Source organism: Actinoplanes solisilvae (genome assembly GCF_003999975.1).
Lineage (GTDB): Bacteria > Actinomycetota > Actinomycetes > Mycobacteriales > Micromonosporaceae > Actinoplanes > Actinoplanes solisilvae.
Window position 1 is genome coordinate 169,391 of record NZ_RJAC01000015.1, and the last position, 55,142, is coordinate 224,532.

Annotated in this window: 43 protein-coding genes and 1 pseudogene (1 of these 44 cut by a window edge); 27 read left to right on the forward strand and 17 right to left on the reverse strand. The window is 69.6% G+C overall.

Annotated features, from left to right (window positions below):
- The 4 genes in view from EER30_RS30990 to EER30_RS31005 are tightly spaced (at most 49 nt apart) and all read left to right on the forward strand, a layout consistent with a single transcriptional unit that may run on beyond the window.
- A protein-coding gene (locus EER30_RS30990) for a protein kinase domain-containing protein (protein WP_127504180.1) crosses the window boundary here: on the forward strand, positions 1–250 show its 3' portion. The gene continues 1,874 nt to the left of window position 1, outside the view; only the last 250 of its 2,124 coding nucleotides appear in the window; the start codon falls outside the window, past its left edge; the stop codon is at positions 248–250.
- Positions 247–1,008, forward strand: coding sequence for a hypothetical protein (locus EER30_RS30995; RefSeq protein WP_127504181.1), 762 nt, complete (start codon positions 247–249; stop codon positions 1,006–1,008). Before EER30_RS30990 ends, EER30_RS30995 begins: the two co-directional genes overlap by 4 nt.
- Positions 992–4,234 carry a leucine-rich repeat domain-containing protein gene (locus EER30_RS31000; protein ID WP_127504182.1) on the forward strand — a complete coding sequence of 1,081 codons (3,243 nt, stop codon included), beginning with the start codon at positions 992–994 and terminating at the stop codon, positions 4,232–4,234. The genes EER30_RS30995 and EER30_RS31000 overlap by 17 nt, the downstream gene beginning before the upstream one ends.
- Before the next feature lie 49 nt (positions 4,235–4,283).
- Complete coding sequence (locus EER30_RS31005; protein ID WP_164842536.1) at positions 4,284–5,138, forward strand: RDD family protein; 855 nt, start codon at positions 4,284–4,286, stop codon at positions 5,136–5,138.
- A gap of 190 nt (positions 5,139–5,328) precedes the next feature.
- On the opposite strand, the gene EER30_RS31010 is transcribed toward EER30_RS31005, so the two are convergent.
- A complete protein-coding gene (locus EER30_RS31010) occupies positions 5,329–8,538 on the reverse strand; it encodes a S8 family peptidase (protein WP_164842537.1) in 3,210 nt (1,069 codons plus the stop codon).
- 188 nt (positions 8,539–8,726) lie between these two features.
- Here EER30_RS31010 and EER30_RS31015 point away from each other — a divergent pair, with 188 nt between their 5' ends.
- Both EER30_RS31015 and EER30_RS31020 read left to right on the forward strand, forming a co-directional pair.
- On the forward strand, positions 8,727–9,215 hold the full coding sequence (locus EER30_RS31015; RefSeq protein WP_127504185.1) for a sigma-70 family RNA polymerase sigma factor: 489 nt from the start codon (positions 8,727–8,729) through the stop codon (positions 9,213–9,215).
- Positions 9,208–9,942, forward strand: coding sequence for an RICIN domain-containing protein (locus tag EER30_RS31020; protein ID WP_127504186.1), 735 nt, complete (start codon positions 9,208–9,210; stop codon positions 9,940–9,942). The genes EER30_RS31015 and EER30_RS31020 overlap by 8 nt, the downstream gene beginning before the upstream one ends.
- A 142-nt stretch (positions 9,943–10,084) precedes the next feature.
- On the opposite strand, the gene EER30_RS31025 is transcribed toward EER30_RS31020, so the two are convergent.
- From EER30_RS31025 to EER30_RS31045, 5 genes are all read right to left on the reverse strand, one after another.
- Positions 10,085–10,573, reverse strand: a complete 489-nt coding sequence (locus EER30_RS31025) for a hypothetical protein (protein WP_127504187.1) — start codon at positions 10,571–10,573, stop codon at positions 10,085–10,087.
- 163 nt (positions 10,574–10,736) lie between these two features.
- Positions 10,737–13,034 (reverse strand): putative bifunctional diguanylate cyclase/phosphodiesterase, encoded by a 2,298-nt coding sequence (locus tag EER30_RS31030; RefSeq protein ID WP_127504188.1) that lies wholly within the window; start codon positions 13,032–13,034, stop codon positions 10,737–10,739.
- 78 nt (positions 13,035–13,112) lie between these two features.
- Positions 13,113–15,068: an ABC transporter permease gene (locus EER30_RS31035; protein WP_127504189.1), complete on the reverse strand. Its 1,956-nt coding sequence runs from the start codon at positions 15,066–15,068 to the stop codon at positions 13,113–13,115.
- Positions 15,065–16,495, reverse strand: a complete 1,431-nt coding sequence (locus tag EER30_RS31040) for an extracellular solute-binding protein (protein ID WP_127504190.1) — start codon at positions 16,493–16,495, stop codon at positions 15,065–15,067. Before EER30_RS31040 ends, EER30_RS31035 begins: the two co-directional genes overlap by 4 nt.
- A gap of 123 nt (positions 16,496–16,618) precedes the next feature.
- Positions 16,619–17,383, reverse strand: a complete 765-nt coding sequence (locus tag EER30_RS31045) for an IclR family transcriptional regulator (RefSeq protein WP_127504191.1) — start codon at positions 17,381–17,383, stop codon at positions 16,619–16,621.
- Positions 17,384–17,449: 66 nt separating this feature from the next.
- Between EER30_RS31045 and EER30_RS31050 the strand changes: the two genes are divergently transcribed.
- Positions 17,450–18,289: a fumarylacetoacetate hydrolase family protein gene (locus EER30_RS31050; protein WP_127504192.1), complete on the forward strand. Its 840-nt coding sequence runs from the start codon at positions 17,450–17,452 to the stop codon at positions 18,287–18,289.
- Here EER30_RS31050 and EER30_RS31055 read toward each other — a convergent pair.
- Together EER30_RS31055 and EER30_RS31060 are read right to left on the reverse strand one after the other, a co-directional pair.
- A complete protein-coding gene (locus EER30_RS31055; protein WP_127504193.1) occupies positions 18,274–18,930 on the reverse strand; it encodes a response regulator transcription factor in 657 nt (218 codons plus the stop codon). The genes EER30_RS31050 and EER30_RS31055 overlap by 16 nt on opposite strands.
- Complete coding sequence (locus EER30_RS31060; RefSeq protein WP_127504194.1) at positions 18,927–20,057, reverse strand: sensor histidine kinase; 1,131 nt, start codon at positions 20,055–20,057, stop codon at positions 18,927–18,929. Before EER30_RS31060 ends, EER30_RS31055 begins: the two co-directional genes overlap by 4 nt.
- A gap of 86 nt (positions 20,058–20,143) precedes the next feature.
- Here EER30_RS31060 and EER30_RS31065 point away from each other — a divergent pair, with 86 nt between their 5' ends.
- Together EER30_RS31065 and EER30_RS31070 are read left to right on the forward strand one after the other, a co-directional pair.
- Complete coding sequence (locus tag EER30_RS31065) at positions 20,144–21,559, forward strand: DUF1349 domain-containing protein (RefSeq protein WP_127504195.1); 1,416 nt, start codon at positions 20,144–20,146, stop codon at positions 21,557–21,559.
- Between the two features lie 62 nt (positions 21,560–21,621).
- Positions 21,622–21,804, forward strand: coding sequence for a hypothetical protein (locus EER30_RS31070; protein ID WP_127504196.1), 183 nt, complete (start codon positions 21,622–21,624; stop codon positions 21,802–21,804).
- On the opposite strand, the gene EER30_RS31075 is transcribed toward EER30_RS31070, so the two are convergent.
- The 5 genes from EER30_RS31075 to EER30_RS31095 all read right to left on the reverse strand — a co-directional run bounded on the left by EER30_RS31075 (position 21,778) and on the right by EER30_RS31095 (position 28,580).
- Positions 21,778–22,224: an SRPBCC family protein gene (locus tag EER30_RS31075; RefSeq protein WP_127504197.1), complete on the reverse strand. Its 447-nt coding sequence runs from the start codon at positions 22,222–22,224 to the stop codon at positions 21,778–21,780. The two genes, EER30_RS31070 and EER30_RS31075, sit on opposite strands and share 27 nt — an antisense overlap.
- Positions 22,225–22,273: 49 nt before the next feature.
- Positions 22,274–23,275 (reverse strand): NAD(P)H-dependent glycerol-3-phosphate dehydrogenase, encoded by a 1,002-nt coding sequence (locus tag EER30_RS31080; protein WP_127504198.1) that lies wholly within the window; start codon positions 23,273–23,275, stop codon positions 22,274–22,276.
- Positions 23,276–23,992: 717 nt separating this feature from the next.
- Positions 23,993–27,565, reverse strand: coding sequence for an AAA domain-containing protein (locus EER30_RS31085; RefSeq protein ID WP_127504199.1), 3,573 nt, complete (start codon positions 27,563–27,565; stop codon positions 23,993–23,995).
- Positions 27,562–27,939, reverse strand: coding sequence for a hypothetical protein (locus tag EER30_RS31090; RefSeq protein ID WP_127504200.1), 378 nt, complete (start codon positions 27,937–27,939; stop codon positions 27,562–27,564). The genes EER30_RS31085 and EER30_RS31090 overlap by 4 nt, the downstream gene beginning before the upstream one ends.
- Positions 27,940–28,106: 167 nt before the next feature.
- Positions 28,107–28,580 (reverse strand): SRPBCC family protein, encoded by a 474-nt coding sequence (locus EER30_RS31095; RefSeq protein WP_127504201.1) that lies wholly within the window; start codon positions 28,578–28,580, stop codon positions 28,107–28,109.
- A 1,149-nt stretch (positions 28,581–29,729) separates the two neighbouring features.
- Between EER30_RS31095 and EER30_RS47400 the strand changes: the two genes are divergently transcribed.
- The gene (locus EER30_RS47400; RefSeq protein WP_164842538.1) at positions 29,730–30,185 is read left to right on the forward strand and encodes an RDD family protein; all 456 of its coding nucleotides are present in this window, start codon (positions 29,730–29,732) and stop codon (positions 30,183–30,185) included.
- 368 nt (positions 30,186–30,553) lie between these two features.
- Positions 30,554–30,862 carry a hypothetical protein gene (locus EER30_RS31105; RefSeq protein ID WP_127504203.1) on the forward strand — a complete coding sequence of 103 codons (309 nt, stop codon included), beginning with the start codon at positions 30,554–30,556 and terminating at the stop codon, positions 30,860–30,862.
- Positions 30,863–30,933: 71 nt separating this feature from the next.
- Here the strand turns inward: EER30_RS31105 and EER30_RS31110 are convergent, their stop codons facing one another.
- Positions 30,934–31,782: an SDR family NAD(P)-dependent oxidoreductase gene (locus EER30_RS31110; protein ID WP_127504204.1), complete on the reverse strand. Its 849-nt coding sequence runs from the start codon at positions 31,780–31,782 to the stop codon at positions 30,934–30,936.
- Between the two features lie 120 nt (positions 31,783–31,902).
- Here EER30_RS31110 and EER30_RS31115 point away from each other — a divergent pair, with 120 nt between their 5' ends.
- Positions 31,903–32,823 (forward strand): helix-turn-helix transcriptional regulator, encoded by a 921-nt coding sequence (locus EER30_RS31115; RefSeq protein ID WP_127504205.1) that lies wholly within the window; start codon positions 31,903–31,905, stop codon positions 32,821–32,823.
- Between the two features lie 86 nt (positions 32,824–32,909).
- Here the strand turns inward: EER30_RS31115 and EER30_RS31120 are convergent, their stop codons facing one another.
- Complete coding sequence (locus tag EER30_RS31120; protein ID WP_127504206.1) at positions 32,910–33,608, reverse strand: carbonic anhydrase; 699 nt, start codon at positions 33,606–33,608, stop codon at positions 32,910–32,912.
- A 478-nt stretch (positions 33,609–34,086) separates the two neighbouring features.
- Here EER30_RS31120 and EER30_RS31125 point away from each other — a divergent pair, with 478 nt between their 5' ends.
- The 13 genes from EER30_RS31125 to EER30_RS31185 all read left to right on the forward strand — a co-directional run bounded on the left by EER30_RS31125 (position 34,087) and on the right by EER30_RS31185 (position 50,855).
- Entirely contained in the window at positions 34,087–36,498 is a 2,412-nt protein-coding gene (locus EER30_RS31125; protein WP_284699727.1) for a methyl-accepting chemotaxis protein, read from the forward strand.
- The gene (locus EER30_RS31130) at positions 36,495–38,039 is read left to right on the forward strand and encodes a chemotaxis protein CheW (protein ID WP_127504207.1); all 1,545 of its coding nucleotides are present in this window, start codon (positions 36,495–36,497) and stop codon (positions 38,037–38,039) included. The genes EER30_RS31125 and EER30_RS31130 overlap by 4 nt, the downstream gene beginning before the upstream one ends.
- 118 nt (positions 38,040–38,157) lie before the next feature.
- Complete coding sequence (locus EER30_RS31135; protein WP_127504208.1) at positions 38,158–38,400, forward strand: hypothetical protein; 243 nt, start codon at positions 38,158–38,160, stop codon at positions 38,398–38,400.
- A gap of 196 nt (positions 38,401–38,596) precedes the next feature.
- Positions 38,597–40,039 (forward strand): rhamnulokinase, encoded by a 1,443-nt coding sequence (locus EER30_RS31140; RefSeq protein WP_127504209.1) that lies wholly within the window; start codon positions 38,597–38,599, stop codon positions 40,037–40,039.
- Positions 40,040–40,079: 40 nt separating this feature from the next.
- Positions 40,080–40,853, forward strand: coding sequence for a DeoR/GlpR family DNA-binding transcription regulator (locus tag EER30_RS31145; RefSeq protein ID WP_127504210.1), 774 nt, complete (start codon positions 40,080–40,082; stop codon positions 40,851–40,853).
- A gap of 143 nt (positions 40,854–40,996) precedes the next feature.
- A complete protein-coding gene (locus tag EER30_RS31150; RefSeq protein ID WP_127504211.1) occupies positions 40,997–42,076 on the forward strand; it encodes an ABC transporter substrate-binding protein in 1,080 nt (359 codons plus the stop codon).
- A 7-nt stretch (positions 42,077–42,083) separates the two neighbouring features.
- Positions 42,084–43,631 carry a sugar ABC transporter ATP-binding protein gene (locus EER30_RS31155; protein ID WP_205650507.1) on the forward strand — a complete coding sequence of 516 codons (1,548 nt, stop codon included), beginning with the start codon at positions 42,084–42,086 and terminating at the stop codon, positions 43,629–43,631.
- A complete protein-coding gene (locus EER30_RS31160) occupies positions 43,624–44,583 on the forward strand; it encodes an ABC transporter permease (protein ID WP_127504213.1) in 960 nt (319 codons plus the stop codon). The genes EER30_RS31155 and EER30_RS31160 overlap by 8 nt, the downstream gene beginning before the upstream one ends.
- The gene (locus tag EER30_RS31165) at positions 44,580–45,581 is read left to right on the forward strand and encodes an ABC transporter permease (RefSeq protein WP_127504214.1); all 1,002 of its coding nucleotides are present in this window, start codon (positions 44,580–44,582) and stop codon (positions 45,579–45,581) included. The genes EER30_RS31160 and EER30_RS31165 overlap by 4 nt, the downstream gene beginning before the upstream one ends.
- Entirely contained in the window at positions 45,578–46,618 is a 1,041-nt protein-coding gene (locus tag EER30_RS31170) for a Gfo/Idh/MocA family protein (RefSeq protein WP_127504215.1), read from the forward strand. The genes EER30_RS31165 and EER30_RS31170 overlap by 4 nt, the downstream gene beginning before the upstream one ends.
- Before the next feature lie 207 nt (positions 46,619–46,825).
- On the forward strand, positions 46,826–47,416 hold the full coding sequence (locus EER30_RS31175; RefSeq protein ID WP_127504216.1) for a PadR family transcriptional regulator: 591 nt from the start codon (positions 46,826–46,828) through the stop codon (positions 47,414–47,416).
- Complete coding sequence (locus EER30_RS31180) at positions 47,413–48,138, forward strand: ABC transporter ATP-binding protein (protein WP_127504217.1); 726 nt, start codon at positions 47,413–47,415, stop codon at positions 48,136–48,138. Before EER30_RS31175 ends, EER30_RS31180 begins: the two co-directional genes overlap by 4 nt.
- Entirely contained in the window at positions 48,135–50,855 is a 2,721-nt protein-coding gene (locus EER30_RS31185) for an FtsX-like permease family protein (protein ID WP_127504218.1), read from the forward strand. Before EER30_RS31180 ends, EER30_RS31185 begins: the two co-directional genes overlap by 4 nt.
- Before the next feature lie 336 nt (positions 50,856–51,191).
- On the opposite strand, the gene EER30_RS48935 is transcribed toward EER30_RS31185, so the two are convergent.
- Entirely contained in the window at positions 51,192–52,091 is a 900-nt protein-coding gene (locus EER30_RS48935; RefSeq protein ID WP_240670407.1) for a hypothetical protein, read from the reverse strand.
- A gap of 315 nt (positions 52,092–52,406) precedes the next feature.
- On the reverse strand, positions 52,407–53,627 hold the full coding sequence (locus EER30_RS31195) for an FAD-binding oxidoreductase (RefSeq protein WP_205650508.1): 1,221 nt from the start codon (positions 53,625–53,627) through the stop codon (positions 52,407–52,409).
- 87 nt (positions 53,628–53,714) lie between these two features.
- On the opposite strand from EER30_RS31195, the pseudogene EER30_RS48940 reads away from it, so the two are divergent.
- Together EER30_RS48940 and EER30_RS31205 are read left to right on the forward strand one after the other, a co-directional pair.
- Positions 53,715–53,885: pseudogene (locus EER30_RS48940) on the forward strand (MerR family DNA-binding transcriptional regulator); the annotation flags it as partial.
- A gap of 332 nt (positions 53,886–54,217) precedes the next feature.
- Positions 54,218–54,421 carry a cold-shock protein gene (locus tag EER30_RS31205; RefSeq protein ID WP_127504220.1) on the forward strand — a complete coding sequence of 68 codons (204 nt, stop codon included), beginning with the start codon at positions 54,218–54,220 and terminating at the stop codon, positions 54,419–54,421.
- Positions 54,422–55,142 lie beyond the last annotated feature (721 nt).

Sequence of the window (55,142 nt, forward strand, 5' to 3'; positions counted from 1 at the left end):
AGGTGGGCTGGTCGGTGGGGTTCTGCTGCTGGCCGGGGTGGTGTTCGCGGTCGCCCGGGTCGCACCGGCGTCGCGGCTGACCAACGGCGTCGTCGGCGCCGGGCTCGGCTGTCTGGCCGGGCTGGTGCTCGCCGCAGGCACGGCGTACGCGGCGCACCTGTTCTCCGGCCCGGCGATCGCCTGGCCGGCCTTCTGGGCGACGTGGGTGGTGACGACCGTGGTGATGGGAATGGCGGGAGCGGCCGAATGACAGAGCCGGGGTACGACGAATGGGTGGTCTCGGTCGTCACGCGCGGCACCGGGCAGCACCGCAACCGGGACGTGATCGGGCTGCAGGGCTGGGTGCTGCACGGCGACTCGTCCAGCCTCACCCTGCGCTTCCCGGCCCGCCCCGAGACGGCGCTGCGGGTGGCGCTGGTCGCGGGCGGGGAGGACGGCGAGGGACGGTTGTCGGCCGAGCGCCTGGGCCGGCCGGTCACCGGCCCGGCCGTCCAGGGCATGGTCGACGCGTTCCTGGGCGCGGACGACGCGATCCGTCAGCTCCCCGAGGCGGACCGCTCGGCCGGCTGCTCGGCGGCCGCGCTGACGATCGGCGCGACCGGCCCGGCGGTAGCCGCCGGGATCGGCCGGGTGCAGGTCTTCCGTCTCGTGGACGGCTACTTCGGACAGCTCACCCGCTCGGACTCGCCGGGCGGGCTCGGCACGCTGAACCGGTCGGCCGAGTTCCGGCCGGCCGAGTTCTCCACCCTGACCGGCGACCGGCTGATCATCGGCGCCCAGTCGCTGGCCGACGCCGAGATCGCCGGCGTGGCCGGTCGTTCCGGGCCGTGGCTGGCCCAGTTCCTGGTCGACCGGGTGGCCGCCGACGAGGAGCACGAGGCCACGGTGATCGTCGTGGACGTGGTCGGCCAGGCGCAGGGCCGGGCCGGGCCGCCCTCGGGCTCCCGCGAACCGGCGCGTCACCTGCCGGTGCTCTTCCCCGGGAGCCGCGATGTCGTCGCCGGCTGAGACCCGGATCGCCGAGGCGCTGGCGACCGGGGCCGACGAGCTCAACCTGGCCGACACCGGTCTCACCGAGCTGCCGGCGTCGCTGCGGGCGCTGACCGGCCTGACCCGCCTCGACCTCAGCTACAACCGGCTGCGGGAACTGCCGCCCTGGATCGGCGAGCTCGACCGGCTCACCGAGCTCGACCTGAACTACAACGGCCTGGAGCGGGTGCCGGCGCCGGTCGCCTCACTCACCGCGCTGCGCGGCCTCGGCCTGCTCGGCAACCGGCTGACCGACCTGCCCGCCGCCCTGGCCGGGCTGCGTGACCTGCGCTGGATGGTGCTGCGCGGCAACACCCTGACCCGGCTGCCGGGGGTACTGAGCGAGCTGACCGCACTGGAGCTGCTGGACGTCCGGCACAACACCCTGACCGCCGTCCCGGACTGGATCGGCGACCTCACCGCGCTTCGCCACCTCGACCTGGGCGACACCGGCGTGACGACGGCGCCGGCCCGCCTCGCCGCGCTGACCGAGCTGCGTCAGCTCGATCTGCGCGACAACCGGCTGACCGAGCTGCCCGCCGAACTGCACCGGTTGGACCGGCTCGGCTCGCTGTGGCTCAGCGGCAACCGGTTCACCTCGCTGCCGGAACCGGTGCGCGGGCTGACCGGGCTGACCTCCCTGGCCCTGCGCAACAACCGGCTGACCACGCTGCCCGGCTGGATCTGCGACCTGACCGGTCTCACATCACTGGCGCTCGGCGGCAACGAGCTGGCCGGGCTGCCCCCGGACCTCGGCCGGCTGAGCGCGCTGACCGAACTGGACCTCGCCAACAACCGGCTGACCGACCTGCCCGACGATCTCGGCGCGCTCGGGCTGACGCTGCTCGACCTGGCCGGGAACCCGCTGACCGCGGAGCTGCAGGCGGCCTACCGCAACGGACCCGACGAGCTGCTCGGCTATCTGCGGCTGCGGCGCGAGGACTCGAGGTTCGTACGGGAAGCGAAGCTGATTCTGGTCGGGGAGGGTGACGTAGGGAAGTCGTGCCTGCTCGGGGCGTTGCGGGGGGAACCGTGGCAGAGCCGGCCGACGACCCACGGCATCGAGATCAAGACTCTCGAGGTCGCCGGGGACGCTCCTGCGATCCAGCTCAACGGCTGGGATTTCAGCGGCCAGCCGCAGTACCGGGCCACCCACCAGCTGTTCTTCAGCGCGCCCGCGATCTATCTGGTGGTGTGGAAGCCGCGGGTGGGCGCGGAGCGCAGCTACGTGAAGTATTGGATCGACCTGATCGTCCACCGGGTCGGTCCGTCGGCGCGGATCCTCGTCGTCGCCACGCACGGCGGGCCGGGTGAGCCGGGCGCGTTCCTCGACGAGGCCCAGATCCGGGCCCTGTACGGCGAGGTGATCGTCGACTTCCACCACGTCGACAGCAAGACCGGCGATCGCATCGACGAGTTGCGCCGCGCGATCGCGTCCGCCGCGGCGTCGCTGCCGGGAGTCGGCCGATGGCACCCGAAGGAGTGGCTCGAGTTCCGGAACGAGATCAAGCAACTGCGCGAGCCGTACCTGCTCTACTCGGACTACGAGCAACGGGCCAAGCTGGCCGGGCTCGAGGACTCGGCGGCGATGCTGGCCCGGATCGCCGACCGGCTCGGGCACTGGGTGACGTTCGCCGACGACGAGAACGAGGACGGACCGGCGAAACTGGTGATCCTGCAGCCGGACTGGCTCAGCACCGCGGTCAGCCTGATCCTGGACGACCGGGAGACGTACGAGGCTCATGGGCTGTTGCCGCACCGGCGCCTCAACCGCATCTGGGGCGACCGCGGCAGCAAGCACTTCTACGAGCGGCGCTTCTATCCGGCGTTCCTGGCCCTGATGGAACGGTTCGAACTGTCCTACCAGGTCACCGACCGTTCGGCCCGCAACGAGCCGACCAGCCTGATCGGTCTGCGGGTGCCCACCGCGCGGCCCGACCTACGCGAGGTGTGGACCGATTACCGGCCCGACTGGGAGGTGGCCGCCCGGATCTGCGAGGTGACCGAGACCGGCACCCGCCATCCGGGCCTGCCCGAGGGGCTGATGTGCCAGCTCATCGTGCACTTCCATCGCTACTCGCTGGGCCGCGCCGACGTGCGCGGCAGCGTGCACTGGCGCGACGGGATGGTGCTGGAGGACTCGTACACCGGCCGGGCCCTGATCGAGCAGGAGCAGAACCTGTTGCGGGTCACGGTCCGCAGCCCCTCCCCCAGCCTGATGCTGTATCGCCTGACCGAGGACATCCGGGAACTGATCAACGCCACGTGGCAGGGTTTCGACGTGGCGGTGCAGGTCTCGTGCCGGGCCTGCCCGTCGGGCTCGTTCGACCAGGGCATGCTGATGCGGGCCCGGGCCACCACCGACGCCGTGCTGTGCACGACGTGCGGCCGGCCCCACCGGATCGACGACCTGCTGCTCACCGGCCGCGAGTCGCCCCGGACGCCGGGTCCGTGGCTGCCGTCGGAGTTGCGGCACGTGGTGCGGACCGAACTTGAGCCGCTGGCCCGCCAGATCGAGGACTTCGGGCCCAGGACCGAGGCCCAGGTGCTGGCCTCGGCCGAGCATGTCCTGACCCGGTTGCTGGTGGCTCGTGACCAACTGGTCGACGACATCGTCGGTCCGATGGACGACGAGACGCGCAACGGGCCGTGGCTGGCCTCGATCGAGCGGATCGACCGGTCGATGCTCAAGCCCGGGGTCCTGAACGTCAACCTGCGGCTCGTGTTGTGGTGCGAGCATGCCCGCCTGCCGATCTGCGTCGTACGCGACGATCCGGAGGCGGGCGTCTACGAGATCTCGATGCCCCGCCAGTGGCTGGTGCAGGCCGCCCCCTATCTCAAGGTCGGCCTGACGTTCCTGCGCACCTTCGTGCCGCTGGTGCCGGACGGCCTGGGCGACCTGCTGTCCGAGGCGGGCCGGACGGCGCTCAGCGAGCAGCTCAAGGCGGTCGGAGACTCGCTCGAGCCGGTGCTCGACGAGGCCGACTCCTTCCGGGGGCAGGAGCCGGTGCGCGGCGCCGCGGAACGGCCGGACGCCCTCGCCCTGCGGATGATGCAGGGTCTGATCCGGGCGCAGGACCCGGCCTTCGCCGGGCTGGTGCAGGTGCGCGTGCCCGGCCGTGGGACACACCGCTACCGGTGGGTGGACCCCCGGTTCGAGAACGAGTACCGGCAGCGCACACCGACGGTCCCCCCGGAGTCGTAGCGCCGGGGCAGGGTCGCCGCGCGGGCGCGGGCTCGTGTTGACTGTGCGCGTGAATCTGTTGCCCGCCCCGGTCACGCCCGGCGATGCCCCCGTCGCCGACGGGCTCGTCAGCGCCGAGGCCGTGGAGATCGAGCTGCGCCCGGCCCGCCTGCCGTCGCGCGCTCTCGCCCTCTTCCTCGACTGCCTCATCATGATCGCGCCGGCCGTCCTGATGGCCGCCATCGCCCGTGCCGTCTTCGCGCTGTTCGACGAGGCCCTCGGCTCGGCCGCCATGACCGTCGGCGTCGCCCTGGTCTTCGTGGGCTACCCGGTGCTGAGCGAGACGCTGCTGAAAGGTGCCAGCGTCGGCAAATACGCCCTCGGCCTGCGCGTGATCCGCGAGGACGGCGGACCGCTGCGAGCCCGGCACGCCCTCACCCGCGCCCTGGTCGGCTTCGCCGTCGAGTTCCCCGGCCTGCTTCTGCTCTTCCTGTGCTGGCCGGCCGGCATCCTGACGATGCTCGCCTCCCGGCAGGGCCGGCGTCTGGGCGACCTGGCCGCCGGAACCATCGTGGTGCACGAGCGCGAAGCCGTGCCGTGGCGGGCGTCTCCCCTGATGCCGCCCGACCTGGCCGGCTGGGCGTCCACCCTCGACCTGACGGCCGTCGACGACGCGCTGGCCCTCGAGATCCGCCAGTTCGTGACGCGCGTCCGCGAACTGCGCGAGCCCTACCGCGCCGGGCTCCTGCACCAGCTCGCCGACGAGGTGACGCCACGGCTCACGCCGCCCCCGCCGCCCGGCCTCGCCCCGTGGCTCGTGCTGGTCGCCGTGCTGGCCGAACGCCGCCGGCGCCAGGAGGCCCAGCTCGTGACCGCCCGCGCCGTCACCTATCGGGTCCTGCCCACCTTCGGCCTGCGCCTCTGACGAAGGGTTCGCCTCTGACGAAGGGCCCGCCTCTGACAAAGGGTCTGGCTCCCCGCGAAGACCGTCACCGTGAACAACCACCCGTCGGGCGGCGCCGAGCGCCCCGTCCCGAACGGCATCGGAATCTTCTCGCTGCTCGGCTGAGACCGGCCCGGTCCGGGGCTGTCGTGCCCCGGACCGGGTTCGCGGATCAGGCGATCCGGTAGGCGCGGACGACCGTCTGGGTCACCGCGTTGCCCGCGCTGTCGGTGGCGGTCACACGCAGCGACACGAAACCGGCCTTGCGCGGGTGGGCGATGACCGCGACGTTGCCCAGCAGCGGCAGGGCCGTCCAGGTCTTGCCGTCGTCGAAGGAGGCCGCGACGGCCAGCTTCCGGTTGGCGGCGGCCGTCGAGCCGGTCTGGCGGTCGAGCTTCACCGGGATGAGCAGCGGCCGGCCCGCCTTCGCCGTGTTGGTGTCGTCGAGCAACGGCGTGGGCCGGGCCGTCGTCAGGGCGAGCCGGACCGGGGTCGCGGTATTGGCCGAGGTGAACGTCCAGGCCACCGAGACCGACGTGGCCAGGATGTCGGGGGCGCCGCGCTGCACGGTCGCCTCCAGACGGTACGTGGCCTTGCCCGCGGGCACCACGAAGTCGGCCCACGACCCGGTGGCCGTACCGATCTCCTTGCCGTTGCTGGTCAGCCGCAGCTGGGTCTCGAGGTCGTCGCGGCTACCCGGACGGCCCGCCGCGTCGCCGAACAGGGGCGGCGCCGCGATCGAGATCGTGTCCCCGTCACGCCCGATGTAGCCCATCGGCGACCAGGCGGGCGGGTTGTTCAGCGTGGGACCGAACGGCGCCGCGTTCCACACCTGGTTGTACGTCTTGCCGGCCGTGAACGTCGACTCCTGCGTGGTGAGGTTGTCCCCCTCGGCGAGCGTGGACGTCCAGATGATGCCGCCGTCGGTGTTGTAGTACTCGGTGGCGTGGAACGGCAGGTCGATCGGCGAGTTCGACCCGATCGGGCCCGAGCCACCGGGCGCCGCCGCACGGTGGAACCGGACAGCGGCGGCCGAGGCCGACTGGCGGCGATAGGTCGCCTTCACCGTGGCCAGGTTCGCCGGCGACAGCTTCTTCGACAGACCCGTGAACATGTCGCCCTTGAGGACATAGGCGAGATCGTACGTATAGGGGCTGTTCCTGCCGGGCTTGGCGAGCCCGACCCCGAGCGTCGCGGTGAACTCGGGCGCGGCCACCACCGGCCCGATCCGCCCGAAGAACAACGACAACCCGCTGAGCTGCACACCCGGGTAACGGAAGCCGTCGTCCCAGTTGGCCGCCACGTTGATCCCGGTCGGTACGACGCCCTTCTGCGCCCCGGTCAGCGCGACCGGCTTCGCCGTGCGGGCGTCGACCGACTCGGTGATCGGCCCGCGCACGTCCAGCGTCGGCTGCACCAGCAGCGTCGACGCCTCGCCGGAGTTGATCGTGCTGTAGAACGCGTACCGGCCCCTGGGCAGCCGCAGCGTGCCGCCGCCCGCCTCACCGGCCAGGGAGTAGAACTCGCCGGTGCTCAGGCTCGCGGCCGTGGTGCTGTAGTCCGTGGCCGGTTTGCCGTCGCGTCCGACGTGCGGAAGGCGTACGTCATAGCTCTCGATCTCTTTGTTGAGGGCGAAGGGCGTACGCACCCGCAGGTCCCCGGCGCCGGTGGCGGTGACCGCGCCCTGGTAAACGCCGTCGGCCGCGTCGACCCGTGTGTCCACGGTGATCGTCGCCTCGGCCCGGCCACCGGCCGGAACCACGAGGGTGGCCGGGCTGACCTTGAGCAGACCGGACGGGGCCGGCGCGACGGACAGCGACAGCGTTACCGGAGTCGTGCCCGTGTTGCGATAGCCGACGACCTGCGTGATCGGGGCGTCGTCGGCGTGCGGCCAGCGCTGCACCGGGAAGTCGATCGAGGCAACGTCGGCGACGATCGGCTGGGCGACCGCGCGGGCGACGTCCACCCGGCCCGCGCCCACCTCGTAGAGGCTGTTCTCCTCGCCCGGCTTCACCGAATCCATCAGCGCGGCCTTGAGCTGCGGGCCCGACCAGCCGGGGTGCTGACCGGCCAGGATCGCGGCGGCCCCGGCCACGTGCGGGGTGGCCATCGACGTACCCGACATGGGCTGGTAGCCACCGCCCGGAGCGGCCGCCACGATGTCGACACCCGGGGCGCTGATCTCCGGCTTGATGTGGTTGTCGCCGAGACGCGGACCGCGGCTGGAGAAATACGCGCGCACGTCGTCGGCGTCGACCGCCGCGACGGCGAGGGCGTCGTCGGCCGTCGCCGGGGACGAGACGGACTTAGGCTTGCCCTCGTTGCCCGCGGCGACGACGAACAGGGTCCCGTACTGGTGGCTCAGCTCCTGAACCGCGGTCTCGAGCGGGTCGAGGGCCGGCGTGTCGTCGCCGCCGATGCTCATGCTGACCACGCGGGTCTTCGGCGCGGCCCACTGCATCGCGGTGATGATGTCCGAGTCCTGGCACTCCGTCGTCGCGCAAACCTTGCCGACCAGCAGCTTCGCGCCCGGAGCGACACCACGGTATTTGCCGTCGGACGCGGCTCCGCTGCCCACAATGGTCGACGCGACGTGCGTACCGTGCCCGACGTTGTCGACCGGATCGTTGCCGCCGGTGAAGTCGCGCACCTCGGCGAGGCGTCCGGCGAAGTCAGGGTGGGCGGCGTCGATGCCGGTGTCGAGCACGCCGACGGTCACGCCGGTGCCGTCGAAACCCGCCTTCCACGCGGCCGGGGCGCCGATCTGCGCCACACTGCGGTCCAGCGAGACCCGCCGCTTGCCGTCCAGCCAGACGTTGGTCACCCCGGCGGTCAGATCCCGGGCGTACGTCGTCCCGCCCGTGAGCGAGGCCCACAGAGCAGCCCGCTCGTCCCGATTCGCGCGTACGGCCAGAGCGTGCGCGGCGGGCAGGTCGGCGCGCACCCGTGCGGCGCCGGCGGCCGATCGCGCCTTCGCGGCGGTGTCCGGGTAGGCGACCAGCAGCGGCAGCTCGGCCGTACGGTCGTCGTAGCCGAACTCGCCCAGCGCGGTCAGGTCGAACAGCCTGCGGTCGAGCCGGCCGTCACGCACCAGGGGGGCCGCGTCCGCCGGGACGACGTACTGGTGGCCGCCCTCACGGCTGCTCACGAACCGCATGCCTTCTCGGCCGGGGGCCCGCTGGATCAGCGTGACGCCCTTCGCGTCCATGGACACCCGGTCGCCGGTGATCAGGGTGAAAGTTCCCGGCTGTTGCTGCGCGTTCTTGCCACGCTTTTCCTGCGCGGTCTTGTCGCGCTTTTCCTCCGCGGTCTTGCCCTGCGCGGTCTTGCCCTGCGCGTTTGCTGGGGTCGCGGTCAGGCCGGCTGTGACCAGTGCGGTCACGAGCACTCCGGCTGTCAGCGCGCGTCGATGCCTTCGCAGCACATCGTCCTCTCCGCCCACGGGCTCTTCCCGGGACGCACGATGACGCCTGACCGGCCCACCAGGTTGATCAACGTGGCTGTGACGATGATCACTAACGAGCCCGCCCCTGCTCAGGCCACCTTTACCGCGGGGTTGCATGCGGGTCGATGCGTGACGCCGAGGAGTTCGACGCCCTCTACGCGGCCTGTGCGGGCCGGGTCCTGGGTCACGTCTACGTGCTCACCGGCAACCGCGCCGAGGCCGAGGACGCCGTCGCCGAGGCCTTCATGCGCGCCTGGCAGCACTGGCCGACGGTTCGGGCCGCCGACAGTCCCGAGGCCTGGGTACGTCGAGTCGCCTCCCGCGCCGCCGTCAGCAGCTGGCGCAAGACGTTCAACCGGATGCGCGCCCACCGCCGGGCGAACGTCGACGCGACCGTGCCCGGCCTCAACGAGGACCACGTAGCGTTACTGCAGGCGTTGCAGCGGCTGAGCCCGAAGGAACGCCGAGCCGTCGTCCTGCACCACCTGAACGATCTCAGCGTCGCGGAGGTGGCCGCCGAGATGCAGGTCCCCGTCGGCACCGTCAAGACGTACCTCGTCCGCGGCCGGAGGGCGATGGCCGGACTGCTGACCCAGGAGCCCTTCCATGGCTGACCCGCACGACGACCTCACGGCGATCGCCGACGAGGCCCGGCGAGCCACGGTGCTGCCCACGGCCGGCTCGTTACGGCAGCGCAGCGACCGGCGTCGCCGTCTCCGTCGTCGCCTGGCCGCCGCCGGAGCGGGCCTCGCCGTGCTGGCCGCGGCCGGCGGCACGACCCTGGCGACCCGGGACCGGTCAACGATTCCCCCGACTTCTCCGCCCGCCTGGGTAACGCCGCCCGCTGGGGCGCGACTGCCCGGTGGGGTGACGCCATCCGCCGGGGTAACGCCGTCCGCGCCCGCCTCGGCCGGCCCCCAGGACATCCTCGCCGGCCGGCGACAGATCCGGATCGGGGTGCCCGGCCTGAAGGGCACGTCGCTGGCGATCGGCCCCGACGACGACCGGGTGCGCGCGGGCACCGTACCGTCGCTGTGGGTCCTGCGCCCGGCGGGCAAGAACTTCCGCATCATGTCGGGCCAGCTCTGCATGACGGTCGTTCACGACACCGCCCCCGGCAGCGTCCGCGGCCACGCGTGCGACCCGGCCGCCTCGACGCAGCTCTTCCGCGTCGACCGTCAGCCGGACGGCACATACTCGCTGTTCCAGGGCCGCCGCTACGTCCAGGTCGTCGACGGCACGAACGCGCTGGTCCCCGACCTGCCCGAGGCCCTGACCACCACGTACGAGTTCGAAGACCGGGGCCTCGCTCTCACCGAGGGCGGTTCGTCCCCGAGGTGACGGTGCGCAGGACACCGCCCGCCAGCCCGCGTGGACAGCTCCGCGACCACCCGGCTACCGCCACAGGCTGCCCGAAGCGGATGCCGCGGCGAAGCTCGCTGGTTACGCCGGCCCGCAAACAGTCTTGTCCATCCGCGGCGGCTCAGCCGTTCACGACCAGCGCGCTCAGGAACAGGGCGAACGCTGCCCAGGTCGCCACGAGTTGAAGCCAGTTGATCGTGAAGTAGCGCTGCCGCCCCGCTTCCCAGCCCGGCGGCATAGCCTCGGGATCCCAGCCCAGAATCACGTTGTACTGCGGTGTCTTCCACACGTTCGAGACGACGAGAATGCCGACGATCACGACGGCCAGCCCGATCGCCGTGAGCACGAACGACGCCGACCCGGGGTCGTCCCACAGCAGTACGAGCGCCACGATGGCCGCGATCGTCGTCCCGCCGGACCAAGCCAGGTTGTACGCCTGGCCGAGCCCGTTGCCGGCGTACCGGAGGAACGTCTCCATGAAGCCACGGAACTCACGCCCGCTCATCGCCGCCTGCATGGGCCGCAGAATCGTGCACAACCCGCCCAGGAACCCGGCCGCAAGCCCGACAAGAAAGACCGACGCCGCCAGCGCCCAATTCTCGGCCGTCATTGCGAACCCCCAGACTCCGCTCCCGAGTTGATCGCCCAGCGGCATCGCCGGACTCCGGCCGCACGACTCGACCGATCAGTACGAGACCGCGGCTCCTTCGAGATTGCGCAGAACGGCTACCCGGCGGCCATCCGCCGATTGGCTCGGCCTTCGCGCGCGATCATCAGGACAGGCGGCCGGCGATCTCTTCGGGCGCTGCGGGCTGCTGGCCGGCCAGTAAGCGGGCTATGCCGTCGGCGGAGGTCGGCTCGGCGAGGTGGTAGCCCTGGCCCAGGGTGTAGCCGAGTTCGCGCAGGGCGGTCACCTGCTCGGGGCATTCGATGCCCTCGGCCACGGTGGCCAGGCCGAACGCGTTCGCAAGCTGGATCACGGCGCGGGCGACCGCCTGGCGGGCGTCGACAGCGGCGGGGCGGCCGTCGTCGATCTCGATGCCGTCGACGAAGGACTTGTCGAGTTTGACGATCGCGGCGGGGAACGCCCGCAGGAGGCTCAACGATGACTCGCCGGTGCCGAAGTCGTCGAGGGCGAGCCGGATGCCCATGCGGTCGAGTTCGTACAGTGCCCGGGACACCTGCTGGCCGCACAGCACCGCTGACTCGGTCACCTCGAGAACGAGGCGGTCGCACGGCAGTCCGCTGTCGGCCAGAGCACCGGCCACGTCCCGTACGAAATCGGGGTCGTGCAGTTGCCGGGCCGAGACGTTCAGTCCGGCTTCGAGCAGCGCGTCGGGCCCGAACTCGGCCAGCCACGCCGCGGCCTGCCGGCACGTCTCGCGCAGCACGAACCGGCCCAGCGGCACGATCAGGCCGGTACGCTCGGCGGCCGCGATGAACTCGTTCGGGCCGACCACGCCGCGCGCCGGGTGGTGCCACCGGACCAGCGCCTCGACCCCGATCAGACGATGGTCGTCGAGCCGGACGATCGGCTGGTAGACCACTCGGAACTCGTCGTCGTCCAGGGCTCGCCGCAATTCGCCGCCGAGTTGCATGTGGTCCAGGACCGGCTCCCCCATGCCGTCGACGTAGCGTACGAAACCGGCCTTTCCTCGCTGCTTGGCCGTATACATCGCGACGTCGGCGTCGCGCAGCACGGAGTCGAGGGTGTCGCCGGGCGCCGATACGGCGACGCCGATGCTGGCCTGGATCAGCAGACGGTGCTCGCTGATCGGCTGCGAGAGCGCTTCGACCAAGCGCTGGGCCAGGCCCTCGGGGTCGGGGCCGGTCAGCAGCACCGCGAACTCGTCGCCACCCACCCGCGCGGGCAGGCCGCTGTCGCCCACCTCGGTCCGCAGCCGGCGCGCCACCGAGATCAGCAACTGGTCACCGACGCCGTGCCCGAGCAAATCGTTCACGGCTTTGAAGTCGTCCAGGTCTATCAGCAGCACCGACGCGCGTAGGGGCAGCGCGGCCGTGAGCCGCTCGCGGAACAGCGCACGGTTGGCCAGCCCGGTCAGACCGTCGTGGCTGACCTCGTACTGGAGACGTTCCTCCTGGAGACGCGCGTTCCGCAGGAGACGGGCGTTCTCGGCGTACGCGAGATATTGCCGCACCATGACCAGAGCGCTCACCGCGACCGCGACGATCAGCACCACCCGAACCGGTGGGCGCAGCGGCGCTCCGAAGGCAACGGCGATCAGTGGTACGTCGACCAGCAGCATCGCCAGATAGGGGAAGAGCACTCGATTGCGGGCCGGGGCGCGGCGGGCGCGGCGCTGGGCGGCGACGCCGAGCGTGAACAGCAGCGGCGCCAGCGGCATGACGATCGCCTGGGCCGGAACCGTGGCGATGTAGCCGAACTGCACGGCGAGGACGGCGACGCCCCCGGCCGGAACGCCGCCGGCCGCCGCGATGAAGCGGATCGCGACGCGGTCGACCGGGCTCCCGTCGAGGAACGACACCTTCGTCGCCGCGCCGACCGCGACCAGCAGACCGAGACCGATCAGCAGCGTCGCCTGCGCGCTCCACGGTTCGCGGGCCGAGAGCATCGGGGCCAGCCCGAGATACCACGCCACCGCCGCGCAGCCGAGAAACGTGATCATCCGGTCGAGCACCATGCGCCACCGCTCGGCGCCGCCGGCCGCGACGACCGGCACGCGCGCGACGGCGTAGATGGCGAGCAGGAATCCGATGGCCGCGAACGCCGCCGCCGGGGCCGGCATGTTGCGGGTGCGCACCTGGTCGAGGTGGGTGAACATGTCCACCGCGAGCCAGGCGTACCCGATCGTCAGAGAGCCGGCGGCGAGCAGCATGGCCCGCCAGAACCGGGCGGCGACGGGGTCGAGATCCGGCGTACGGCGGATCAGGTCGTAGCCGCACGCGGTGGCGAGCAGGCCGCCGGCCGGCACGACGACGTAGCCGTACGCCTCGGGGCCGAGACCGGCCCTCAGGTAGGCCACGCACCAGAGGGCACCGATCGCGGCGACGACGGCAGTAGCCCACACATACCGGCGTCCCGACGTCACGGGCCCGACACTAACCGTTCCGATGTGGAGCGGATCTCCCCCGAACGTTCGACCTTCGCGCCGCCTGGCGCCGGCGGGTCAGCCCTTCACCGCGCCGGCCGTGAGCCCCTCGGTCAGGAAGCGCTGCCCGAAGGCGTACATGATGACCACGGGGAGGCTGACGAGCAGGGACGCCGCGGCGAGCTGGCCCTGCGGGACGACGTCGCCGGCGATCATCGACTGCATGCCGACGGGGAGGGTCTTGTACTCGTCCTTGGTGATGAACACGAAGGCGAACAGGAACTCGTTCCAGGCGTTGGTCAGTGTGAACAACCCGACCGCGAGCAGACCCGGCTTCGCGAGGGGCAGCACGATCCGGCCGAACGCCTGCACACGGGTGCACCCGTCGACGAGCGCGGCCTCCTCGAGGTCGATGGGGATCGACGAGAAGTATCCGGCCAGCAGCCAGGTCGCGAACGGCAGCGTGAACGTCGGATAGGTCACCACCAGCGACCACAGCGAGTCGGTGAGCCGCCACCCGATGAGGAGCTGGTAGAGCGGGATGAACAGCAGCGCGCCCGGCATCACATAGGTGAGCAGCACCGTGACGGTGAAGCCCTGCGCGCCGCGGAACCGGAGCCGGGCCAGGGCATAGCCGGCCAGGACGGCACAGACCAGCGCGACCACGGTGGACGCGGCGGACACGAGAATGGTGTTGAGATACCAGCGGCCGAACGGCTGGTTGGTGAACAGGGCGCCGAATTGCTCCAACGTCCACGGCATCGGCCACAGGTCGTCGGTGCGCGAGACGACCTGGCCCTCCGACTTGAAGGCCGTGACGGCGATCCAATACATCGGGCCGAGCACGAAGGCCAGCAACCCGGCCATCGCCACGCCCGATCCCACCTTCGAGAGCAGAGCCGACGTACGCCGTCCGCCTCTGGTTCGGAGCTCGGAGACCACGCGCCCGACCGCCGCCGCGATCAGCAGAATCACGCCGAGGACGGCCGCGGCTCTCCAGAAGATCTGCGGCGACGCCCAGAACAGCAGCACGGTGACCGCGGCGGTGAACACCCACGGCAGCGCCCGGCGGGTCGGCCCGGGCATGCGGGTGCCGGTGTCGTCGCGCAGCAGCCGGACCAGGAAGAACACGAGGCCGGCGATGATCGGGAGCATGACCAGGGTGACCGCCGCCCCGGCCCCGTACTGGAGTTGCAGGATCGCCTTCGAATAGGCGACCAGCACGTACGGCGCGGTCACGTCGCCGGGGCCGCCCTGGGTCAGCAGCCAGATCAGGTCGAAGTTGTTGAACGTCCAGATCGACGACAGGGTCACGGTCACGGTGATCACGTGGCGCAGGCCGGGCAGCGTCACGTGCACGAACCGCTGCCAGGTCGAGGCGCCGTCGATGGTCGCCGCCTCGTACTGGTCGGCCGGAATCGCCTTGAGCCCGGCAAGGAAACAGACAGTGAAGAACGGCACGCCCTTCCACACGTTCACGAGGATCACCGACGGCATGGCCAGCGACGGATCCGACAGCCACCCCGCCGGCCAGGCGTCGACGAGGTTCAGGCTGGCCAGCAGCGGTCCGATCCCCGAGATGGTGAGCAGGTTGTTCACGCTGCCGAAGATCGGGTCGAGCAGCGAGCGCCAGCTGAACGCCGTGACCACCGTCGGCACGACCCACGGCACCAGCAGGAGCCCGGTCAGCACCGCCCGCCCCCGTCGCCGATGGTGCAGCAGCAGTGCCGCGGCGAGCCCCAGCACCACCTTGAACACCTCGGCCCAGGCGGTGAAGACGAACGAGTTCACCACACCCGTACGGAACTGGTCGTCGCCGATGAGGGCGAGGTAGTTGTCCAGTCCGACGAACACGCTCTCGGACCCGTGCCGCTCGGTGGTGCTGGTGACCATCGAGCGGACGATCGGCACGAGCACGAGCGCCCCGACCAGGATGGCCGTCGGAGCCAGGAACAACGTTGCCAGCCGCCAGTCGCGCCCGAGCCGCCGCTGGACCTTGGTCAGGGAGCCGAGCGCCGGCCCGGGCGATCTCACTGCGGCAGCCCCTGCTGGGCGAAGATCTGCACCATCTTCGCGTGGGCGGCGCTCACGGCCTGCGCGGGCGCGGCGCCCTGTACGACCTGCTGCATCATGTCGGTGAGGACGTAGGCGGCGACGACGGCCTGCTGACCGGCGCTGGCCTTCTGCGGGAAGGTCAGTTCGTTCTTGGTCTTGAGCGGCAGCGGCTGCTGCGACATGGTGCGCAGCATCGGGAAGGCCGGGTCACCACCGGCGAAGTACGGGTCGGCGTCCCAGACCTTGTTCCAGGCGGGCATCACCAGGCCGGGCGCCTCCTTGGCCACGCCGACCAGCGCGGGCGCGCTGACCAGGTACTGCGCGAGCAGCTTGGCCAGCGGCGCGTTCTTGGCCCCCTTGAAGACCGTGAACCCCTGCGACTGGCCGAGCAGCAGCGACTTGTCGGTCGCCGGGCCGGTGCAGTCGGAGAACACGTGCGTGTTTTCGTACACCGGGTTCTTCTTGGTCTTGGAATCGGCGTAGACGCTGAAGCTGTTGCGCGTGTAGCCGAGCACCCCGGCCAGCCAGTTCTCGTTGTTGCTGGTGTCGGTCCAGCTCGCCACCCCGGGCGGGAGCATCGGCTTGTACTTCGGATTGGTGTAGATGTCGCCCAGGAAGGTCACCGCCTGCACCGTCTCGGGCGAGTTGAAGGTGACCTTCTTCCCGTCGTTCGAGGCGATAGCCCCACCGTACGAGTTGATCAGCGCCTCGATCATGCCGTTGCCGTCGCCGGAGCGGTTCACGGTCATTCCCCACCCGAACCGCCGCTTGCCCGGATCGGAGATCTCCAGGCACACGTCCCGCAGTTCCTCCCAGGAGTAGACGTCCTTCGGGGTGATGCTCTTCTCCTGCATCCAGTCCTTGCGCAGGAACGACCCGATCCCGATGAAGTGGTAGGGGATCGCGTACCACTTACCGTCGAAGACGCAGAAGTTCTTCGCCGTGGCGCAGGGCTCGCCGTACACGGCGGTCAGCGCCTGGACGACGTCGGTCACGTCCTCGAGGTCGCCCAGCGCGTGGAACTGCGCGATGAACCGCGAGTCGGTCATGAACGCCATGTCCCGGGCCACGCCGCCCTTGACCTCGGCGTCGATCTTGGCGACCACGTCGCCGGCGTCAGCCTGGACCAGGCTGTTCTCGATCTTCGTGCCGGTTGCCTCGGCGAACTTCTTGACCGAGGCGTCGAGCGCGTCGTTCGCCGCCGTCGAGTAGAGCTTCTGCGACAGCAGGCCCATCGCGGAGCCCTTCAACGAGGCCGCGCCGTCGAGCAGTTCCTTCGGGACCTCCGGCACCACCGCGGTGGGCGAGTCGGAAGTGCCTCCGCAGGCGGCCAGGCCGGCGGCGCCAAGAACTCCCACCCCCATCCCCAGAAAGCCGCGCCGGGACCACAACGGACTGTCCCCCATGCCCATCGCCTCCTTCACCACTGTTCGAAATTTCGAATTGACGTTCGAGATATCGTCTGGAGTGGACGCGACGCTAGAGCACCACCTTGAGGGGTGTCAATGTTTCGATGCTGTATCCGCCGATTAAGGCTGAGTCACGTATCCCATGCGCATGGACAGCGTGGCCGCGGCCTCTTTCACGAGACCCGGCCACTCGGCCTCGGCCTGCGGCGACCAGCGGATGATCGGGGCGGAGATGCTCATCGCGCCGATGGTCGCGCCGGAATGATCGCGGATCGCCGCGGCGACGCACCGCATGGCGCTGTCGGACTCGCCGACGTCCACCGCGACTCCCTCGGCCCGCACCTGGTCGAGATATGCTCGCAGGCGGTCCGGGTCGGTGATGCTGTTCGGCGTCATACCCGCCAGGTCCTTGCTCAGCACGGCGTCCAGGCCGGCCGGGTCGAGGCCCGCCAGCAGCGCCTTGCCGACGGCCGTGCAGTGGGCCGGCAGACGCAGCCCGACGCCGGACACCATCCGTACGGGATGGGTGCTGTCGACCTTGACGAGGTAGACGACGTCGGCGCCGTCGAGCACGGCCACGTGAACCGCCTCGTCGCAGGCCGCCGCCACGTCACGGGTGACACTCTGCGCCTCACGCACCAGGTCGAGCCGCCCCGAGAAGGCCGCGCCGAGCTGGAACACGGGCATGCCGAGCCGATAGTGCACCGGCTGACCCGGCACGGCGACCAGATACGACCGCTCGACGAGCGTCACCAGCAGCTCGTGGACCGTGGTGCGGGGCAGGTCGAGCCGCTCCATGATCTCGCGGGCCGACAGTTGGGGGCGGACCAGGAACAGCTCGAGAATGTCGAGAGCGCGGATGACCGCCGGTACCACACGAGCCATGTTTCAAAGCCCCTTCCTCGCCGCCCGTGAAGGGTAACCGCGTCCCTGTTCCCACAGGAGGATCAGATGCCCGTCTCCCTGCACCATCTGCCCGGCGGCCGCTGGGCGGTGCGCGACGACGATCGGTGGGGTTCGCTCGACGGCACGCTCGCCGACCTGCTCGCTCTCCCTCTCGACCAGGCGCGCGCCGTGATCTCCACTTTCGGGGCCGAGCGCGGGGACTTCCCGGCGTCGGCATTGCCGCCTGTCGACCGACAGGAGATCTGGGCGGCCGGGGTGACATACCTGCGCAGTCGTGACGGCCGCAAGGAAGAATCCCGGCACGGCCATCTCTACGACCAGGTCTACGACAGCGACCGGCCCGAGCTCTTCTTCAAGTCGAGCCCGTGGCGCGTGGTCGGCGACGGCGACGCGGTCGGCGTCCGCGCCGACTCGGGCTGGGACGTGCCCGAGGCCGAGATCGGCGTGGTGCTCAACGCGGGCGGGGAGATCTTCGGCTACACCCTGGGCAACGACATGAGCAGCCGCTCGATCGAGGGCGAGAACCCGCTCTACCTGCCCCAGGCCAAGGTGTACGACCGTTGCTGCGCGCTCGGTCCGGCCATCATCCCGAGCTGGGCCGCCGGCCCCGGCCCGTTCGAGATCGGCTTGCGGGTGCTGCGTGAGGGCCAGGAGGCGTACGTGGGAAAGACCTCGACGGCGGCGATGGCTCGCGATTTCGCCGACCTGGCCGGGTGGCTGTTCCGGGCACTGAGCTTCCCGTACGGAGTGATCCTGCTGACCGGCACCGGAATAGTCCCCGACGCCGACTTCACCACCCACCCCGGCGACACGATCGAGATAACGTCCCCCGCTCTCGGCACGCTGAGCAACCCGGTCATCGCGGTGGATCACGCTATGCGATAACCGACCCCCGGCGTCGTCGCGATGACCGGCGGACTGCCGAGTTTGCGCCGCAACCGGCCGACGGTCACGGTGACCGTGTTCGTGAACGGGTCGGCGTTCTCGTCCCAGACCTGCTCCAACAGGATCTCGGCGCTCAGGAAGCCCGGGCTGGCCCGCAGCAACGCCTCCAGCACGGCGAACTCCTTCACCGAGAGGGCGAGGTGCCGTCCGTCGCGAACGGCGGTCCGACGTACCGGGTCCAGCGTGATCCCGGCGGCCCGCAGAGTGCGGGGCCGTGCGTCCGGCCTGCGGCGGGCCAGCGCGCGGACCCGCAGGATCAGCTCGGGGAAGTGGAAGGGTTTGCCCAGGTAGTCGTCCGCCCCCAGGGTCAGGCCGCTGACCCGGTCGCCGGGCGCGCTCGCCGCCGTCAGCATCAGCACCATCGGCCGGTCGGCCCGCTCGGTGATCATCTGGCACAGCAGGTCACCGTGCAGTCCGGGCAGGTCGCGGTCCAGAACCACCACGTCGTACGAGGAGACGTCGAGCTTGGCCGCCGCGGCGAGCCCGTCGTGCGCGAGGTCGACCGCCATTCCCTGGTCGCTCAGCCCTTCCGCCAGCACCTCGGCCAAGGCGTGATCGTCCTCGACGACCAGAATCCTCATGAGGCCACCTGCACCGGCGGCAGGGTGATCGCGACTCGCAGGCCGCCCTCCGGACGAGCGGTCAGGACGAGCCTGCCCCCGTGAGCGGCCGCGATGGCCGACACGATGGACAGACCCAGGCCCGAGGAGCCGGTCCGCTCGGCGCCGAGACGTTCGAAGGGCTGCGCCAGCCGGTCGACCCGCCCCTGGTCGAGGACCGGCCCGCCGGTCTCGACGAGCAGTCCCGTGCCGGAGGTCGTGATGCCGATCCAGCCGCCGTCCTCGTTGTGCGCCACGGCGTTGTCGACGACGTTGCTCACCATCCGTGCCAGTAACGCCGGGCTGCCCCGAGTCTCCGTCGCCGATGCCACGTCCACCTTCACGCTCAGCGATTTCCGCCGGATGTCGACGGCCCTGTCGTGCAGCGCCGCGCCGATGAGCTCACCGAGGTCGACCGTGGTGGCGTCGGCCGGCGCGCCGTGCTGCGCCCGGGCCAGCACCAGGAACCCGTCGAGCAGGTGATCGACCCGGTCCACCTGCGTGCGGAGACGATCCGCGAGCGCCACCGTCGAGGGCGCCGGATCGGGCTTGGCCACCGCGACGTCCAGCGAGGCCCGCATCGTGGCCAGCGGTGTACGCAGCTCGTGGGAGGCGTTGGCGACGAAGCGGCGCTGCGCGGTGAACGACGCCTCCAGCCGGTCGAGCAGTTCGTCGATGGTGTCAGCGAGGTCCTTCACCTCGTCGGCCGGCCCGGTGACGGCCAGCCGCCGGTCCAGGCTGTCGGCCGAGATCCGCCGCGTGGCGCCGGTGATGAGCCGCAGCGGCCGCAGCACCCGACCGGCCAGCACGCGGCCCAGCAGCAGGGAGACGACCGCCATCACGATCAGCGCGAGCAGGGCGCCGACCAGCAGTTGACGAGCCTGCTGGGTGTGCACCGCGGCCAGTTCGTCCTCCAATTGCCGCACGTGCTGCCGCACCGCGGCGAGGCTCTCCCCGGCGGGCCGGTTCCCACCGGGGGCGACTGTGGTGACGCGGCCGCCGGAGAGCAGAAAAGTCAGGCCGAGCAGCCCGATCCCCGACCCCAGGAACCCGACGGCATAGAAGATCGTGAACCGTAGCCCCACGGTTCCGCTGCGCAGCCCGAACATCTGCTCAGCATGCCCGCCGATACCTAACAGCAGCGTGACAAGGCCGGTTCGAGCGGTGTTACCCGCGATTCCGTAGAACCGGCGTCATGCCAATCGTCGAACTCCTGCGTCAATGGACCACGTGGCGCCGCGTGACCGCGCTGACCGTCGCGGCCCTCGCGATCGTCGCCCCCGGCCTGCTCTACGCCTTGGGCAGCGGATCATCCTGCTCAGGGCCGTGCCCGGCCGCCCCCGTCAGCGACAGATTCTGGTTCCTGCACCGTGAGCTGGGCCCCGAGGGAAGCATCACGGTCCGGATGACCGCGATGACCGGGACGATCACCTATCCCCCGCCGGACCACGACCGGATCGTTTCGGGACTCGTCCCCTGGGCGAAGGCCGGGATCATCATCAAGGACGGCGTGCGGCCCGGCTCGGCGTACGCGGCCCTCATGATGACCGGCGCTCACGGCGTGCGTTTCCAGCACGACTATCGCCACGACGTCGCCGGGAGCGCCGAGCCGGTGTCGGCGCAGTCCCCGCGCTGGCTCCGGCTGACCCGCTCGGGCGACACCGTCACCGGATCCGAGTCGGCGGACGGCCGGCACTGGCGCACCGTCGCGACAGCGAAGCTGGACGGGCTGCCACCCACCGTACAGATCGGCCTGTTCGCCACCTCGCCCGGCGACCTCACCCTCCGGAAAGTCGCACTGGGCGGCAGCATCGAGGAGGTCCGGTTCACCCAGGCGGTCGGCCGGTTCGACAACGTCGTCGTCGAGGGCGGCACAGCCGGCACGTGGGCGAGCGACCCGGTCGGCGAGATGAACCACACCGACTGGGAGAAACTCCACCACGCGTCGGGCGCCGTCGAGAAGAACGGCGTCATCACGGTCAGTGGAACCGGCGACATCGGTCCGATCGGCGAGGACGGCGTGCCCTACACCGCCGAGAAGTCCCTCACCGGCGTGCTGGTCGCGCTGATCATCCTGCTGGTCGTCGCGGTCCGCGACGGCGCCCGGACAGCTCGCGCCTCCGGCCGGGGGATCGCCGGCCGGGCCGCTCTCGTCGCGGGGATCGCCTTCGTCCCCGGTCTGATCGCCGTCGGCATCGTCGTGCCGGTGACCGTCGCCGCCCTCCCGATGCAGCCGATGTCGATGCCGGCCCTCGCCCGGGTGATCGTCGGCGTCCCCGGGGCGCTCGCCCTCTGCGCCGCCCTGGCGTTCGGGCTCGGCGTGTTGTTGCGACGCGGGTGGGTGGCTGTCGTCGCCGTGCTGTCGCTGATCGCGCTGCCCTACGCCGTCACGGCCGTCCCCCTGGTGCCCGACCCGGTCGCCGAGTGGCTGTTGCGGGTCACGCCGGCCGCCGGCTTCGCGGTCAAGCAGACCGTGCAGGAGTTTCCGCAGGTCACCGCGCATTATGCACCGTCGGCGGGCTACTTTCCGCTGCCGTGGTGGGCCGGTCTCGCCGTCCTGGCCGCCTACACCGTGATCGTGGTGCGGCTGGCCGATCAGGCAAACCGATGAGTTCGACCGGCACGCCGAGTCAGACTCCCGAGAACTGATCCGTCCAGAAGGAGATGTTGGACATGGCTATGCCACCCGTTGCCGACGGTGCCGACGTCGACGTGTTGCCGTACGGGCGGCAGGAAGAGTGGCAGGACTCGCCGCAGGGCTGGCCGCAGTCGCCGGCTTACAGCGGCTGGCTCGACTCACCCGATGTCGCCCGGCTGTACGGCGCCGGCTCATCGGGCAACTTCGGCGGGCAGTAGCCGGAAGACCCGGGCGTGCGCGGCGCGGGCCTGCCGGGTCACATAGCCGATCAGCGGGCCGGGCGCGGTGACCGTCGTCGTCTCCCGCACGAGGGTGCCCTGATCGTTCGGGGTGACCGTCATCGCCACCGCAAGCAGCACGCCCGGCCCGGCGCCCGTGTCCGTGCGGAACGACATATCCGACGTGCGGGTCACCCGCGCCGCGAACCGGATCGTGTATCGGATCGGCCCCAGCCGCGGCCGCTCGACGACACGCCAGTCCCGCCACGGTCCTTCACCGCCGGTGCCCTCGTCGACGACGGTCGCGCTGACGAGGTACGGATGCAGTCCGCGATGCCGGTCGAACGACGTGAGGAAATCGAGGACCACCTCGGGCGGGGCCTCAACTTGAGTCGTGAGCTCGAACGTCCTGGTTGCCATGGGGACAGCTTCGCAGCCAACCACCGCTTAGTCGACATAGGACGAATCTTCAGCCGGGCTCGGACTCGTGCCCGGCCGGATGGGAGCGCACCAGGCCGGCGTAGGCCCGCTCGGCGGTGATGTCGCCGGTGATGACGCCGTGGATCGTGCGGGTTATCGGCATGGCGAGCCCGTGCCGGTCGGCCAGCTGCACCGCGGCGTACACGGTCTTGACGCCCTCGGCGACCTGGCCCATCTCCGCCAGAATGTCGTCCAGGCTCCGCCCGCGGCCGAGCTGCTCACCGACGTACCGGTTGCGGCTGTGCGGGCTGATGCACGTGGCCACGAGGTCGCCCATGCCGGCCAGCCCGGCGAGCGTGCTCGGCTCGCCGCCCATGGCGACCGCCAGCGTCGTCAGCTCGGCGAGCCCTCGGGAGATCACCCCGGCCCGGGTGTTGTCGCCGACGCCGAGGCCTTGCGCGATGCCGGTGGCAATCGCCACGACGTTCTTCAGCGCCCCGCCGACCTCGCAGCCGATCACATCGTGGTTGGTGTAGACGCGAAGCAGACCCCGGCGGAACACCCGCTGCAGTTCCGCGGCGACGGTAAGGTCCTCCGTCGCGATGACAGTGGCCGCTGCCATGCCCGCCATGATCTCTTTGGCCAGGTTGGGCCCGGTGAGCGCGGCGGCCGGGTGCCCCGGCAGCACGTCCTTGATCACCTCGGTCATGCGCAGCAGGGAGTCGCGCTCGAGGCCCTTGCTGAGGCTCACCACGGGAATCCACGGGTGCAGGTCAGGCCGTACGCGTTCCAGCGTGTCGCGGAACGCTCCGGTGGGCACGCCGACGACGAGCAACTCCGCGTGCGCCGCCGCCTCGGCCAGGTCTGCCGTGGCACGAAGCCTGTCCGGCAGCGGGAAGCCTTCGAGATAGCGCTCGTTGGTGTGCTTGGCGTTGATCTCGTCAGCCGCCGCCGGGCTGCGCGCCCAGATGAGCGACTCGTGATCTCGCCGGGTCAGCACGGACGCGACCGTGGTGCCCCAAGAACCCGCACCCAGCACGGTGATCCGCATGGTCCCCCTCTCGATTCCGCTCTTGGCGAGCCGAGAATACGGCGGCGGGGCCCGCTGTGGGGTGAGGTGACCTCAGGACCATCCCCCGACCGGACGACCGCTGATGACCGCGTTGGGGCGTTGTGCGCCCGCACGCTGCGGAAATACTGTCGAGGACGTGGACTACCCGATCCTGATGGCAGTCGACGACGACGTCGACGCGCTCCGCGATCTCGAGCGGGAGCTGGCGGAGCGGTATGCGCGGCACTATCGCGTTGTCGCAACGCGGTCCCCCGAGGAGGCGTACGCGACTCTCGAGGAACTGGCGATCTCCGGTGAGGAGGTTGCCCTGGTCCTGACCGGGCAGCGGCTCTCCGGCGCGACCGGGATCCCGGTGCTGGAGGCCGCCCGCCGCCTGCACCCGCACGCGAAGCGGGGCCTGGTGATCGCCTGGGGCGACTGGGGAAAGCCGGCGATCGGCGAGGCGATCTTCGAATCCATGTCTCGCGGCCTCATCGACCACTACATGCTGCGGCCGTCCGCACCGCCGGACGAGGCATTCCACGTCGAGGTGTCGAGTCTGCTGCTCGCCTGGGCCGAAGCGCGGCGGGCGATGCCGTACATGGTGCACATCATCGGCGAGGCGTGGTCCGGCCGGGCTCGACCCCCACGCCAGAGGACGAGCCACGACGGTGATCAGGAGCCGCTGAATCCGTCGTCGACGGTCGTGGCATTCGGTCATCTCGCCGAACAGCTGGGTGGAGAAGTAGAAGCACCGATGGCTTCGTGCAGCTCCCTCACGACACGTTCCGGCTCGGCGAGGCAGCGCCAGGCCGGCACCCGCCGCACTTCCACGACCGCGGCGATGATGTCGAGCCGACTCAGAATTCGGCGTAGCCGCCGTCCCTCCGGATCACCCTCGGGATCGTCCACCAGCACCGCCAGCTTCTTGTCGCCGAGGCCGAGCGTCAAATCGACGGGGTAGCCCGGCAGCGGCGTGCCCCATTGCACGGTCAGCCCGGCATCGCGCAGCCCGGGGATGAGCCGGTCGACCGGCCGCGGGCCGACGTCGGCGTCGTCGGTCGCCGGCACGGGCGGCACGGAGAACGCGGCGAGCAGCCCTCGCTGCCCGGACCACCACGACCTGTCCCCCACGACGATCAACTGAGACTTGGCGCGGGTGATGGCGACATTCCACAGGTTCGTCTGGTTGACCAGCCAACCCCGGGTGCGCTCGCCGATGCCCTGGGCACCGACCGGCGAGATGACCATGATGTCTCTCTCGCTGCCTTGAAACTTGTGGATGGTCGCGCACAGCAGATTGTCACCGAGCCCCGCCTCCTTGAGGGCTCGGTCCAAGGTCCGCTGCTGCTCGGCGAGCGGGGTAACCACTCCGATGGAGGCGTCCGGATATTCGTTGCGCCGCCGTCTCACCTCGTCCACTACCGCCCGCACCTCGTCGAAGTTGCGGCCGGACCCGGTGGCACCCCGGCTGAAGCGGCCCGGCACATCCACCCAGCAGGTCGCGGGTTCGGCCGGTGCGGCCAGCCGGGATGGGTCGGTGAGCACGGTCAGCCGGTTCTGATATACAACCCGGTTCGGCGCGTCGATGATCTCCGGGTGGCAGCGGTAGTGCTCGTCCAGCAGGATCGTGCTTCCGGCCGCGGTCGCGAACGCCTCGTACGCGGAGTGACTGCGGTAGATGAGCCGGCGGTTCATCAGCCACTCGTGCCCGAGCCCGTGGCGGGCTTGTTCGCCTCGGTCGTCGGCGTCGGAGAGTTCAACCACCGGGGCGAGCTGACGCGGGTCGCCGATGATCAGGGCGCGTTTCGCCCGATAGAGCATCGGCAGGACGGCCGCAGGAGTGCATTGGGCGGCTTCGTCGATGACGACCAGGTCGAACAGCCCGGCCTTGGGCAGCAGGCGCCGGGCCGACATCGCGGTAGTCGCCCAGCCGGGCAGGACGGCCAGAAGCTCGGTCATGTACGCCCAGCTTCTCCCGTCCGGCTTCGCCATCTCGTCGGCCCGGTTCCGTAGCAGGGTCGTGCCGGCGGCCACGCGGGCGGCGATCTGGGCACGCAGGAGCCGATCGCTGTGCTCCGGCCGGGTGCGCTGATGCAGGGTTCGCAACCGCTCCCAGGCTTCCTCGGCGCTTCCCGGTCGAGACGTGAGTTCTTGCCGCCGCTCGCGCCAGCACTGCTCGATGACTGCTTGCTCACCGAGGGCGGTGATCGCCGCGCGGTCGAACACTCCTCGTGACCGCAGGCGTCTGCGGTAACACCATCCGAACCACCGGCTTCGCAGTGCCCGGTCGGTGAGGTGGACCAGTGCGGCCAGGGCGGAGTCGTCGGTGTCGGCGAGTGCGAGGTCCCGTTCGATGGCGAGGTCGGCGAGGTCTCGTTCGAGCAGGCGGCGTTGGTCAAGATCGTGGCGCAGCCGGATGATCTCTTGCGACGCGAGCCGCAACTCGTTCCACGGCCCGCGAGCGTCCGGCACCGGCGGCGGCCACGCCTGCATCACCTCGGCGAGGTATTGCGGTTCCTGCTGCCGGTATTCCTTGTTCCCGGTGCGCAGCACCAGACCGGGGCCGACCATGCCGGTGACCCGTTCGACGACCTCGTTGACCGCCTGGTTGTTGGTCGAGCCGATCAGCACGCCCTGTCCGGCCGCCGTGGCAGTAGCCAACAACGCTGTGACCAGTTGGCTCTTGCCGGTGCCCGGCGGCCCCTGCGCGACGGTCAGGCGGCGGCTCATCGCCGCCCGAATGATCTCCTCCTGAGTCTCGTTGACCGAGCTCAGCGAGACCGTCAAGACGTCGTTGTCCGGCCCACCCTCAGCGTCGGCCTCACTCGACAGGGCGCCGAGGGCGGTCGATGCGATCTTTCCCGCGTTCTTGGTGATGTCTTGCAGGTCCTCGATCAGCTGCCGCTCCGGAGACTCCGTGCTGCCGGCGGCAAACAGCATTCCGGCGTTCTGCACCCGGTTGATCGGCCCGGCGTTGAGCCTTCCGACCAGGTTCTCAGGGTCGAGGGCGGACACCGGCTTCACGCCGAACGTGCTTGCCACCAGATTGACGGCCTTGGCGAGGGACTCACGATCGCCGGGTTCGATCAGTTCGGCCACGGCCTGACGCAGCTCGTCCGCCTCGACCGCGGCCAACTGGAAATGGTCGATCAGAGCGGGACTGGGCTGCGGCGGCGCCGGATGCGCCAGCCCGTCCTCGCCGACGGTCAAGTCGGCGACGAGCAGCGGCGCCAGGCGTACCTGCTGCCTGCCCTTCTTCCGCAAAGCCACGACCGGGTAGCCGTACTGCAGGGAACGGCCGCCATCCGCAGCGAGCCTGGCCAGCCCCAGACCGCGATCTTTGAGAGGAATCGCCTCGGCGGCCGACAGCATGATCTCGCGACCCGGGGGCGCGGCAAGGTACGAGTCCTTGTCGGCCAGGTTCACGAAGAACTGCAGGACAGCGGAGCGTTGCAGGCAGTCGACGTAGTAGCTGAGCAACCGCCGCCACCGTTCGGTGTCGAAGGGTGCGTCATCGGGCTCCTCCGTCCGCACGCTCGGCGGCCGCTGCACCCGTTCGCCCTGCCCGGCCACCAGCGGGATCGGGTCGGTGACGCCCTCACTCGACTCGACCGGCTTCTCTTGGCGGCGGCGCGCCGTCTCCGTCATCGCGTACCGCGAAAGGTCGCTGACGGTGATCCAGCCGTCCTCAGCAGTCGACTGTGCCGCCCCGCGCAGGCCGGCCAGCAGGACCTCGGTGAACACCGACGGCCGGTCCGGTCCCTGCGCCTTCGACGCCTTCAGGTGGCTGCTCGACTGGAGCATGAACGTGCCGCGCTCGCGCTTGAGACGGCGGGGCTCCTGCCGCACGCCGCCGCTGAACCGGTGGCGCGCGGTGAACGAGCCCGAGAAGCAACAGTCCAGAAGGACGACCTTCTGACTGGCCTTGGTGTGGTTGAGCAGGTGGCGCAGCACGCCCTCGACGTCGAACGCGGTGGTGTGCAGCAGGGTCGTATCGGTGTCGACAGTCCCTAAGAACAGCGACTGCCGGTCATCGTGCTGGATGCCGTGACCGGAGTAGTAGAACAGGGCGAGATCACCGGTACGCCGCGCGCCGTAGAACTCCTCGATGACCTGCTTCATGTGCACGGCCGGCAGGTCGAGGTGGTGTTCGACGCTGTCGAAGTCGCCGTCGGTGTCCAGCACCGTTCTCAACTGTTCGACGTCCTGGCGGACGCCGGGTAGGGCGGCGAGCTTTGGGTCGGCGCGGTACGTCGCGGTGCCGAGCACCAGCGCGTGCCGGCTCAACAGTACGTGCGTTCGATCGCGTTCCGGACGATGTCGATCATCTCGGAAGCCTGCGCCTTAGTCGGTTGATCGATCGTGAGTTCGATGTCGCCGACCTTCAGATGCGCCCTACGACCGCGATTGCGGCCGAGGAAACCCACAACCAGGTCGACCAGAGCCTGCGCGTAGCCGGGGTCGGCGGTGGCGACGACAGCCAGCGTTCCCAGCACCACCTCGCCGACACCTTTGCTGTCGGGGCTCACAACGGCATCGAGCCGGCGCACCTCGCCGAGGTCACGCAGGTCTTCGGCGAGCTCGTCGGTCACCAGGTCGAGGGAGAAATCATCGTCCTCCGGCAGGGAGGTGAACCTGACCTCGACGACGACCTCCGACACCGGTACCTCCCGCTGAGCCGCGACTGAAACGCCCCTGCAACGCTACGGATCGTAAAAACCGCAGCGTTGAATTTGTCGGCTTCCCGACTGGGATTCGGCTTGCCAGACGGGAGACACCCCGCTCACCCCGGCACGACCATCACCGGGTGGGGGTGATCCGATCTTGGTCAGCGGGACTGCTGCTCCACGTCCCGGGCCATCGCTCGCAGGGTTGCGCCGAAACCGATACGGCCGGCCAAAGACAACAATGGTCCGGCGAGTCTTGTGACGCGATGAGGAGTCACAGCCACGTCCTCGTCCCAATCGACTCGGCACCGGCCGGAGTGCAACGGCACCACCGAGAACCCGGCTCTGCCGCGCACCACCCGGCCCCGCTTGACCACCTCGCAGCGGCCCGGCCCGTCACCCGGCGCGTTCCCGCCCGGCGGCCGCCACAGCTCCACCGTCATCGGGTCGTCGAACGCCAACCAACCGATCCCAGTCCGGGCGACGAACTCCACACCGACACCGTTGGGCCGGGATGTCGTCACCCGCACAACCGTCAACGGCGCCCAGTCGCCGTGCCGGCGCCAGTCCACCATCGCGGCCCACACCGAGGCGGCCGGCGCACGCACCTGCTGGGTGACGGTAAACCGGGCCATACGGCGACTCCTGTACTCGGATGGGGCTCGAGGTCAGCCCAGCGTTGCCTGGCCGGCCGCCAGGCCACGAGCAAACACGAGATCACCACGTGAGGTTCCGCTCCCGCCAGATCCGTTCCCACCGGCCGTACGGGATATCCCGATTCAGACTGCCAGTTCGCATGAAGATCATCGTTGGCCCGCGCTACCGTTATGCGAAATCCGTTCGGACGGTCGTCGGCGACTCGCTGCCCGTACAGATGGCCAGGTCACGGGTGTGAGGCACGAGGAGATTCCCCGACAGCACCCGAAGACCAGTTGACGCACTACTCGATCTCTCTAAGGTAACTCAGATCGCAACCAGCGCGGTTGAAATGTAACGACGGCCCGAGGATGGCCGGCCAGGTTGACCCCGATGGGGGCAAACCCGCGACTACCACGGGGGCACTGTGCACTTTCTCGTTCTAGCAGGCGCATCGGTGGCCGGAGCACTCGCCGCAGTGGTCCTCGCGGTTCGTGCGCTCGTGACGCTGCGCAGAAACGGGGGACGTCCGCAGCGGGGATGGCTGCGCACAGCAGGACTCCTGGCCTGTTCAGGCGCCGTGTCCCTGTACGTGTGGGGGATGCTTCACGTGCTGGCGGCGGTCATGCAGGCGGAGGACGGGGGCGCCGGCTCCTCCCCTCTCGGGCCATGTCGTGAGGCGGGCGATCAGGTCGCGGGCCATGTCGTTGGGTATGACGTCGGGTATGTGTGGCTTCGATTCGACTGCCGGCTCAGCGATGGCGGCACATATACGACCTCAGCCGTGCCCGGGTACGTCAACCCGGCCACGGCAATTCTCGGAGTATCCGCCTTCGTCCTCGCTGTCATGCCCGCGGAACGTGCCAACCGCCGGACGCTCGTCCCTCCGAGCGAGAGGCACGATTCCTGAACGAGTAACGGCGGCACGCCGACAGCTCCGGGGTTGGTCGGGTGGTTTGAGTGTGCGGTGCGGCCCCATCGATATCCTCGACGCGGTCGGCCAGCTTGACCTCAATCAGCAGGTCGCCACGGACTGCGAAATGCCCCTACTCCGTCGACGCGGGTCCGCTCCCGGCTGCTCGACAGGTGTGGCGACAACGGAGCCTGGGTATCGACCCCGACAAATGATTGAAGCGGGGAGGGTTTCAATGTCCTATGCGAACACTCAATCGGCGACCACGACGGGAACGGACGTCCGGGTAACCGGGCGGCGGGTCGTGGCCACCCTCATCGACGGCGTCGTTCTGGGCGGCATCGGCGGCGTCATCTCGTCACTGTTCGGGGAGACGACTACCGGATCAGGATTCGCCTATACGCGGTTGTCGCCCGGCGGGAGCCTGCTGCTGTTGGTGATCACGATTGGCTACTACGTTCTGCTGGAAGGGCTACTCGGCCGCACCCTCGGCAAGATGGTCACGGGCATCCGGGTCGTCGACGCGAACACCGGGAACCGGCCCGGCATGGGCGCGGTCGTCATCCGCACGCTGCTGCGCATCATCGACGGGCTGGTCGGCTATCTGGTCGGTTTCATCGTGGTGTTGTCGACCGAGCGGCGGCAGCGGATCGGCGACCTGGCCGCCAAGACGCTGGTCGTGCGCAACTGACCAGCGTACCACGGTTCGCCGCGTGGCCGGTGATCTCGATCCCGGCCACGCGGCTGTCGGGAGCTGAGCGGAGACGGCGGCTCGAGGCTCGGGAGTGGACCTCGAGACCGCAGTCCTGCCAACTGGCCGGCGCGATCGGCTGATCAAAGTCCCGGCTCTTGCTCCGACCACCGGATTGTCATCGGCACCGCCACCGTCTCTATCGGCTGACCCGAACGGCCCCTGGAGCAACTGTCCGGGGGCCATGTTCACGACCTTCGACCAACTCGGCCCAGCACCCCGCCCGACTCGTTCGCCTCGTTGCTCGGCGCGCGGCACTGCCGCCTCGCACCGCGATCATGCAGGCCGAACGCGATCTGGACCGGGCCGTGACACTTCTGCGGGTACGCCGTGAGGCTGCCCTCGACGCTGCGGGACGGCTCGACGCGGCCATGGCCGGGCAGGCCGCCGCCGCCACAAAGCTGCGCCGGGCCGGCGCCGACCGCTCGTTGCCGGTGGAACGACTCGACTCGACCGCCGCGGCACTGGACCGGTTCGGCGGCCGCCTCTCGCTCCCGCTTCTGCTGCTGCCGTGCCGCCCAGCGCTCCTCACCGGCAGCAAGCAGGTCCCCGGCGGTCCGACGCTCTCCGGCAGAGCCCCAGCCGCTTGCGCAAATCGGCGAGATGATGCGTACTGACCCAGGCTTCCGTCCGTCGCCGTGGCTGCGGTGATCAGCCTGTCCCTGCTGCCCGCACCCGGTGCGACTTTCTACAGTGGATGTCCGGTGCTGACGTCCGTCGTCAGAGCCAGGTTGCGGCCCGCCTCCACGTCGCTGAGCAGCGACTCCACACGAGCCTTCGCCAGCCCGTACGAGTCGGAGCCGAGCACCTGATGCAGTGGCGACGCGCTGTTCGAGGCGACCTCGATGACGGCCGCCGCCACCTTGGCCGGGTCGCCGAGCTGGGTGCCCGGCATCGCGAGGTGTGCCGTGGTCATCTCCCGGATCGCGCTGTACCCGTCCACGGTCGACGCGGGCAGACCAAGCGAGACCGGACGCAGGAAGTCGGTCCGCGTGTAGCCGGGCTCGACCAGCGAAACCCTGATGCCGAACTCGGCGACCTCGGCCGCGAGCGACTCGGAGAGTCCCTCCAGGGCGAACTTGCCGGCGCAGTACAGCCCCCACCCCCCGAACGCGGTCAGGCCGAGGATCGACGACACGTTGATGACATGTCCGCGGCGTGCGGACCGCATGCCGGGCAGCACGGCACGCAACACGTTCCAGACGCCGAAGATCTGCACCTCGAACATGCGCCGGACCTCGGCGCTGCTGGTCTCCTCGACCGCGCCGAGGAACCCGTAGCCGGCGTTGTTGACCACGACGTCGATCCCGCCGAATCGGTCTGCGGTCGCGGTGATCGCGGCGGTGACGGCCCGCTCGTCGGTGAGGTCGAGTTCGACCGGCAGCAGCCGCGTGCGGTCGACGTCGTCGAGAGCGGCAGTGAGGCGTTCGGCGGAGCGGGACGTGGCCGCGACGTTGTGCCCCTGCGACAACAGTTGCCGGACGAGTTCGAGGCCGAGGCCTCGGGAGGTGCCAGTGACGAACCATGTGTTGGACATGGCTCCATGCTCGATCGCCCGGACCTGGCCGGACACGGCTGAGCAGGCCCAACGCTACCTGGGAACGACATGCCCACCCAGGCCGTGTGTACCGGGCGGGGATGGTGCGACCATCGGGGCATGGCAGCTTCGCGTTCGGATCTGGGCGACTTCCTGCGCAGGTGCCGGGCCGGCCTGACGCCGGAGGCCGTAGGACTCGACGATGGTGGCCCGGTGAAACGGCGAGTGCGCGGACTGCGGCGCGAGGAGGTCGCTCAGCTCGCCGGGGTCAGCGTCGACTACTACACCCGACTGGAACAGGGCCGGCACTCGAGCCCGTCGGAGGCGGTGCTCGAAGCGCTGGCTCGCGTGTTCCGGCTCGAACCGGCGGGTCGCGCACACCTGGCCGACCTCGCCCGTCCGGTACGCCACAAGACGGCACAACCACCCGCGCAGCGTGTGCGGCCGGCCATGCAGCAGCTGATCGCCTCGATGAGCGAACATCCAGCCCTGATCCTCGGCCGACGCACCGACGTGCTCGCCGCGAACACGCTGGCCCGGGAGCTGTTCACCGACTGGACCAGGATGCCGCCGCGGGAACGCAACTACGCGCGGTGGATGTTCCTGGATCCGGCGGCGGCCGAGCTGTTCCTCGACTGGCGCACGGTGGCTGCCGAGGTGGTCGGCACGTTGCGCCTCTACGCCGGGCGTCATCCCGACGACGTACGGCTGAACGAGCTGGTCGGTGAGCTGACCATCAAGAGCGCCGAGTTCTCCGCGTGGTGGAACGGACACCAGGTGCACGAGCGCACCCATGGCATCAAACGGGTGGCTCACCCGGCCGTGGGCCCGATGACGCTCCGGTACGAGGCGCTGCCGCTACCCGGCGACGCGGACCAGGTGCTGTTCATCTACCACACCGACCCGGGCAGCAGCTCGCACGACAATCTGGGCCTGCTGTCGCTGCTGTCCCGCGGGACAGCCGCACCGCGCGGCGGCCGTGTCCAGCTGGACTCGTCCTCACCCCGGACCGAACCACCCGAGCCCCACAAGCGAGCCTGAGAAGCCGCCGGTGGGACACGATGACCACGAATGCCACGCAAGCGCGGGCCGGTCCGTCGGGGACCGAACCGCTTCGCTCGAGGTGTTCAGCCCAATACCTCGACCCACCCGGTGTCCATGTTGTACCGGGCTCCGACGACCGCCATCGCACCTTTCTCGACCCGTTCCCGGACGATGCCGCTTTGCGCGAGGATCCCGGCGGCCTGTGCCTTCACGTTGGCCCGGACCCCCGCCTCGACCGCGTCCGCGTCCTTCGCGTACGGAGCGACGATCGGCTCCAGCGCCGCCAAAATGGTGCCGATGTGCCCCGGTGCCGTGCCGCCACCGTTGATCGCAGCGATCGTCGACTGGATCGCGCCGCATCGCTCGTGGCCTAGAACGATCAGCAGCGGTGGGGCGAATTCCTCCACCGCGTATTCCATGCTGCCCAACAGTAGATCGTCGACCAGGTTGCCGGCCACCCGGTTCACGAACAGGTCACCGAGGCCTTGATCGAAGAGCAGTTCTGCCCCGACCCGCGAGTCGGCGCAGCCCAGCACGATCGCGAACGGGTCCTGGCGGGCGGCGATCTGCCTCACCCGCGTCGGCGTCTGATGCGGGTGTTCGGCATGACCGCCGACGAACCGTCGGTTACCGGCGAGCAGCACGGCCAGGGCTCCGTTCGGCGTTCGGGGTGCGGCAGCCGTCGCGCATGCCTCCGCCACGACGGAGCCTTCGAAACCGGTCGAGCCGGCCACGGCACTGCCGGTTCTGAACGGCGAGCGGCGGAGAAGCGATTCGGTCATGCTGGGGCTCCAGACTGAGTCGGGGGTGACCCCGGCACAATTCGGCCGGTCGAGCCCGAATACGAAGGTCCGTGGACTTCCCCACGCCTCCTCAACTCTCGAGCCCTTCCCCCGGCGCAGCACCCGCCGTCCTGCCGCGAAGTCCGGCGGTGGCGACCTCCTCGTGCGGAGGGCCAGCTCGATGCGACCCGGTCCGGCGTTCAACCGAGCCGGCGCCGGTGGCGATGGAGAACGCCTGCGACGGTCGGATCCGAGCGAACTCTCGTCAAAGGCGGAGGCAGAGGGACGAACAGCCCACCGACCTGGCGGCGGGCAGCCGGGCTCGGACGCACCGAACCCACGCTAACGGCATTGCAACCCAATGCTCACCGGCGTTCGTTAACCACTGTCGCCTACCAGTCGAACGGGATAACGAGATCGTTTACCGGAATCAGGAGCAGACATGTCGCGTTCGAGTTTTTCACTGTCTGAGACAGGTGTGGAGCAGGCCGCGGCTCAGATTCTCAGCCACGAGTTCTGCCTGGTGATCGTGGATGCGGGCACCGGGGTCGTGCGGTCGGCCGACGCGGCCTTCTGCTCACTGATGGGATTGCCGGCGGACGAGGTCGCCGGGGAGACTCTGGGCGCGTTGTGGGGCGTGCCCGGGCCGGTGGTACAGGCCCTGGTGCAGACGGGTCCGAAGGGACTCGTACCCGCCGAGGTGGTGGCGTGGCCGGGCTCGGAGCGGCAGCGCACGCTCGCCGTGACGGGGGCCGAAGTCGACGACCGGGACGCGGTGCTGCTGGCAGTCGAGGACCGCACCACGGCCCCCGGTGACGAGGCGCAGCGGGCCTCCCAGCGGCACGCCGAGGACGATCGGGGCAAAATCATCGCCCTCAACCGCTCCCAAGCGGTGATCGAATTCGATCTGTCGGGCACGATCCTGGACGCCAACCAGAACTTCCTCGACACCGTGGGCTACACCCGCGAGGAGGTGGTGGGTCAGCACCACCGCATGTTCGTGTCGGAGCACGAGGCCCGCGGGACCGCGTACCGCGAGTTCTGGAAGGCGCTGGGTGAAGGACAGTTCCAGACGGGGGTGTACACCCGGTTGGCCAAGGACGGCCGGCCGCTGTCGTTGCGGGCGACCTACAATCCAATCCTCGGCGCCGACGGCCGACCGGTCAAGGTAGTCAAGTTCGCCGCGGACATCACCGCCGACCGGCAGCGCACCGCCGAGTTCGAGGGCAAGATCGCCGCGGTCAGCCGGTCCCGGGCGATGATCGAATTCGACATGGACGGCACCATTCTGACCGCGAACCAGAACTTCCTGGACACCATGGGTTACACCATCGACGAGATTGTCGGACAGAACCACCGCATCTTCATGTCGCCGGGCAGCGCCGAGCGGCCGGAGTACGCCGAATTCTGGAAGCGCCTGGGTCGCGGCGAGTTCGAGTCCGGCGAGTTCAAGCGCATCGCCAAGGGCGGCCGGGAGGTATGGCTGCTGGCCTCGTACAACCCCGTCCTCGACGCCGACGGCCGGCCGATGAAGGTGTTCAAGTTCGCCGCAGACATCACCGAGGAGCAGCACCGCACCGCCGAGTTCGAGGGCAAGGTCGCCGCGATCAGCCGGTCTCAGGCCGTCATCGAGTTCGACCTAGACGGCACGATCCTGACCGCGAACCAGAACTTCCTCGACGCCATGGGCTACACCATCGACGAGATCGTCGGACATCACCACCGCATGTTCGTCGACTCGGCGGAGACCTCCGGGGCCGCATACATGCTGTTCTGGGAGCGGCTGGGACGCGGCGAGTATCAAGGCGGGGAGTACCGGCGCATCGCCAAGGACGGCCACGATGTGTGGTTGCAAGCCACCTACAACCCGATCCTCGACGCCGACGGCCGGCCGGCCAAGGTGATCAAGTTCGCCATCGATGTAACGGCTGCCAAACAACGCACCGGCGAGTTCGAGGGCAAGGACACGGCGATCAGCCTTGCCCAAGCGGTCATCGAGTTCGACCTGGACGGCAACATCCTGGCCGCGAACGACAACTTCCAGCGCACGATGGGCTACACCGAGCGGGAGCTGATCGGTCAGCACCACTCGATGCTGTGCCCGCCCGACTACATCGTCTCGCCCGAGTACCGCGACTTCTGGCACCGGCTCGGAGCCGGTGAGATCCACGGCGGCCGGTTCCACCGGGTCGGCAAGTACGACCGGGAGGTGTGGATTCGGGCCAGCTACATCCCCATCCGCGACCTGCACAACGTCGTCTACAAGGTGGTCAAGTACGCGTACGACATCACCGACCAGGTCCTGCTGGAACACCAGCTGGCCACCAAGACCCACGACATGAAGGCGTCGGTGACCTCGCTGACCACGGCAATCGACGAGATCACCACGGCCGCCACGCGGGCCACCACCTTGGCCGACACCACTCACCACAACGCTCAGGAGGGCTACGAGGAACTGCGCAAGTCGATCGAAGCCATCGAGCTGATCCAGAAGTCGTCGGAGCAGATCGCCGCGATCGTCACGGTGATCGGTGAGATCGCCGGCCAAACCAACCTGCTGGCGTTCAACGCCTCCATCGAGGCCGCGCGCGCCGGTGAGCACGGCGTCGGCTTCTCGGTGGTCGCCGGCGAGGTACGCAAGCTGGCCGAACGATCCTCGGCCGCCGCTCGCGAGATCAGCCAGCTGATCCACGAGTCCGCAGGCCGGGTCAGCCAGGGCGCCACCGTCAGTCAGCGCGCGCAGAGCTCCTTCGGGCAGATCCTATCCAATGTCGCCGAGACCAGCAGTACCATCCGCCGGATCGCCGCCTCGACCGAGGAACAGCAGACCGTGTCGCATCACGTCGCCCAGCTCATCACCGAGCTGGTGGACAGCAGCGCTGCGTCATGACGACCGCCGCCGCCCCTACCCTCTACGGCGTCTTCCGCACCGGCGGTCTGCGGCTGGCGCTGCCGCTGGAGGAACTTCGTGAGGTCATCGTCCGGCCGGCCGAGTTCAGCCCGCTACCGACCGCGGGGGCCGGGCTGCTCGGCGCGGTCAACCTGCGCCATACCGTCATCCCGGTGCTCGATCCTTGCCTGCTCGCCGGGTATCCGTCGGCGGCCGGAACGGGCGAGGTCATCATCATCGTCTCCAGCGACGGCCAGCTGTTCGGTCTGCTCGCCGACGCCATCGAGGGCTCGACTTACGTCGCCGGCGACGCCCTGCTCGCGGTGCATATCGGCGGGAACGGACCGGCCCTGTTCTCGCACACCTTCGAGCGCGACGACGACAGCGCCGTCATCGCGTTGCTGGACGCCGCCACCATCGTCGGCATGCCGGGGATCCCCGCCGTCACCGACCCTGCCCAGCGGCCGGACCGGGCCGTCACCGCAGCCGCCGCCGCGGGACAGGGCCAGGCGCCCCGCCGTACCCTGCTGATGTTCGATTGCGGCGGCATCGGTCTGTGCATCGATGTCACGTACGTGCACACCGTCGTGCCCGACCTCACGTTGCGAGCCTCACCCCTGGACGGCCCGATCTGCCGGGGCGTCGCCCACCTCGACAACCACGCCGTCCCGGCCATCGACCCCATCACGCTGCTCGGCCTGGGACGGCAGCCGCGCACCGACACCCACCGTGGCGTCGTGATCTCCCTGCCACGTGGGCTGATCGCCCTGACCGCGACCGACGTCACCGACATCACCACGGTGCCCACCGACGACATCCTGCCCATCCCCGCGCTACGGAACCCGGATCACGGCCTACTCGCCGGGCTGCTCACCACCGACGACCGCCAGTACCTCGTCCTCGACGGGCGCGCGCTTCGAGAGAACGTCGAACTGGCCGAGTTCGGAGCGATGAACATGCGGCTCGATTCACAGGCCGCCGAGGCGGTCCCGCCGGGCGACACCGGCGTCGCCGGGCGGGACCGGCACAGCATCATCCCGAGTGCGCGCAAGTTCCTCACGTACAGCGTTGGGGTCGAGGCCGCCACACCGCTGGAGCAGATCGACGAGATCCTGCCCTACCCCAGCCGCTATGTGCGCCTCGACGAGGCACCCATGATCGGCATTTTCGCCCATCGCCACACGACGATTCCGCTGATCAACCTGCCCGTGTTACTCGGGCATCAGCACGATCCCGATCCCGACACCGACCGGGTACTGCTGGTGACCATCGCCGGCACCACCGTCGGATTCGTCGTCCCGGACCTGCACGCGATCGAACAGTCCCTTTGGGAGGAGTCCAACACGGCCGCTGGCGGCCTCCGGCAACGGCCGCTGGTCAGCATCGGCACGCCCGAGGAGAACCGGCTTGTGCCCCATTTCGACCTTACCGCCATCGCCACCGAACATCTCCACCAGCGCCGCGGCCACACCGAAAGGGCGGATCCGGTTACACCGCTGGACAGCGCACCCGCGATGGTGCAGCCGGCTCGGGTCGGTTGACCGACGGTGGTTGCCGGGCCCTCGTAGGGGCCTAGCAGTCCGTTGGTCGCTATCGTCGAGCGGTGCGAGGAGGACGACGACCGGTCGGGGTGGGTACGTCCATTCACTCACCCAGTAGGTGAATCACGAGACCCGCGATCCGTTCGCCGGACTCGTGGACCTGCTCAGGCGGCTCGGTGCGGTGACCGGCGACGACAGTGCGACTGTCGTCGTGACATCTCTGGGCCGGTGGTCGCTGGCCATTGTTGAGGCCGACTGGCCGCGCACCATCACCCTCGACATGCCGGCCGATGTGGCAGCTGCACTACGACCCGAAAACCGTTCGGGCCTGGATCGCCCGCTCGGAGATGCGTGGCCGTAGTGGCCGCAAGCCTGGCAAGCAGCCGGGGACCTCAGGCACCACGTTGTCGCAGGTAGCGGTCCCGGACGAGAGGCCTGACAGCATCGCACAGGTAACTCGGCCCGGTGCCCTCCTCCGCATGGGGCGCCGGGCCCCGCGGCAAGCGGGTGAGAGTTAGAGCACCTGTTCGCCGACGGGTCCGGGATAAGATCGGCCGGTGCCGGTGTTCGTAGCGGTCGATCTGGGCGCCGAGAGCGGCCGGGTGGTGCGCGGAACCTTGCGGGACGGCCGGCTCTCGGTCGAGGAGGTGCACCGGTTCGTCAATCGGCCGGTTGCTTTGCCGGACGGCTTGCACTGGGACGTGCTGGCCCTGTTCGCGGATCTGTCGGCGGGGATCGCCGCGGCAGCCGCGGCCGGGCCGATCGACGGGGTCGGCATCGACGCGTGGGGCAACGACTTCGCGCTGCTGGACCGGGCCGGTGGTCTGGTCGGCAATCCGTGGCATTATCGCGATCCGCGGACCCGGTCGAGTCCGGACCTGATCGCAGCCCGCGTCGGGGCAGGGGAAATCTACCGGACCACCGGAACGGCTCCGTTGCCGATCAACACGGCCAGCCAGCTGGTTGCGATGGAGGGTTCCGCGCAGCTGGAGGCAGCCGAGCGTGTGGTGTTGCTGCCCGACCTGTTCGGCTATTGGCTGACCGGTCACGCGGTGACCGAGCAGACCATCGCGAGCACCAGTCAGCTTCTGGATGTGGGCACGCGGACCTGGGCGACCGGTGTCATCGACAAGCTCGGTATTCCGCGCCGGCTGTTCGACTTCGAGGTGGTGCCGCCGGGCACCGGGGTCGGCCGGTTGCGCGAGCACCCGGAGGTCCAGCTGTGGACGGTTGCCGGGCACGACACAGCGTCGGCGGTGGCTGCGGTGCCGGCCGAGACCGAGTCGTTCAGCTATCTGTCCTCCGGCACATGGTCGCTGGTCGGCCTCGAGCTGGCGGCGCCGGTGCTGACCGACGAGGCCAGGCTGGCCGGGTTCTCCAACGAGGCCGGCATCGACGCGACGATCCGGTTCTTGCGCAACGGGACCGGGTTGTGGTTGTTGCAGCGGTGCCGGGCGGCTTGGCGTTCGCCGTCGTACGGCGAGCTGGTCGCCGCGGCGGAGCAGGCGCCGGGATTTCAGGGCTTGGTGGATCCGGACGATCCGGCGTTCGTCAGCCCGCGGGACATGCCGGCGCAGCTGGTCGCGGCGTGCCGGCGGGGTGGGCAGCCGGTTCCGCAGGACCGGGCGGCTGTGGTGCGCTGCGTGCTGGACAGCTTGGCCTGCAAGCACCGCTGGAGTCTGGAACGGGCCGAGCAGCTGGCCGGGCGGCGAGCTGATGTGCTGCACATCGTGGGTGGCGGGGCCGCCAACTCGTTGCTGTGCCGACTCACCGCCGACCTGACCGGCCGGACGGTGCTGGCCGGTCCGGTGGAGGCGACCGCCGTGGGTAATCTGCTGGTGCAGGCCCGGGCGGCCGGCGAGTTGGGTTCGCTGGCGGAAATGCGTGAGGTGGCGGCCGGGTCGTTGCCGCCGCGCCGGTACGAACCGCGGACGTCCGATCGCGCCGAGACGGCCTACCGGCGTTTTTTGACGCTACTCGACAGCAGTGACAAGATCTGACATATTCTGCATCGTTGCTGGGGGCCCGGAGGTGCTGTCCATGCTGATCGCCGAGCGTCGCCGGCGCCTGCTGGCTCATGTCCGCGACCACGGCTACGTGTCATTCCGGGACCTGGCCGCGGCGCTGGGCATCTCGGAGTCGACGGTGCGGCGGGATTTGCGCTTGTTGGCGGCCGAGGGCGTGCTCGCCCTGACCCGTGGCGGTGCTGGTCCGCGGCCCGGGCCGAAGCCGGCGCGGGCGATTCCGGCAGCCGGCCCGAACGGCGCGGATCCGGTGGCCGGGCCGCGCGAGGCGATCGCCGCACGGGCGGCGGCACTGGTCGCCGAGGGCAGCGCGGTACTGCTCGGGCCGGGCCGCACCACCAGCGCGCTGGCCAGGCATCTCGCCGTCCTCGGTCAGCTGACGGTGGTCACGAATTCGATCTCGGTGACCAATGCGCTGCTCGACGCACCGCAGATCGATGTGGTGCTGATCGGTGGCGCGCTGCGCCGGTCGATCGGTGCCGCTGTGGGCCCGATCGCGGAGGTCGCGCTGACCGGGCTGCGTGGCGCCCAGGTCTTCCTGTCCGGGGACGGCGTGACCGCGGAACGCGGCCTGACCACGCCCAACGTGTTCGCGGCGGCGACTGATCAGGCTCTGATGGCGGCGGGGCAGCAGGTGGTGGTGCTGGCCGACCACACGAAGCTGGGCCGCGACACGATGTGCCAGACGGTGCCGGCCGAGCGCATCGACGTGCTGGTGACCGACGAGGCCGCCGACGAGGAGATACTGGACCGGCTGCGGGTGGCGGGCGTCGACGTCCAGGTGGCGTAGCCGGCGATCACTCTTGACAGATCCTGGCATCTTCTGCTTACGATCCGACCAGCTTCACGTCAAACTGTTTCACATTGTGGCGCTGGGCTTCCTCTTCTGACCACGGCGCCTTCTTGTCGTACCTCAGTGAAGGAAGGCCTCCGATGCCTCCGTCCCGATGTCTCGTCCGTGGTGCCTTCGCCGGCACCCTCGCCCTCGTCCTCGTCCCGGCCGCAGCCTGTACCAAGAGCGCCGCCGAGGAGGCTGAACCCGAGGCGGGCAGTTCCGCCGCGCAGCAGGTTCAGGCCACCTCCGGAGCTGGCTCCTGTACGCCGGAGAAGTACAACAGCGGTGTCCCCGCGCTTGACCTGAAGACTGTCACGGTGGGCTTCGCCCAGTCAGAGAAGGAAGCCAACCCGTTTCGGATCACGGAGACTCAGTCCATCAAGGACGAGGCGGCCAAACGGGGTATCAAGCTCATCACCACCAACGCCCAGTCCGATCTCAACAAGGAGATCGCCGACATCCAGGGCATGATCGCGCAGGGCGCCAAAGCACTGATCATCTCGCCGCTCAACTCCGAAGGCCTCGACCCGGCATTGACGGCGGCGAAGGACGCGAAGGTGCCGGTCATGACAATCGACCGGCTGCTGACCACCAAGACCCCGTGCGTGGACTACCTGGGCTGGATCGGCTCCGACTTCGTCGTGCAAGGGCGGCGCGCGGCCGATGCCATGATCAAAGCAACCGGTGATCAGGGTGAGGTGGCGATCCTGCTCGGCGCGTCCGGTGTCAACGTGACCGTCGACCGCACCAAGGGATTCAAGGACCAGCTCGTCGCCAAGAACTCCCAGCTGAAGATCGTCGCCGAGCAGACCGGCGACTTCACCAGGGAGAAGGGTCAGAAGGTCACCGAGCAACTGATCTCCGCCAACCCCGGCATCGGCGCGATCTACGCCGAGAACGACGAGATGGCGCTCGGCGCGGTGGCCGCGCTGAAGGCCGCCGGCAAGAAGGCCGGCGACGTCAAGATCATCACCATTGACGGGACGAAGGGTGCGGTGCAAGGCATCCTCGACGGCTGGATCGCCGGCGTCATCGAATCGAACCCGCGCTTCGGCCCCCTCGCCTTCCAGGCGCTGGAGGACTTCTACAGCGGCAAGGGCGTCGTGGAGAAGACCATCATCTCCGACAAGGAGTACACCCCGGAGAACGCCCGGTCCGAACTCGCCAATGCCTACTAGCGCCGCCATGACCTTCGCCGCCATCGAGGTCAGGTCCGTGCACAAGCATTTCGCCGGCGTGCGCGCCCTCGACGATGTGTCGTTGTCGTTGCACGCCGGCGAGGTGCACGCGCTGGTCGGCGAGAACGGCGCCGGCAAATCCACTCTGATCAAAATCATGACCGGAGTGCAACGGCCAGATGGGGGCGATCTGAGCTACCAGGGACGGCCGGTTTCCTTCACCCGTCCCCGCGACGCGCAGGCCGCCGGGATCAGCACCATCTACCAGGAGGTCAACCTGGTGCCCCTGCGCAGCGTCGCCGCCAACCTGTTCCTGGGCCGCGAACCGGTCAACCGCTTCGGCCTCATCGACTACCGCCGGATGCACCGAGCCGCGGCCGGGATACTGGCCCGCTACGGCATCGCCGTCGACGTCCGCAGCCGGCTCGGCGAACTCGGCCTCGGCGTCCAGCAGATGATCGCCGTGGCCCGGGCGCTGTCGATGAACGCCCGGGTGATCATCATGGACGAGCCCACCTCGTCGCTCGAACCCCGCGAGGTCGACCTGCTCCTCGGCGTCGTCGCGATGCTGCGCGACCAGCAGGTAGCCGTGCTGTACGTGACCCACAAGCTCGACGAGGTGTTTCGGGCCTGCGACCGGGTCACCGTGCTGCGCGACGGCCGGGTCGCGCACAGTGGCCCAGTCGCCGGCACCACCCGGCTGCGGCTGGTCGCCGCCATGCTCGGCCGCGACATCGACCAGGTCCGGCGCCACGGCGCCACCACCTTCGGCGACGAGCAACGCGACACGACCGGCGCGCCGCTGCTGCGCGCCGAAGCGCTCAGCCGACGGCCGGTGCTCGACGACGTCAGCGTCGACGTGCACGCGGGTGAGGTCGTCGGCCTGGCCGGGCTGCTCGGCTCCGGGCGTACCGAGACGGCGAAAGCGGTCTTCGGCGTCGACCCGCTCGACAGCGGCTCGATCAGGATCGGCGGCCGGCGCGCCCGGCGCTGGTCGCCGGCGGCGGCCATCCGGGCCGGGCTCGGCATGGTGCCCGAGGACCGCAAGGCCGAAGGCGTCATCGCCGACCTGTCCGTACGTGACAACATCGTGCTGGCCGCGCTGCCCCGGATCACCGTCGGCGGCTTCCTGTCCAAACGACGCCAGGCCGCGCTCGTCGACACATTCGTCAAACGCCTGCAGATCAAAATCTCGCACCCCGGCCAGAAGGTACGCGAACTGTCCGGCGGCAATCAGCAGAAGGTTCTGCTCGCCCGGATGCTCTGCCTGCACCCGAAGGTGCTGATCCTGGACGAGCCGACCCGCGGCATCGACATCGGCGCGAAAGCCGAGATCCAGGCCCTCATCGACGAACTCGCCGGACTCGGGATCGGCGTGCTGCTGATCTCCTCGGAGCTGGAGGAGGTGGTCGAAGGGGCCGACCGGGTCCTGGTTCTGCGCGACGGCGCGGTGGTCGGCACGTTCCGGGGCGACGAGGTCACCGAGGACCGGATCATGCGAACCATCGCTGTCGCCTCCAACGAAGCCGCCGCCGCGAAGGACGACGATGACTGACCTTCGCGCGGCACGCTCCGTGCGTATCGATGTCCCGGCTTTTCTTCAGGTGGCCGGGGTCTACTTGGCGATCTTCGTGCTGCTGGCCTTCAATCTCATGTTCACCCCCAACTTCGCCACCGTGACCAACCTGCGGTTGCAACTCGTGCAGGTCGCGCCGGTCGCCATCGTCGCGATCGGCATGGCCCTGGTCATCGCCACTGAGGGCATCGACCTGTCGGTCGGCTCGACGATGGCTGTAGCCGCCGCGTTGCTGCCGCTCTACCTCGGCTACAGCGTATGGGTGGCCGTCGCGCTCGCGCTCACCGCCGGAGTGCTGGTCGGCCTGGTCAACGGATCCCTGATCGCGTTCGCCGGCATGCAACCGATCATCGCGACCCTCGGCCTGCTGGTGGCCGGACGCGGTCTCGCGCTGGTGTTCGCCGACGGCCGGCTGACCGAATTGTTCGACCCGACCCTCGACACACTGGGCAACGCCTCGGTCTTCGGCGTACCGATCAGTGTGCTGTTGGTGCTGGTGGTCACCGTCGCGGCCGGTGTCGCGGTGTACCGCACGGCCTTCGGCCGTCGGCTGCTGGCGACCGGCGGCAACCGGGCCGCCGCCACCCTGGCCGGCCTGCCGGTCAAACGGACGCTGGTGACCGTGTACGTGCTCAGCGGCCTGCTCGCCGCCGTCGCCGGCGTGCTGACCACCGCCCGGCAGGGCGCCAGCGACCCGTCGTTCGTCGGCCTGCTCATCGAGCTGAGCGCGATCACCGCCGTGGTGGTCGGCGGCACCCCGCTCTCCGGCGGGCGGGTGCGCATTCTCGGAACACTGATGGGAGCCCTCCTGATGCAGCTCATCATCGCGACCGTGATCCAGCAGAACCTGCCCGACTCCACCGCCCGCATGATCCAGGCGAGCATCATCGTCGCCGCCGTCTACCTGCAGCGCGGCCGGAGAGCGCCATGACGACCGTGGACCGGCCCGTCGCCGCCGGCCGGCGCTCCGGTGGCACCGCCCGCGACTGGCGCCGGTGGCCGGAGAAGGCCGGTGCCCCGATCGTCCTGGCCCTGGTCCTGATCGGTGGGTCGCTGATGTACGGCGACAGCTTCGCCAGCCGGCAGAACTTCGGCAATATCGCGCTGGACAGCTCGTACCTGCTGCTGATCGCGACAGGGATGACCTTCGTCATCCTCAGCGGCGGCATCGACCTGTCGGTCGGGTCGCTGCTGGCGCTCGCTGGGGTGCTGACCGCCTACAGTGCGCAGTGGGGCACCGCCGCCGCCATCGCACTGCCGCTGCTCGTCTGCGCGGCGTTCGGACTGGTCAACGGGCTGCTGATCGGCCGGGCGCGGATCGCGCCGTTCATCGTCACCCTGGCCACCCTGCTGTTCGCCCGCGGTCTGGCGTTCGCCGTCGCCAGCGAGGGCAACAAGGTGCATATCATCCCGGCCGACCTGCTGCTGACCCGGCTCGGCCAGGCCCGCTGGCTCGGGGTGCCCGCGCCCGTCTGGTTCGCGCTGATCGCCTTCGGCCTGGGTGCGCTGCTGCTCAGCCGGACCCGGTTCGGCCAGGCGGTCTTCGCGATCGGCGACAACCAGGAGGCGAGTGAACTAATGGGGCTTCCGGTCGCCCGCGTGCGGATCCTGGTCTACGTGCTCAGCGCCACCCTCGCCGGAACGGCCGGCGTTCTGATCGCCGTGCAGACCTCCTCCGGGCTGCCGACGATCGGCGAGGGCCGCGAGTTGGAGGCGATCGCCGCGGTGGTCCTCGGTGGCACGCTGCTGACCGGCGGTGCGGGTTCGCTGAGCGGCACGCTCGCCGGTGTGCTGCTGCTCAAGGTGATCCAGAATCTGATCAACCAGGTCGGCACCCTCAGCTCCTACTACCAGCAGGTGGTCAGCGGCACGTTTCTGATCGTTGTGGTGCTCGTCCAGTTGCGGCTGGCTCGCCGGAGGCGGCGATGAACCGCCCAGCGCGGTACGCGCCCGGCGTGACCCGGCCGCCCGAACCGGCGTCCCCTCCCGTGCGGGTCGCGGTGGTCGGCACCGGCGAGTGGTGGGGGCGTCAGCACGCCGAACTGTTCGCCCGGCGCGCCGACACGTCGCTGGTCGCCGTTGTCGGCCGCGACCCGCAGCGCACCGCCGCGCGGGCGGCCGAGGCCGGCACCCGCGGCTACACCGACCTGGAGGAGATGGTGGACAGGGAGCGGCCCGACCTGGTGTCGGTGTGTCTGCCGAACGAGGGCCACTTCGAGCCGACCCTGCGGCTGATCCACGCCGGCGTGCCGCTGCTGGTGGAGAAGCCGCTGGTCTTCGCGTTGAACGAGGCCGACACCCTGATCGCCGAGGCCGCCGCCCGCAACCTGTTCGTTGCGATCAACTTCAACCATCGGTACGCGAAACCGGTGCGCCTGGCCGCCGCCGCGATCGCCCGGGGCGCCCTGGGCCAGCTGGCCTTCGCGACCTGGCGTTTCGGTGGTGAGGCGGGCACCAGCCGGCACCCGCACGCCAATCTGATCGAGACCCAATGCCACGGTCTGGACATGCTGGAACATCTGTGCGGCCCGATCACCTCGGTGATGGCGCAGGCCGCCGCCCCGAGCGGTGCCGGCTGGTCCACCATGGCGGTCGCGCTGCAGTTCGGCAACGGGGCAGTCGGCAGCCTGGTGGGCAGCTACGACTCGTCGTACGCGTACCCGGACACGCACGTGGTCGAGGTCAACGGCACGGCCGGGCGGGTGGTCATCCACGACACGGTGCGCCGGTTCACCTTCCAATCCGCCGGCGACGAGATGGCCCAGGTGTGGCAGGCCGGCTACTTCAACGACCTCGACCGCGACTTCCACGCGACCTTCGACGCCCACGTCGACGACCTGCTGCCGGCCCTGCGCGAGGGGCGGCAACCACCGGTGCCGGTCGCCGCCGGGCGGCGGGCGTTGTGGCTGGCCACCGCCGTCATCCGCTCGTTCGAGACCGGCCGCCGCGTGTCCACCGCCGAATAGTCGACCTGGCAAAGCTAGTTGGTGGCGGCCCAGATTATGTGCCAACGCCTACCGCGTCCCTGGCCCGGCGACGATGCACCATGGGAACCATCCTGAGTGTCCCGCTGGCCGCGCGTTTGACCAGCTCGCGGGCCACAAGAAGCAGCGATAAGGCCCCGGGGCGACCGACCTTGCGTCCACCATACTCAGTATGCATACTCAGTATCCATGTCGATCCGCCACGGTCTTCTCGCTCTTCTCGAACGTGGTCCGATGTACGGCTACCAGTTGCGGGCCACGTTCGAGGAATCGACGGGCGGCACCTGGCCGCTGAACATCGGGCAGGTCTACACGACGCTCTCCCGCCTTGAACGCGACGAGTTGGTGCGCCCGCTCGCGGAGAGCGGCACCGGGCAACTGCCGTATGAGATAACCGACTCCGGTCGCGCGGAACTGGCGATGTGGTTCGCCACGCCGCTGAGCCACGGTGACCGGCCGCGTGACGAACTCGCGATCAAGTTGGCGCTGGCGTTGTCGACACCGGGCGTCGACGTGAGCGTCGTCGTGCAAGCCCAGCGCGCCGCAACCATCCGGAAGATGCAGGAGTACACGCGCCTGAAGTACAGCACCGATCGTCCGGCCGACCTCGCCTGGAAGCTCGTGGTGGACGCGATGGTGTTCCAGGCCGAGGCTGAGGTGCGCTGGCTCGACCACTGCGAGGCCAGCTTGCTGCGACACAGCTCACCACCGATGCCCAAGAAGACACCGGGATCCGCGCACGAGGCCGAAAACGAAGCCGGGCGGGAGGCCACTAGATGACGATCTTGGAGTTACGAGCGGTGCATCGGGTGCACGGCGCCGGACAGACAGCCGTGCACGCCCTGCGCGGTGTGACGCTCACCGTCGGGGCCGGCGAGCTACTCGCGGTGATGGGCGCATCCGGATCAGGTAAATCGACGCTGCTCAACCTGGCCGGCGGCTTGGACCGCCCGACGGAAGGCGACGTGGTCGTCAACGGAACGGTCCTTGGCGGATGCAGCAGACGCGGGCTGGCCGCCCTGCGCCGCCAGCGGATCGGCTACGTTTTCCAGGACCTGAATTTGTTGTCCAGCCTCACCGCGGCCGAGAACGTGGCGCTACCACTGGAACTCGACGGTATGAAGGTGCGCACTGCCCGGCGGCTCGCGCAGGAGGCCCTGTGCGAGATGGACCTTGAGGGGTACGGTCCGCGGTTCCCCGACGAGATGTCGGGCGGCCAGCAGCAGCGGGTGGCGATCGCCCGGGCGCTGGTCGGGCAGCGGCGCCTGATGCTGGCCGACGAGCCGACCGGCGCGCTCGACTCGCAGACCGGTGAGGCGGTGCTCCGCCTGCTGCGGTCCAAAGTCGACAGCGGAGCGGCCGTCGTCCTGGTGACACACGAGGCACGGCACGCCGCCTGGGCCGACCGGGTGGTGTTCCTACGCGACGGGCTCATCGTCGACACGTCCGGCCCGATGGATCAGCCCGAGGAACTGCTGACCACGCCCGGCGGTGCCGAATGACCGGTCTGCGCGCCGCGCTGCGGGTGGCGCGACGCGAGGCACGGCAGGCCAGGGGACGCTCGGCGCTGATCATCGCGATGATCGCGCTACCGGTGGCGGCCATGGCGTTCACGTCCGTCATCTACGACACCTTCACGCTGCGCCCCGGCGAGGAGGCCGAACGGCTCATGGGTGCCGGGCAGGCTGCGATGCGATGGCCGCGACAAGGCCCGCTGTATCAGGATCCGGCCGAGCTGGCCTACCTTCCCGCGCCGCAGACCACAGCCCCGACGGAACACGACACCCCACCGACGCCGCAGCGGCTACTGGCACTGCTGCCACCGGGCAGCCGGGCGATCAGCGATCACACGAGCCGGCTGGCCGTGTACACCGCGGCCGGTGTCGGCACCGTCACCACCCGGGCCCTGGACTACACCGACCCCCTGGCGCGCGGCATTCTGCGTCCCCTTGCCGGGCGCCCGCCCACCGCCGCCGACGAGGTGGCTCTGACCCCTACGGCAACCACCAGACTGGGTACGGGGCTCGGCGGCACCGTCCGACTGGCCGACAGCGGTCGCACCCTGCACGTGGTGGGCCTGGTGGAGGACCCGACCGATGTCCGGGCAACGGCAATCGTGCTGCGGCCCGGTGTGCTGCCGCACGAGGTGCTGCCCGTCGAGCCGCGTGCGGTGACCTGGTTGGTCGCCACGCCCGCGCCGATCACCTGGGACCAGGTCAGGCAGCTCAACACACAGGGGATCGTCGCGGTTTCCCGGCACGTGCTCGCACACCCGCCGAGCCTGCCCGAGCAGTACCCGGAGCTCCGGGAGGATGAGGGCCTGTCGGAGACCGGCATGCTCATACTGATCGCCGGGCTAGCAATCCTGGAGATCGTCCTGCTGGCCGGACCGGCGTTCGCGGTCAGTGCCCGGCGCCGCAGCCGCGATCTCGCCCTGGTCGCCGCCGTCGGCGGCACGCCGGCCCAGATCCGCCGGATCGTGCTGGCTGACGGTGTCGTGCTCGGCGCGATCGGGGCGGCGGGTGGCATCCTGCTGGGTGTCGCCGTGGCCGTCAGCGGCCATCACTGGTTCGAGGAGAACGTCACCCACGTGCGGTCGGGTGCACTGCGGGTCTTCCCGCCGGCATTGGCGGTACTCGCGGGGCTGGCTGTGATCACTGGCGTGCTGGCGGCACTGATACCCGCCTGGATCTCCGCCCGTCAGGACGTGGTGACCGCACTGGCCGGGCGACGCGGGATCACCCGGTCACGGCGGCGATGGGTGGTGCTCGGCGCGGCGCTCGGTGTGGCGGGCGTGGCCGCCGCCGCCGTCGGCGCCTGGAAGCTCGTCGCGCCGCTGCTCCTCGCCGGACTGGTCTTCGCCGAACTCGGGCTCGTGTTGTGTACCCCGGCCATCGTCGGCCTGGTGACCCGGATCGGTCGCTTCCTTCCGCCAGCGGCCCGCATCGCGCTGCGCGACACGTCCCGCAACCGCGCCGTGGCGGCCCCGGCGATCTCCGCCGTGATGGCCGCGGTCATGGTCAGCCTCGCCGTCGGAATGGTGCTCACCGCGAGCACCGCCCGCGCCCAGGCCGAGTACCGGCCGCTGGGGCGGGTCGGCGACGTGTTCGTGTTCGCCGCCGACGCCGGCCGCCAGCCGCTGACGAACGGTTCGTTCGCGACACCATCCGTCGTGTCATCGGCGCTGTACAGCACCCTGCCGGGGGCGCGGATCCACCAGGTCGGCGACATGACATGCGCCACCCAGGACTGTTCCGTGGCCACGCGCACCCCACCAGAGCACCGCTGCCCCTACGCGAACCTCGGTCAGGGCCGCGAATCGACCGCCGCCGAACAGCGTGCGGCCCGTCGCGACACCCGATGCGACGGCGTCGGCGAGCAGCACGATTACTTCGGCGGTGCGCTCACTTCCGGCGCCGGCATGACACTCGTCATCGAACCCGCGGCGGTGGGCGCACTGGTCGACGTTGCGCCCGAGGCTGCCGCGCGGGCCGCCACCGCCATGCGCGCCGGAGCTGTAGTCGTCGACGATCCGCGCCGTTTGGACGACGGCCACGTGACACTGGAGGTTCACACCGGCGCCTCCCACGAGGAGATCCGCACCGTCACTGCACCGGGCTTCGCCTTCACACAGCCGCCACGGGCGCCATTGACCTTGCTCAGCCCGGACACCGCAAGGTCGCTGGGTCTGTCCGGCAGAACCCTGATGACACTGGCCACGACCAGGCAGGTGCCGACGGTCGCCGAGCAGGACGAACTACAGGCCCTGCTCGGCAACGAATACGACGTGGTAGTCGAGCGCCGCCCGGAGCCGAACCGCGCCGGTTTGCTCGTACTGGCCGTCATTGCCGGTGTGATCACTCTCGGCGCAGCCGCGATCGCCACCGGCCTGGCGGCCGCCGACGGCCGGCCAGATCTCGCGGTGCTGGCCGCGGTGGGCGCGTCTCCGTGGGTACGCCGGGTGCTGTCGCTCAGCCAGGCCGGGATGATCGCCGGACTCGGGTCGATACTCGGCGCGATCGTGGGCATCGGCGCATCGACGGCGGTACTGGCGGCCGAGAATCGCGGCTCCGCCACCGTCTGGCCGGTGCCCACCCCGTACCCGTACGCGATGCCCGGGCTCAGCATCACCATTGCGCTACTGATAGTGCCACTGGTGGCGATGCTCGGAGCCGGCTTGCTCACTCGTTCCCGGCTACCGATCGAGCGGAGACTATGACGGCTACCAGGTCGCCGAACACCCGCGCAGAATCGGCGGTGCAACCCAGACATCCGTCAGCACTGCATCGCACCCACCTATGACAAACCGCGGCTCGCTGACCGAGCCGCGGTTCGCATGCAAGATCAAAGTGGGCCGGACGATGCACCATGCGAACCACCCCACCATCGGGCAACCCGTTACCGGGGCATTTTGGCCAGCTCACGAGCCGGTCGGGCGGTGATGGAAACGCATTGACAGCCGCCCCGGTACACGGCAACCGCGACACCGCCAAGGGCGACCTCCGGGTCATCCTCAGCGATGTCGGCATGACGATCGACCAACTCGCACCCTGAGCTACCAACGCGAGTAACGAGCGACCGCGTCTGCGGCCTCACCGAGAAGCTCCGAATACATGGCCGGGTCGACGGTGTCGTGGTGGCAGCGGTCGAGCAGCCGCTCGAGATGTCCGGCAATCTCCTCCGAGTCAAGCTCGAGCCGCTCGCACAGATCCCGGTGCGCATCGACCAGAGGCTCGCTGATCTCCTCAGGATCGATGCGACGCGCGTAATAGGAGTCGATCAGATGACCGGCCAGCTCGTCCCAGACCACGATCGCCTGCTCGATCAGATCGAGCAGGCCCGGCATCACGGGACGGGCGCACAGGATTTCGACCTCGGCGGCCAAGCGACGGCCGGCGTCCTCCACATCGGCGAGCTCCCACCTGGTACCGGTGGTCACGTTCGACGCCTCACGAATAACGGCCTGAAAACCGGCCAGGGCCGACTCGTCGACCGGGGCGAGCATCCCCGCCTTCCCCAACAGCAAGGTCGCGAACAGCCGATCCCGAACAGCCTGCTCCACCACCAAGTCGGTCAACTGCCGCGGACCGAGAGACTGCACAGCCCGCAGATAGTCCACACGTTCCGGCTCGACCGGTCCCGCACCATGCGGCCTGCCCGCAGCAGAGAACCTGACACCCACCTCGAACGCGGACAACGCCACCGCGACAGCGTGGGCGCAGAAACCGTCCTCAACAGACCCGACCTCGCAATCGCAGTCTCCGATCAGTGCCTGATCGACCACACCCACCCACGGCTGGAACCGGACCCCACCGTCGCAGACCACTGCCCGAGCACCGCCACCCACCGCTTCCAGGTCTCCGACGCCGCCGTCCCGCAACAATCGTTCAGCGGCCACGACCACCTGCGCCGAGATCGAACTACGAAACGCGGAAACATCGATACGAACTGCCACGAGCACTCACGATACCGCCGCAGCCACAGCGCTGCAGCGCAGGACAGAAGGGCCATACGCGACCATCTCCCGCGCCGTGAGCCACCCCTGCGGGTCCGTAACGCGAACGGTGTTTCTGGCTCTTCGGTTAGTAGGTTTCGGCGGCCGGCCAGCGGTCACCGAAAGTGATGGCGAAGGCGTTGATGGCCGTGCCGTCGCCTGCAGTCGCCCCGCGTGACCGTTTTGCCAGTCCTCTACGTGAGGCGGTGACAGCGGGGGCGTTCAGCGCGCGCCGCACTGCCCAATGAAGTGATCTCCGGTTGGACGTACGGAGTGTCAGGCAGCCTGGGTGACCGTCGTGGGCGGGACGGTGTGGCCGGTGCTGAAGAAGTTGGCGGGGTCGTAGGCGGCTTTGACGGAGCGCAGGGTGGACCAGTTGGCCGCGGTGAACGCGGTAGCGGTGCGGCTGGGGTCGGGTAGGAAGTTGAGGAAGCTGCTGCCGTGGCCGCGCCGGGTGAGGGCCGCGGCGGTGGTGGCGGTGGGGACTCGGTCGAGGATGACGGACAGGGGAGCGTCGCGGTGGGCGGCGGCGCCTTCGTCGGTCGCGATGCGGCCGCCCCAGTGGCGGATCTCGACGGTGCAGTCGGGCTCGGCGGCCAGGGCGGCGGTCAGGTCGTCGTCGAGGGTGGTGACCTGGTCGAAGGTTCGGGCGAAGGTGCCGCCCATCGCGGCGTCGGCGTAGGGCAGGACGTTCATGGTGTCGGTGACGGCGGGGCCGGCCGCGGTGAACAGCGGGGACAGCAGCCGCCGGCCGTCGGAGGCGTCGCCTGCGTACATGGCCTTGATGGTCATGGTGTTGTCGCGGGTCAGGACGATGGCGGTGCTCAGGGCGTCGGGGATGCGGTCGATCCAGTGGCGGTAGAAGGCGAGCACGTCGGCGGCGCGGGAACGGTCGAAGGTGACGGCGCCGGCGAGGACGGCGGGGATCGGGTACAGGCGGAATTCGAGGCCAGTGACCACGCCGAAGGAGCCGCCACCGCCGCGCAGCGCCCAGAACAGGTCGGGGTGGCGGTCGGCGTCGGCGGTGCGCAGGACACCGTCGGCGGTGACGACCTGGGCGCGCAGGACGCTGTCGCAGGCCAGACCGTGCGCGCGGGCCAGCCAGCCCAGGCCGCCGCCTACTGTGTAACCGGTGACGCCGACGTCGGGCGACGACCCGGACAGCGGGGCCAGCCCGAACGGGGCTGCGGCCCGCAGAACGTCGCCCCAGCGAGTCCCGGGAGCGACCCGAGCGACGCGGCGTACCGGGTCGACGAGCACCGAGGTCATCGCGCTCGTGTTCAGCAGGAGCGCGCCGTCGTGAGCGACGTGCGTGCCGTGGCCGGTCGCCTGAACCGCGAACGGCAGAGACTGCTCGTGGGCAGTGCGAACAGCGGCGCGTACGTCGTCGGTCGTCTCGGCTCGCACCACGAGCGTGGGCCGCGGGTCGAGCTCGGGGTTGAGCGGCTTGCGGTAGTCGTCGTAACCCGGGTCGCCGGGGCGGAAGCTCGTCGTCATGCCCCTAGGACCGGCGACCACCGCGCAACTCATCGGCACTGCGGACCGCCGTCTGGTGGGGCAGGTGCGGAAAAGGCCAGCCGACGGCATCGGCGTTACTCGCGCTACCAGCTGCGTCCTTCCGCTCCGGCCCGGGATGGTCGATCAGGGCACCGCATTGGAAGCCGTTTGCCGGATCATCATTCTCGAGGACCAGCTCGCGAGGCCCTCCGGCACAACCAGGACGGCCAGCGGCAAAGACAAGCGGACGCTCCCTGATCTCATCGCCCGCACGGTCTTTCTCCATCAGAAGAGGGACCGTTTGTCGTACCCGCTTGCCCTCTGAACTGCACGCGGCGCGGACGGACCCGGGAAGCGCCCTGCCGGATCCCTGTGACGGACCGCGCAAAATAGCGCTGAGCAAACAAAATCTGTGCTAGCGTTCTCACGTTGCAGTTTTGATTTCCGTAGACGTTTTCGGCGCCTGATGGGTTTCAGCTAACCCATCAAGGCGCTTTTCCGTTTTTCGTGTCGGTTCCGGCGCGGGTGATCAACGCGGCGGCGTAAGGGTCCGCACAGTGCGGTCTCTAACAGCCTGCGAAGGAGCAGACATGACTACAGGTACCGTGAAGTGGTTCAACGGCGACAAGGGCTTCGGCTTCATCAGCCAGGACGGCGGCGGCGCCGACGTGTTCGCCCACTTCTCCGCGATCTCGGCGAGCGGCTTCCGCAGCCTCGACGAGAACCAGCGGGTGGAGTTCGACATCACCCAGGGCCAGAAGGGCCTGCAGGCGGAGAACATCCGCTCGCTCTGATACACGTCTTCCGAACGGCGGCCCGACTGGTTCAGCGGGCCGCCGTTCGGCGTTTCACCCAACTTTCGTTTCCCAGGTTCTCTTGTGTGGTGACCCCCATGCGCGGTCAACCTCAGTCCTTCGTTTTATGCGCCGATTGAGGTAGTCAAGTGCTGCTGGCGTGAAATAGAGCGATCCGCGGTCGACCTGCTGCCGTTCAGCTATTCCGCGACCCGAACCGCGAGGGGCGACACCTTTGCGGCAATGATCGCTGGGCCGCTTTGTCGGCGGCCATGAGGCCGGGCAACGGCGGTGCTAACGGACGAGCCACGATGGCCGGCAAGCGCCGGCCCGATTGGTCCTCACCACCACCCGACGGGCCCGCGGCAAGATCACCCGCAGGAGCCGCAGCCGCCGTGCCCCGTTCGACGACATCAGCCCTTGCTGACCCGCCTCACTCAACGCGCTGCGCAGTACCGCGACGATCCGATGTGCCGTCCCCGGAGCGATCAACTGCCCGTCGGTCACCTCCTGGCGGCTGATCGCGTCGACCGCCCGCTGCGCGGTCCAGCCGATCCTGCAGCAGTGAAAGCCAGCACTTCGGCCACCGATTCGCCGTCCACTGTCAAGCCCCGGGTTTGATGGAGAGTTGGTTAGCTGGTTTCCAGGGTTGCGGTGACCGGGTGGGTCATCGCGTGTAGGGCTTCGTGTTCGGCGGGTGGGACGTGGTCGAGCTCGCCGT

What these genes read in the sequence shown, in the direction of transcription:
- EER30_RS30995 (WP_127504181.1), top strand. Translation starts at nt 247, where the DNA reads ATGACAGAGCCGGGGTACGACGAATGGGTGGTCTCGGTCGTCACGCGC.
- EER30_RS31000 (WP_127504182.1), top strand. Translation starts at nt 992, where the DNA reads ATGTCGTCGCCGGCTGAGACCCGGATCGCCGAGGCGCTGGCGACCGGG.
- EER30_RS31015 (WP_127504185.1), top strand. Translation starts at nt 8,727, where the DNA reads ATGCGTGACGCCGAGGAGTTCGACGCCCTCTACGCGGCCTGTGCGGGC.
- EER30_RS31020 (WP_127504186.1), top strand. Translation starts at nt 9,208, where the DNA reads ATGGCTGACCCGCACGACGACCTCACGGCGATCGCCGACGAGGCCCGG.
- EER30_RS31025 (WP_127504187.1), bottom strand. Translation starts at nt 10,573, where the DNA reads ATGACGGCCGAGAATTGGGCGCTGGCGGCGTCGGTCTTTCTTGTCGGG.
- EER30_RS31040 (WP_127504190.1), bottom strand. Translation starts at nt 16,495, where the DNA reads ATGGGGGACAGTCCGTTGTGGTCCCGGCGCGGCTTTCTGGGGATGGGG.
- EER30_RS31045 (WP_127504191.1), bottom strand. Translation starts at nt 17,383, where the DNA reads ATGGCTCGTGTGGTACCGGCGGTCATCCGCGCTCTCGACATTCTCGAG.
- EER30_RS31050 (WP_127504192.1), top strand. Translation starts at nt 17,450, where the DNA reads ATGCCCGTCTCCCTGCACCATCTGCCCGGCGGCCGCTGGGCGGTGCGC.
- EER30_RS31055 (WP_127504193.1), bottom strand. Translation starts at nt 18,930, where the DNA reads ATGAGGATTCTGGTCGTCGAGGACGATCACGCCTTGGCCGAGGTGCTG.
- EER30_RS31060 (WP_127504194.1), bottom strand. Translation starts at nt 20,057, where the DNA reads ATGTTCGGGCTGCGCAGCGGAACCGTGGGGCTACGGTTCACGATCTTC.
- EER30_RS31065 (WP_127504195.1), top strand. Translation starts at nt 20,144, where the DNA reads ATGCCAATCGTCGAACTCCTGCGTCAATGGACCACGTGGCGCCGCGTG.
- EER30_RS31070 (WP_127504196.1), top strand. Translation starts at nt 21,622, where the DNA reads ATGGCTATGCCACCCGTTGCCGACGGTGCCGACGTCGACGTGTTGCCG.
- EER30_RS31075 (WP_127504197.1), bottom strand. Translation starts at nt 22,224, where the DNA reads ATGGCAACCAGGACGTTCGAGCTCACGACTCAAGTTGAGGCCCCGCCC.
- EER30_RS31080 (WP_127504198.1), bottom strand. Translation starts at nt 23,275, where the DNA reads ATGCGGATCACCGTGCTGGGTGCGGGTTCTTGGGGCACCACGGTCGCG.
- EER30_RS31095 (WP_127504201.1), bottom strand. Translation starts at nt 28,580, where the DNA reads ATGGCCCGGTTTACCGTCACCCAGCAGGTGCGTGCGCCGGCCGCCTCG.
- EER30_RS47400 (WP_164842538.1), top strand. Translation starts at nt 29,730, where the DNA reads ATGTCCTATGCGAACACTCAATCGGCGACCACGACGGGAACGGACGTC.
- EER30_RS31110 (WP_127504204.1), bottom strand. Translation starts at nt 31,782, where the DNA reads ATGTCCAACACATGGTTCGTCACTGGCACCTCCCGAGGCCTCGGCCTC.
- EER30_RS31115 (WP_127504205.1), top strand. Translation starts at nt 31,903, where the DNA reads ATGGCAGCTTCGCGTTCGGATCTGGGCGACTTCCTGCGCAGGTGCCGG.
- EER30_RS31120 (WP_127504206.1), bottom strand. Translation starts at nt 33,608, where the DNA reads ATGACCGAATCGCTTCTCCGCCGCTCGCCGTTCAGAACCGGCAGTGCC.
- EER30_RS31130 (WP_127504207.1), top strand. Translation starts at nt 36,495, where the DNA reads ATGACGACCGCCGCCGCCCCTACCCTCTACGGCGTCTTCCGCACCGGC.
- EER30_RS31145 (WP_127504210.1), top strand. Translation starts at nt 40,080, where the DNA reads ATGCTGATCGCCGAGCGTCGCCGGCGCCTGCTGGCTCATGTCCGCGAC.
- EER30_RS31150 (WP_127504211.1), top strand. Translation starts at nt 40,997, where the DNA reads ATGCCTCCGTCCCGATGTCTCGTCCGTGGTGCCTTCGCCGGCACCCTC.
- EER30_RS31155 (WP_205650507.1), top strand. Translation starts at nt 42,084, where the DNA reads ATGACCTTCGCCGCCATCGAGGTCAGGTCCGTGCACAAGCATTTCGCC.
- EER30_RS31160 (WP_127504213.1), top strand. Translation starts at nt 43,624, where the DNA reads ATGACTGACCTTCGCGCGGCACGCTCCGTGCGTATCGATGTCCCGGCT.
- EER30_RS31165 (WP_127504214.1), top strand. Translation starts at nt 44,580, where the DNA reads ATGACGACCGTGGACCGGCCCGTCGCCGCCGGCCGGCGCTCCGGTGGC.
- EER30_RS31170 (WP_127504215.1), top strand. Translation starts at nt 45,578, where the DNA reads ATGAACCGCCCAGCGCGGTACGCGCCCGGCGTGACCCGGCCGCCCGAA.
- EER30_RS31175 (WP_127504216.1), top strand. Translation starts at nt 46,826, where the DNA reads ATGTCGATCCGCCACGGTCTTCTCGCTCTTCTCGAACGTGGTCCGATG.
- EER30_RS31180 (WP_127504217.1), top strand. Translation starts at nt 47,413, where the DNA reads ATGACGATCTTGGAGTTACGAGCGGTGCATCGGGTGCACGGCGCCGGA.
- EER30_RS31185 (WP_127504218.1), top strand. Translation starts at nt 48,135, where the DNA reads ATGACCGGTCTGCGCGCCGCGCTGCGGGTGGCGCGACGCGAGGCACGG.
- EER30_RS31195 (WP_205650508.1), bottom strand. Translation starts at nt 53,627, where the DNA reads ATGACGACGAGCTTCCGCCCCGGCGACCCGGGTTACGACGACTACCGC.
- EER30_RS31205 (WP_127504220.1), top strand. Translation starts at nt 54,218, where the DNA reads ATGACTACAGGTACCGTGAAGTGGTTCAACGGCGACAAGGGCTTCGGC.